This window comes from Helicobacter canis (assembly GCF_008693005.1).
Lineage (GTDB): Bacteria > Campylobacterota > Campylobacteria > Campylobacterales > Helicobacteraceae > Helicobacter_B > Helicobacter_B canis.
Genome location: NZ_VXKE01000005.1, coordinates 1 through 57,671, shown reverse-complemented (window position 1 = coordinate 57,671; position 57,671 = coordinate 1). Strand labels below are relative to the sequence as shown.

General features: G+C 44.2%; 52 protein-coding genes, 1 tRNA gene and 1 pseudogene (1 of these 54 running past the window's edge). 29 read left to right on the top strand and 25 right to left on the bottom strand.

Annotation, left to right across the window (positions count from 1 at the left end; translation table 11 throughout):
* From F4V45_RS01630 to F4V45_RS01600, 7 genes are all read left to right on the top strand, one after another.
* Positions 1-7,408 carry the 3' portion of a DNA-directed RNA polymerase subunit beta/beta' gene (locus F4V45_RS01630; RefSeq protein WP_150336769.1) on the top strand. Its footprint begins 1,250 nt before the window's first position, so the window shows 7,408 of its 8,658 coding nt (coding positions 1,251-8,658); its start codon lies beyond the left edge, outside the window; its stop codon occupies positions 7,406-7,408.
* A gap of 74 nt (positions 7,409-7,482) precedes the next feature.
* Positions 7,483-7,872 carry a 30S ribosomal protein S12 gene (gene rpsL, locus F4V45_RS01625; RefSeq protein ID WP_023929239.1) on the top strand — a complete coding sequence of 130 codons (390 nt, stop codon included), beginning with the start codon at positions 7,483-7,485 and terminating at the stop codon, positions 7,870-7,872.
* 12 nt (positions 7,873-7,884) lie between these two features.
* Complete coding sequence (gene rpsG / locus F4V45_RS01620) at positions 7,885-8,352, top strand: 30S ribosomal protein S7 (RefSeq protein ID WP_150336768.1); 468 nt, start codon at positions 7,885-7,887, stop codon at positions 8,350-8,352.
* A 13-nt stretch (positions 8,353-8,365) separates the two neighbouring features.
* Positions 8,366-10,444: an elongation factor G gene (fusA, locus tag F4V45_RS01615; RefSeq protein WP_150336767.1), complete on the top strand. Its 2,079-nt coding sequence runs from the start codon at positions 8,366-8,368 to the stop codon at positions 10,442-10,444.
* Between the two features lie 9 nt (positions 10,445-10,453).
* On the top strand, positions 10,454-11,242 hold the full coding sequence (locus F4V45_RS01610) for a purine nucleoside phosphorylase YfiH/LACC1 family protein (RefSeq protein WP_150336766.1): 789 nt from the start codon (positions 10,454-10,456) through the stop codon (positions 11,240-11,242).
* Between the two features lie 112 nt (positions 11,243-11,354).
* Entirely contained in the window at positions 11,355-11,852 is a 498-nt protein-coding gene (locus F4V45_RS01605) for a flavodoxin (RefSeq protein WP_023929235.1), read from the top strand.
* A gap of 110 nt (positions 11,853-11,962) precedes the next feature.
* A complete protein-coding gene (locus F4V45_RS01600; protein ID WP_150336765.1) occupies positions 11,963-13,345 on the top strand; it encodes a cation:dicarboxylate symporter family transporter in 1,383 nt (460 codons plus the stop codon).
* 17 nt (positions 13,346-13,362) lie between these two features.
* On the opposite strand, the gene F4V45_RS01595 is transcribed toward F4V45_RS01600, so the two are convergent.
* Complete coding sequence (locus tag F4V45_RS01595; protein WP_150336764.1) at positions 13,363-16,299, bottom strand: FAD-binding and (Fe-S)-binding domain-containing protein; 2,937 nt, start codon at positions 16,297-16,299, stop codon at positions 13,363-13,365.
* 153 nt (positions 16,300-16,452) lie between these two features.
* On the opposite strand from F4V45_RS01595, the gene F4V45_RS01590 reads away from it, so the two are divergent.
* Positions 16,453-16,530: transfer RNA gene (locus tag F4V45_RS01590), tRNA-Met, on the top strand.
* A 62-nt stretch (positions 16,531-16,592) separates the two neighbouring features.
* Here F4V45_RS01590 and F4V45_RS01585 read toward each other — a convergent pair.
* Genes F4V45_RS01585 through F4V45_RS01530 form a run of 12 tightly spaced genes read right to left on the bottom strand, consistent with a single transcriptional unit; the run spans position 16,593 to position 25,284 of the window.
* Positions 16,593-17,432, bottom strand: a complete 840-nt coding sequence (locus F4V45_RS01585; RefSeq protein ID WP_150336763.1) for a hypothetical protein — start codon at positions 17,430-17,432, stop codon at positions 16,593-16,595.
* Positions 17,429-18,181, bottom strand: a complete 753-nt coding sequence (locus tag F4V45_RS01580; protein ID WP_150336762.1) for an ABC transporter ATP-binding protein — start codon at positions 18,179-18,181, stop codon at positions 17,429-17,431. The genes F4V45_RS01585 and F4V45_RS01580 overlap by 4 nt, the downstream gene beginning before the upstream one ends.
* A gap of 27 nt (positions 18,182-18,208) precedes the next feature.
* On the bottom strand, positions 18,209-19,015 hold the full coding sequence (locus F4V45_RS01575) for a sulfite exporter TauE/SafE family protein (RefSeq protein ID WP_150336761.1): 807 nt from the start codon (positions 19,013-19,015) through the stop codon (positions 18,209-18,211).
* Positions 19,016-19,045: 30 nt separating this feature from the next.
* Positions 19,046-19,498 carry a TonB-system energizer ExbB gene (exbB, locus tag F4V45_RS01570; protein ID WP_150336760.1) on the bottom strand — a complete coding sequence of 151 codons (453 nt, stop codon included), beginning with the start codon at positions 19,496-19,498 and terminating at the stop codon, positions 19,046-19,048.
* 25 nt (positions 19,499-19,523) lie between these two features.
* Positions 19,524-19,985, bottom strand: coding sequence for an SsrA-binding protein SmpB (smpB, locus tag F4V45_RS01565; RefSeq protein ID WP_023929228.1), 462 nt, complete (start codon positions 19,983-19,985; stop codon positions 19,524-19,526).
* On the bottom strand, positions 19,982-21,001 hold the full coding sequence (locus F4V45_RS01560) for a GHMP family kinase ATP-binding protein (RefSeq protein WP_150336759.1): 1,020 nt from the start codon (positions 20,999-21,001) through the stop codon (positions 19,982-19,984). Before F4V45_RS01560 ends, smpB begins: the two co-directional genes overlap by 4 nt.
* Positions 21,001-21,231 (bottom strand): carbon storage regulator, encoded by a 231-nt coding sequence (locus F4V45_RS01555; protein ID WP_023929226.1) that lies wholly within the window; start codon positions 21,229-21,231, stop codon positions 21,001-21,003. Before F4V45_RS01555 ends, F4V45_RS01560 begins: the two co-directional genes overlap by 1 nt.
* Positions 21,203-22,081 carry a pseudouridine synthase family protein gene (gene truB / locus F4V45_RS01550; RefSeq protein WP_150336758.1) on the bottom strand — a complete coding sequence of 293 codons (879 nt, stop codon included), beginning with the start codon at positions 22,079-22,081 and terminating at the stop codon, positions 21,203-21,205. Before truB ends, F4V45_RS01555 begins: the two co-directional genes overlap by 29 nt.
* A gap of 10 nt (positions 22,082-22,091) precedes the next feature.
* Positions 22,092-23,372: an exodeoxyribonuclease VII large subunit gene (gene xseA, locus F4V45_RS01545; protein ID WP_150336757.1), complete on the bottom strand. Its 1,281-nt coding sequence runs from the start codon at positions 23,370-23,372 to the stop codon at positions 22,092-22,094.
* Positions 23,369-24,451: an RIP metalloprotease RseP gene (rseP, locus tag F4V45_RS01540; protein WP_150336756.1), complete on the bottom strand. Its 1,083-nt coding sequence runs from the start codon at positions 24,449-24,451 to the stop codon at positions 23,369-23,371. The genes xseA and rseP overlap by 4 nt, the downstream gene beginning before the upstream one ends.
* Positions 24,451-24,993 (bottom strand): CDP-diacylglycerol--glycerol-3-phosphate 3-phosphatidyltransferase, encoded by a 543-nt coding sequence (gene pgsA / locus F4V45_RS01535; protein WP_150336814.1) that lies wholly within the window; start codon positions 24,991-24,993, stop codon positions 24,451-24,453. Before pgsA ends, rseP begins: the two co-directional genes overlap by 1 nt.
* A gap of 42 nt (positions 24,994-25,035) precedes the next feature.
* Entirely contained in the window at positions 25,036-25,284 is a 249-nt protein-coding gene (locus F4V45_RS01530; RefSeq protein WP_150336755.1) for a hypothetical protein, read from the bottom strand.
* A gap of 244 nt (positions 25,285-25,528) precedes the next feature.
* Between F4V45_RS01530 and F4V45_RS01525 the strand changes: the two genes are divergently transcribed.
* From F4V45_RS01525 to F4V45_RS01435, 19 genes are all read left to right on the top strand, one after another.
* On the top strand, positions 25,529-26,329 hold the full coding sequence (locus F4V45_RS01525) for a hypothetical protein (RefSeq protein WP_150336754.1): 801 nt from the start codon (positions 25,529-25,531) through the stop codon (positions 26,327-26,329).
* Between the two features lie 27 nt (positions 26,330-26,356).
* A complete protein-coding gene (gene hisC / locus F4V45_RS01520) occupies positions 26,357-27,466 on the top strand; it encodes a histidinol-phosphate transaminase (RefSeq protein ID WP_150336753.1) in 1,110 nt (369 codons plus the stop codon).
* A 40-nt stretch (positions 27,467-27,506) separates the two neighbouring features.
* Positions 27,507-29,195 (top strand): flagellar basal-body MS-ring/collar protein FliF, encoded by a 1,689-nt coding sequence (gene fliF / locus F4V45_RS01515; protein ID WP_023929218.1) that lies wholly within the window; start codon positions 27,507-27,509, stop codon positions 29,193-29,195.
* Positions 29,196-29,203: 8 nt separating this feature from the next.
* Positions 29,204-30,238, top strand: coding sequence for a flagellar motor switch protein FliG (gene fliG, locus F4V45_RS01510; RefSeq protein ID WP_150336752.1), 1,035 nt, complete (start codon positions 29,204-29,206; stop codon positions 30,236-30,238).
* Positions 30,225-31,019 (top strand): flagellar assembly protein FliH, encoded by a 795-nt coding sequence (gene fliH, locus F4V45_RS01505; protein ID WP_150336751.1) that lies wholly within the window; start codon positions 30,225-30,227, stop codon positions 31,017-31,019. The genes fliG and fliH overlap by 14 nt, the downstream gene beginning before the upstream one ends.
* A gap of 8 nt (positions 31,020-31,027) precedes the next feature.
* The gene (dxs, locus tag F4V45_RS01500) at positions 31,028-32,890 is read left to right on the top strand and encodes a 1-deoxy-D-xylulose-5-phosphate synthase (protein WP_150336750.1); all 1,863 of its coding nucleotides are present in this window, start codon (positions 31,028-31,030) and stop codon (positions 32,888-32,890) included.
* A gap of 8 nt (positions 32,891-32,898) precedes the next feature.
* On the top strand, positions 32,899-33,294 hold the full coding sequence (locus F4V45_RS01495; protein WP_210670697.1) for a YkgJ family cysteine cluster protein: 396 nt from the start codon (positions 32,899-32,901) through the stop codon (positions 33,292-33,294).
* Positions 33,295-34,566, top strand: coding sequence for a tetratricopeptide repeat protein (locus F4V45_RS01490; protein WP_150336749.1), 1,272 nt, complete (start codon positions 33,295-33,297; stop codon positions 34,564-34,566).
* A gap of 10 nt (positions 34,567-34,576) precedes the next feature.
* Positions 34,577-35,269 (top strand): beta/alpha barrel domain-containing protein, encoded by a 693-nt coding sequence (locus tag F4V45_RS01485; protein ID WP_150336748.1) that lies wholly within the window; start codon positions 34,577-34,579, stop codon positions 35,267-35,269.
* Between the two features lie 5 nt (positions 35,270-35,274).
* Positions 35,275-36,297: an RluA family pseudouridine synthase gene (locus F4V45_RS01480; protein WP_150336747.1), complete on the top strand. Its 1,023-nt coding sequence runs from the start codon at positions 35,275-35,277 to the stop codon at positions 36,295-36,297.
* The gene (locus F4V45_RS01475) at positions 36,227-37,471 is read left to right on the top strand and encodes a fibronectin type III domain-containing protein (RefSeq protein ID WP_150336746.1); all 1,245 of its coding nucleotides are present in this window, start codon (positions 36,227-36,229) and stop codon (positions 37,469-37,471) included. The genes F4V45_RS01480 and F4V45_RS01475 overlap by 71 nt, the downstream gene beginning before the upstream one ends.
* Positions 37,471-38,721, top strand: coding sequence for a tRNA (guanosine(46)-N7)-methyltransferase TrmB (gene trmB, locus F4V45_RS01470; protein ID WP_150336745.1), 1,251 nt, complete (start codon positions 37,471-37,473; stop codon positions 38,719-38,721). Before F4V45_RS01475 ends, trmB begins: the two co-directional genes overlap by 1 nt.
* Positions 38,718-39,392: a cell division ATP-binding protein FtsE gene (locus F4V45_RS01465; RefSeq protein WP_023929208.1), complete on the top strand. Its 675-nt coding sequence runs from the start codon at positions 38,718-38,720 to the stop codon at positions 39,390-39,392. Before trmB ends, F4V45_RS01465 begins: the two co-directional genes overlap by 4 nt.
* On the top strand, positions 39,379-40,188 hold the full coding sequence (locus F4V45_RS01460; RefSeq protein ID WP_023929207.1) for an FtsX-like permease family protein: 810 nt from the start codon (positions 39,379-39,381) through the stop codon (positions 40,186-40,188). The genes F4V45_RS01465 and F4V45_RS01460 overlap by 14 nt, the downstream gene beginning before the upstream one ends.
* A gap of 1 nt (position 40,189) precedes the next feature.
* Entirely contained in the window at positions 40,190-41,488 is a 1,299-nt protein-coding gene (locus F4V45_RS01455; protein ID WP_150336744.1) for a murein hydrolase activator EnvC family protein, read from the top strand.
* Positions 41,489-41,556: 68 nt separating this feature from the next.
* Entirely contained in the window at positions 41,557-41,937 is a 381-nt protein-coding gene (locus tag F4V45_RS01450) for a flagellar protein FlaG (protein WP_150336743.1), read from the top strand.
* Between the two features lie 43 nt (positions 41,938-41,980).
* A complete protein-coding gene (gene fliD, locus F4V45_RS01445) occupies positions 41,981-44,005 on the top strand; it encodes a flagellar filament capping protein FliD (RefSeq protein ID WP_150336742.1) in 2,025 nt (674 codons plus the stop codon).
* Positions 44,006-44,035: 30 nt separating this feature from the next.
* Positions 44,036-44,416 carry a flagellar export chaperone FliS gene (fliS, locus tag F4V45_RS01440; RefSeq protein ID WP_150336741.1) on the top strand — a complete coding sequence of 127 codons (381 nt, stop codon included), beginning with the start codon at positions 44,036-44,038 and terminating at the stop codon, positions 44,414-44,416.
* Positions 44,403-44,630 carry a hypothetical protein gene (locus F4V45_RS01435; protein WP_150336740.1) on the top strand — a complete coding sequence of 76 codons (228 nt, stop codon included), beginning with the start codon at positions 44,403-44,405 and terminating at the stop codon, positions 44,628-44,630. The genes fliS and F4V45_RS01435 overlap by 14 nt, the downstream gene beginning before the upstream one ends.
* A gap of 126 nt (positions 44,631-44,756) precedes the next feature.
* On the opposite strand, the gene F4V45_RS09660 is transcribed toward F4V45_RS01435, so the two are convergent.
* The 6 genes from F4V45_RS09660 to F4V45_RS01410 form a co-directional block, all read right to left on the bottom strand.
* Positions 44,757-46,388, bottom strand: coding sequence for an ATP-dependent nuclease (locus tag F4V45_RS09660; protein ID WP_246144975.1), 1,632 nt, complete (start codon positions 46,386-46,388; stop codon positions 44,757-44,759).
* Between the two features lie 8 nt (positions 46,389-46,396).
* Complete coding sequence (locus F4V45_RS09655) at positions 46,397-47,212, bottom strand: hypothetical protein (protein ID WP_246144974.1); 816 nt, start codon at positions 47,210-47,212, stop codon at positions 46,397-46,399.
* The gene (locus F4V45_RS01425; RefSeq protein ID WP_150336739.1) at positions 47,209-47,775 is read right to left on the bottom strand and encodes a hypothetical protein; all 567 of its coding nucleotides are present in this window, start codon (positions 47,773-47,775) and stop codon (positions 47,209-47,211) included. The genes F4V45_RS09655 and F4V45_RS01425 overlap by 4 nt, the downstream gene beginning before the upstream one ends.
* 97 nt (positions 47,776-47,872) lie before the next feature.
* Entirely contained in the window at positions 47,873-48,703 is an 831-nt protein-coding gene (locus F4V45_RS01420; protein ID WP_150336738.1) for a thiamine phosphate synthase, read from the bottom strand.
* Positions 48,704-48,712: 9 nt separating this feature from the next.
* A complete protein-coding gene (thiH, locus tag F4V45_RS01415) occupies positions 48,713-49,861 on the bottom strand; it encodes a 2-iminoacetate synthase ThiH (protein ID WP_246144973.1) in 1,149 nt (382 codons plus the stop codon).
* A 10-nt stretch (positions 49,862-49,871) separates the two neighbouring features.
* Positions 49,872-50,654 (bottom strand): thiazole synthase, encoded by a 783-nt coding sequence (locus tag F4V45_RS01410; RefSeq protein ID WP_150336737.1) that lies wholly within the window; start codon positions 50,652-50,654, stop codon positions 49,872-49,874.
* A 426-nt stretch (positions 50,655-51,080) separates the two neighbouring features.
* Between F4V45_RS01410 and der the strand changes: the two genes are divergently transcribed.
* Positions 51,081-52,526 carry a ribosome biogenesis GTPase Der gene (der, locus tag F4V45_RS01405; RefSeq protein ID WP_150336736.1) on the top strand — a complete coding sequence of 482 codons (1,446 nt, stop codon included), beginning with the start codon at positions 51,081-51,083 and terminating at the stop codon, positions 52,524-52,526.
* Here der and F4V45_RS01400 read toward each other — a convergent pair.
* The 3 genes from F4V45_RS01400 to F4V45_RS01390 all read right to left on the bottom strand — a co-directional run bounded on the left by F4V45_RS01400 (position 52,492) and on the right by F4V45_RS01390 (position 54,902).
* On the bottom strand, positions 52,492-52,698 hold the full coding sequence (locus tag F4V45_RS01400; RefSeq protein WP_150336735.1) for a hypothetical protein: 207 nt from the start codon (positions 52,696-52,698) through the stop codon (positions 52,492-52,494). The genes der and F4V45_RS01400 overlap by 35 nt on opposite strands.
* 61 nt (positions 52,699-52,759) lie before the next feature.
* Positions 52,760-54,160, bottom strand: a complete 1,401-nt coding sequence (locus F4V45_RS01395) for an outer membrane family protein (protein ID WP_150336734.1) — start codon at positions 54,158-54,160, stop codon at positions 52,760-52,762.
* A gap of 145 nt (positions 54,161-54,305) precedes the next feature.
* Entirely contained in the window at positions 54,306-54,902 is a 597-nt protein-coding gene (locus F4V45_RS01390) for a hypothetical protein (protein ID WP_150336733.1), read from the bottom strand.
* 223 nt (positions 54,903-55,125) lie between these two features.
* Between F4V45_RS01390 and F4V45_RS09885 the strand changes: the two genes are divergently transcribed.
* A complete protein-coding gene (locus tag F4V45_RS09885) occupies positions 55,126-55,254 on the top strand; it encodes a hypothetical protein (protein WP_281292468.1) in 129 nt (42 codons plus the stop codon).
* Between the two features lie 26 nt (positions 55,255-55,280).
* On the opposite strand, the gene groL is transcribed toward F4V45_RS09885, so the two are convergent.
* The 3 genes and pseudogenes from groL to F4V45_RS09280 all read right to left on the bottom strand — a co-directional run bounded on the left by groL (position 55,281) and on the right by F4V45_RS09280 (position 57,590).
* Positions 55,281-56,921 carry a chaperonin GroEL gene (groL, locus tag F4V45_RS01385; RefSeq protein ID WP_023929191.1) on the bottom strand — a complete coding sequence of 547 codons (1,641 nt, stop codon included), beginning with the start codon at positions 56,919-56,921 and terminating at the stop codon, positions 55,281-55,283.
* A gap of 33 nt (positions 56,922-56,954) precedes the next feature.
* A pseudogene (gene groES / locus F4V45_RS01380) lies at positions 56,955-57,221 on the bottom strand (co-chaperone GroES); the annotation flags it as partial.
* A gap of 210 nt (positions 57,222-57,431) precedes the next feature.
* Entirely contained in the window at positions 57,432-57,590 is a 159-nt protein-coding gene (locus tag F4V45_RS09280) for a hypothetical protein (RefSeq protein ID WP_170235116.1), read from the bottom strand.
* Positions 57,591-57,671 lie beyond the last annotated feature (81 nt).

The window sequence follows — 57,671 nt, the reverse complement described above, 5'->3', positions numbered from 1 at the left end:
CCACAAACTTGAGTTAAAAGTTCCAAACTATGTAACTGTTCTTACGCACGAAGATATTATAGAAACAACGCGCTATCTTATGAAGGTGCGCAACGGCGATGGTAGGATTGATGATAGGGATAATCTTGGCAATCGTAGGATTAGGGCTATTGGTGAGCTGTTGGCAAATGAGTTACACGCTGGTTTGGTTAAAATGCAAAAAGCTATCAAAGACAAGCTTACGACAATGAGTGGAACATTTGATACTGTTATGCCTCACGATCTCATTAATGCCAAGATGATTACAAGCACCATTATGGAGTTTTTCACAGGCGGACAACTTTCGCAGTTTATGGATCAGACCAACCCACTTTCTGAGATCACTCATAAGCGCAGGCTATCTGCATTAGGAGAGGGCGGGCTTGTTAAAGAGCGCGTTGGCTTTGAAGCTCGGGATGTCCACCCTACGCATTATGGTAGGATCTGTCCTATTGAGACTCCGGAAGGGCAAAATATAGGACTCATCAATACTATTGCTACCTTTACCCTTGTTAATGACTTGGGCTTTATAGAAGCTCCTTATCGAAGGGTTATTAATGGCAAGGTGACTGATGAGATTGTTTATCTTACTGCCACGCAAGAAGACGGCAAAGTGATTGCTCCAGCAAGCACGAAATTAGATTCTAGTAACAATATTGTTGATACGCTCATTGAGACGCGTTGTGGTGGCGAGATTGCTTTGCGCAAATCAGAGGAAGTGGAGTTTATTGACTTGAGTCCGCGTATGCTTGTGGGTGTTGCGGCAAGCTTGATTCCATTCTTAGAGCACGATGATGCAAACCGAGCTCTTATGGGGTCAAATATGCAGCGACAGGCTGTGCCACTGCTAAAGCCTGATGCTCCAATTGTGGGGACGGGTATTGAGCAAATTATTGCTAGAGATTCTTGGGAAGCTGTCAAGGCTACTCGTGGGGGCGTTGTTGAAAAAATAGATGCGAGGAATATTTACATTTTAGGCGAAGATTCTAGTGGCGCTTATATTGATGGCTATTCCTTGCAAAAAAATCTACGCACTAATCAAAATACATGTTTTGCCCAGCGTCCTATCGTTAAGCAAGGCGATGTGGTAGAGGCTGGACAGATTATCGCTGATGGTGCTAGTATGGATATGGGTGAGCTAGCCTTGGGGAAAAATATACGCGTCGCCTTTATGCCTTGGAATGGTTATAACTTTGAGGATGCGATTGTTGTCAGTGAGCGGCTCATCAAGGAAGATGCTTTTACATCTGTGCATATTTATGAGAAGGAAGTAGAAGCTAGAGAGCTTAAGCACGGCACAGAGGAGATTACAGCTGATATACCCGGGGTGCATGAAGAGGAGATAGCTCATTTAGATGAGAGCGGGATTGTAAAAATTGGAACTTATGTTACCGCAGGAATGATTCTTGTGGGTAAAGTTACACCAAAAGGGGAGGTAAAACCAAGTCCGGAAGAGCGATTGCTGCGTGCAATATTTGGTGAAAAAGCAGGGCATGTTGTGAATAAATCCTTGTATTGCCCACCTTCGCTAGAGGGGACAGTTATTGATGTGAAGATTTTCACCAAAAAAGGCTATGAGAAAGATGCTAGAGCCATTAGTGCTTATGAGCAGGAGAAATCTATTTTAGATATTGAGCACCATGATCGTTTGACGATGCTCAATAAAGAAGAATTACTCCGTGTAGGCAGTATGCTTTCTAAACAGGAGCTAAGTGCAGATGCAACAATTAATGAGAAGAAATACAAAAAGGGGCAGAAGGTTCCAAAAGCTGAAATAGCAAAAATCAATCGCTTTGCTCTAAATACACTTATAAAGAGTTATAACAAAACTGTTCAAGGTAAATATGAGAAGATTAAGGCAAATTTCCTTGAGCAGAAGAAGACATTGGGTGAGGAGCACGAAGAAAAGCTATCCATACTTGAAAAAGATGATATTTTGCCAAGTGGTGTTGTCAAGCAAGTAAAAATTTATATCGCTACCAAACGCAAGCTTAAAGTGGGGGATAAAATGGCTGGACGACACGGGAATAAGGGTATTGTAAGCACCATTGTTCCTGCTGTTGATATGCCTTATACCGCTGATGGTGAGCCAATAGATATTGTTCTAAATCCGCTTGGTGTGCCTAGTCGTATGAATATTGGGCAGATTCTAGAGGTGCATTTGGGGCTTGTAGGGAAAAATCTAGGAAATCAGCTAACTGAGATTCTGGAGAGTCAGGCAACTGATTTTGTCCAGCAGCTTCGACAAAAAATGATTACAATCGCAGAATTGACCAATGATAAAGACTCTGCGATGATTCAGTTTATTAAAGAGTGTAAGGATGCCGAGTTGCTTAGCTATGCAAGAGACTGGAGCAATGGGGTTAAGTTTGCTATCCCTGTTTTTGAAGGCATTACTCAAGAGAAGTTTAATAGACTCTTTGAAGAAGCAAAGATTGATATGGATGGAAAAGTTGAGCTTTATGACGGGAAAACAGGTGAAAAGATACGCGAGAAAGTTAATGTTGGTTATATGTATATGCTTAAACTCCACCATCTCGTTGATGAAAAGGTGCATGCCCGCAGCACTGGTCCTTATAGCATTATCACCCAACAGCCAGTGGGTGGAAAAGCTCTTTTTGGTGGGCAAAGATTTGGAGAAATGGAGGTTTGGGCACTAGAAGCTTATGGGGCAGCCCACACGCTCAAAGAGATGCTTACGCTTAAATCCGATGATATTGTCGGGCGTGAGAATGCTTACCGATCTATCACTAAAGGTGAGCCGGTAGGAGAGTCTGAGATTCCGGAAACATTTTATGTTCTCATCAAAGAGTTGCAAGCTCTTGCTCTTGATGCAAATGTGTTTGATAATACTCTTGATGAAAATGGCAATCCTAAAGCCTTGGAAGTGAAAGAAGACAATCGCCCAAAAGATTTTAGCTCTTTCCAGCTTGTGCTAGCTAGTCCGGAGAAGATACGATCGTGGAGCCGGGGTGAGGTCAAAAAGCCAGAAACGATAAATTACCGCACATTGAAGCCAGAGCGCGATGGACTTTTTTGCACCAAGATATTTGGACCAGTGAGAGATTATGAGTGTCTGTGTGGTAAATATAAAAAACCTCGCTATAAGGGTATGGTGTGTGAAAAATGTGGCGTGGAAGTAACTAGCTCAAAAGTGCGTCGATCAAGAATGGGGCATATTGATTTGGTAACACCGGTAGCGCATATTTGGTATGTCAATTCTCTTCCTAGTCGCATTGGTACTTTACTTGGCGTAAAGATGAAGGATTTGGAGCGTGTGCTGTATTATGAGGCATATATTGTCAAAGATCCGGGCGAGGCGTTTTATGATAATGAATCCACTAAGCCGGTGATGAAGTATGATGTGCTCAATGAAGAGCAATACCAAAATATCTATCAACGATTTAGTGATAGGGGTTTTGTTGCACAAATGGGCGGGGAAGCGGTAAAAGAGCTTCTTGAGCAGCTTGATTTAGCGACTCTTCTTGTTTCATTGCGCGAAGAGGTAAAATCCACCAATTCTGAGGCGAAGAAAAAAAGTATCGTTAAGCGATTAAAAGTTGTAGAAAGCTTTATGAATTCTGGCAATCGTCCGGAGTGGATGATGCTTACCGTGTTACCCGTTTTACCGCCAGATTTGCGCCCTCTTGTTGCTTTAGATGGTGGGAAATTTGCTGTCAGTGATGTCAATGACTTGTATCGTCGCGTGATCAATCGCAACCAGCGTTTAAAGCGCCTTATGGAGCTTGACGCACCGGAAATTATCGTGCGCAATGAGAAGCGTATGCTTCAAGAAGCTGTAGATGCGCTCTTTGATAATGGGCGCAATGCCAATGCTGTTAAGGGTGCCAATAAGCGACCCCTTAAATCACTTTCGGAAATTATCAAAGGTAAGCAGGGTAGATTCCGCCAGAATCTGCTTGGGAAGCGGGTGGATTTCTCTGGACGGAGCGTTATTGTTGTGGGACCAAATTTGAGAATGGATCAATGCGGATTGCCCAAAAATATGGCACTTGAGTTATTTAAGCCCCACTTGCTTGCTCGCTTGGAAGAAAAAGGCTATGCAAGCACACTGAAACAAGCTAAAAAAATGATTGAGCAAAAGACAAATGAGGTGTGGGAGTGCTTACAAGAGATTGTTGATGGCTATCCCGTGTTGCTTAACCGCGCGCCCACGCTTCATAAGCAGTCTATCCAAGCATTTCACCCAAAATTGATTGATGGTAAGGCTATTCAGCTACACCCTCTTGTTTGTTCAGCGTTTAATGCGGATTTTGACGGCGACCAAATGGCTGTGCATGTGCCTCTAAGCCAAGAAGCCATCACAGAGTGCAAGGTGTTGATGTTGAGTTCGATGAATATTCTTCTTCCGGCAAGCGGCAAGGCTGTAGCTGTGCCTAGTCAAGATATGGTGTTGGGGCTTTATTATCTCTCCTTGGAGAAAAAGGGTGTAAAAGGCGAACACAAGCTGTTTGGCGATATTAATCAGATTATGATTGCTATCGATGCGGGTGAGCTTGATATTAATGCTAAAATCCAGACCGTCATCAACCGCTATCCTGTAACAACCACTGCTGGAAGAATGATTTTACGCTCCATTTTGCCAGATGTTGTGCCCATTGATTTATGGAATAAGGTCTTGAAGAAGAAGGATATTGGTGCTCTTGTTGATTATGTATATAAAGAGGCTGGTATAGGGACGACAGCAGCTTTCTTAGATGATTTGAAAAATCTAGGATTTACTTATGCGACTAAGGCTGGGATTTCGATCTCTGCTGCTGATATTATCATCCCTGATGATAAAGATGAAATTATCTCGCAGGCTCGAGAGAAGGTGCGAAAGCTGCAAGATGACTTTGAGCACGGGGCAATGACCGAGGCAGAACGATATAATAAGACAATCGACTATTGGACAGAAGCTAGTAAGCAGCTTGGGGAGAAGATGAGCACCATTATCGCCCAAGATAAGGAAGGGTTTAACTCTATCTATATGATGGCGGACTCTGGTGCAAGAGGTAGTGCGGCGCAGATACGGCAGCTTTCTGCTATGCGCGGTCTTATGGCGAAGCCAGATGGAACCATCATTGAAACACCCATTGTGTCAAACTTTAAAGAGGGATTAAATGTTCTAGAATACTTTAATTCTACTCACGGAGCGCGCAAAGGGCTTGCAGATACGGCATTAAAAACAGCTAATGCGGGGTATTTGACAAGAAAGCTTATTGATGTGAGCCAGAATGTTAAAATTTCTATGGAAGATTGTGGGACGCACGAGGGTTGTGAGATAAGCGATATTATCGATGGATCAGAGCTGCTAGAATCTCTAGAAGAGAGAGTGTTTGGACGGGTGCTAGCAGCAGATGTTATTGACCCTGTTACGAATGAAGTGCTCTTTAGTGCGGAGACATTGATTGATGAAAAAGCCGCAAAGCGCATTGTTGAAGCCAATGTAAAATCTGTCATCATACGCAATTCTGTTACCTGTAAGGCACCAAAGGGTGTATGTGCTAAATGCTATGGTATCAATCTTGGTGAGGGCAAAATGGTGCGACCGGGTGAAGCAGTGGGTGTCATTGCTGCACAATCTATCGGTGAGCCCGGCACTCAGCTTACACTGCGCACATTCCACGTTGGTGGAACTGCGAGTAGAACCCAAGAAGAGAAAGAGATTAGAGCGGAGAGAGAAGGCTTTATCCGCTACTATAATATTAAGACCTATAAAAATAAAGATGGCAAAAATATTGTCATCAACCGCAGAAATGCCGCCGTCCTTGTTGTGGAGCCAAAGATAAAAGCTCCATTTGACGGGACTTTACATATAGAAACGGCGCACGATGAGATCACCATAATGGTCAAGAATGGCAAACAAGAGAAAAAGTATGTTGTGCGTAGGAGCGATGTTGCCAAGCCAAACGAGCTTGCAGGCGTTAGCGGTAGGCTCGAAGGTAAGCTGTATATAGCACATGAGAGTGGCTATAAGGTCGCTAAGGGAGGCAGTATTGTTGATATTGTGAAAGATGGCTGGAATGTGCCCAATCGTATCCCGTATGCGAGTGAGATCATCGCTCAAGATAATGCCCCCATTAGCCAAAAAATCTACTCCAAAGAGCAAGGAGTTGTCAAATACTACTTGCTAGAAGGGGATCATCTAGAGCGTGTGCATGACTTCAAGCGAGGAGACATTGTTACAGAAAAAGGTATCTTTGCTGTTATTGCAGACAAATACGATAGGGAGGCGACAAGGCATTATATCGCTAGAGATTCTAAGATTCTAGTAGATGATAATAGTCGAGTCGAGATGGATACGCTTCTTGCAGAGCCTGCGCACGATGCAAATAATCTCATTGCAACTTGGGATTCTTACAATACAATCACTATTAGTGATATTGATGGCGTTGTCTCCTTTGAAGATATTGTGCTCGGGCTTACGGCGACTGAGCAAGAAGACAAGACCGATGGTAAGAAAAAGCTAAAAATCAATGATTACATACCATCAGGCTTCAAGCCAAGTATAATTATCACAAATGGCAAAGATGTAAGACGCTATGCTCTTGAGCCTAATACAACTATTGCTCCAGAAGTGGTTGATGGGGCTAAGGTAGCTAAGGCTGATGAGTTGGCTAAAACACCAAAAGCAGTCGCCAAATCACGGGATATTACGGGTGGTTTGCCTAGAGTTGCGGAGTTGTTTGAAGCGCGTAAGCCCAAAGACTCTGCGATTTTGTCGGATATTGATGGAATTGTTAGCTTTGGTAAATCTATCCGCAATAAAGAGCGTATCATAGTTACTGCCCAAGATGGCAGGGTAAGCGAATATCTTGTCGATAAAAGCAAGAGAATCCTAGTGCATAAGGATGAGTTTGTCCATGCTGGTGAAGCACTGACTGATGGTATCACATCAAGCCACGATATTTTACGCATTGGTGGCGAGAAAGAACTACTGCATTTTATTGTTAATGAAGTGCAGCAAGTTTATCGCGGTCAGGGAGTCAATATTGCAGATAAACATATTGAAGTGATTGTGTCGCAAATGTTGCGTCAAGTGCGCATTGTTGATCCGGGCAATACACGCTTTATTGAGAATGACCTTGTTAGTAAGCGTCATTTTAAAGAAGAGAATGAGCGTATTATACGCCTTGGTGGAGAGCCCGCTATAGCGGAGCTTGTCTTACTTGGTATTACCCGCGCTGCGATAAGTAGTGATTCTATTATTTCAGCAGCGTCTTTCCAAGAGACAACGAAAGTCCTGACAGAGGCAAGTATCGCAGCTAAGAAGGATTTCTTGGAAGATTTAAAAGAAAATGTTGTTCTGGGGAGAATGATTCCAGTTGGGACAGGGCTATATAAAGATAGAAACTTTATTGTCAAAACCAAGGAATTGGATTCCTAGAATCTAAGAGAAATAAAAGATTAGATAGTGTAGAATCGCGCGTTTAATCTCAATCCCAAAATTAAGGAAATAAATTGCCAACCATCAATCAGCTTGTTCGCAAAGAGCGAAAAAAGGTTATCAAAAAAACCAAGTCCCCAGCATTGCTGGAGTGCCCACAGAGGAGAGGTGTTTGCACTCGTGTCTATACAACAACACCAAGGAAGCCAAACTCTGCCTTGCGCAAAGTAGCCAAAGTGCGCCTAACAAGCAAGTTTGAAGTTATTAGCTATATTCCCGGAGAAGGACACAATTTGCAAGAGCACTCTATCGTTCTTGTGCGCGGTGGGAGAGTTAAGGATTTGCCGGGTGTAAAATATCATATTGTGCGTGGCGCACTTGATACTGCTGGTGTCGCTAAGCGAAGTGTATCGCGCAGTAAGTATGGTGCTAAAAAGGCGAAAGCCGGTGGCGATAAAAAATAAAAAGGATATGGAATGAGAAGAAGAAGAGCTCCTAGTAGAGAGATTTTGGGTGATCCCATTTATGATAACAAAGTGGTTACAAAATTCATCAACAAAATGATGTATGATGGCAAGAAGAGCGTGGCGGAGAAAATAATTTACGCGGCATTTGCTAAGATAGAAGAGAAGAGTGGGGAAAAGGGTATTGAGATATTTGAGAAGGCTCTCGAGCGAGTGAAGCCGTTGGTAGAAGTGCGTTCTCGCCGTGTAGGTGGGGCAACTTATCAAGTGCCAGTAGAGGTTCGACCAGTGCGGCAGCAGTCCCTTTGTATTCGCTGGATTTTGGAAGCTACAAGAAAACGAAATGAGCGCACGATGGTTGAGCGGTTGGCAAATGAGCTAATGGATGCTGCGAGCGATAAGGGTGCTGCGTTTAAGAAAAAAGAGGATGTGCATAAAATGGCGGAAGCAAACAAAGCATTTGCTCATTATCGTTGGTAGTCGGAGGGTTGTTATGGCAAGGAAAACTCCTTTAGAAAAAATTAGAAATATTGGAATTGCTGCACATATTGATGCAGGTAAAACAACGACTTCTGAAAGAATATTGTTTTACACTGGTGTAAGCCATAAAATTGGGGAAGTGCATGATGGTGCTGCCACAATGGATTGGATGGAGCAAGAGAAAGAGCGGGGGATCACTATTACTTCAGCGGCGACAACTTGCTTCTGGAAAGACCACCAGATTAACCTTATTGATACTCCTGGGCACGTGGATTTTACCATTGAAGTGGAAAGGTCTATGCGTGTTCTTGATGGAGCTGTGGCAGTATTTTGCTCTGTGGGTGGCGTGCAGCCCCAAAGTGAAACTGTGTGGCGACAAGCAAACAAATATGGCGTGCCTCGCCTTGTTTTTGTTAATAAAATGGATCGTATTGGTGCAAATTTTTATAGTGTGGAAAACCAAATTAAAGAGCGTCTAAAGGCAAATCCTGTGCCTATTAATATTCCTATCGGTGCAGAAGATGGATTTAGGGGCGTTGTTGATCTTATCCAAATGAAGGCTATTGTTTGGAATGATGAGACTATGGGTGCTCAGTATGACATTGAAGAGATCCCTGCTGATTTGCAAGAAAAAGCAGCTGCCTATCGCGAGAAGCTTATAGAAGCTGCTGCGGAGCAAGATGAGACACTTATGGAAAAGTATCTTGGTGGTGAAGAGCTTAGTGTGGAGGAGATAAAAAGGGGCATTAAGCTTGGCTGTCATAGCATGAGCCTTATTCCTATGTTGTGTGGCTCGAGCTTTAAAAACAAGGGTGTCCAAACATTGCTTGATGCGGTTGTGGATATTTTGCCTGCGCCAACGGAAGTAACTAATATTAAAGGCATAGATCCAAAAAATGAGGAAGAAGTATTCGTAGAGTCTAGCGATAGCGGCGAGTTTGCAGGACTTGCGTTTAAGATTATGACAGACCCATTTGTTGGTCAGCTCACATTTGTCCGTGTTTATCGGGGTATGCTTGAGTCTGGTAGCTATGTGCTTAACTCAACAAAAGGCAAAAAAGAGCGCGTGGGGCGATTGCTTAAAATGCACTCCAATAAGCGCGAAGATATTAAAGAAGTGTATGCAGGTGAGATTTGCGCATTTGTTGGGCTTAAAGAAACTCTCACGGGCGATACTCTCTGTGATGAGAAGCGCCCTGTGATTTTGGAGCGTATGGAGTTCCCAGAGCCTGTTATCCATATTGCTGTTGAGCCAAAGACAAAGGCTGATCAGGAAAAGATGGCTGTCGCGCTTGGTAAGCTTGCGGAAGAAGACCCAAGCTTCCGTGTCAGCACCCAAGAGGAAACAGGGCAAACTCTTATAGGCGGTATGGGCGAGTTGCATTTAGAAATTATCGTTGATCGATTAAAGAGAGAGTTTAAGGTCGAGGCGACAATTGGGCAGCCGCAAGTAGCATATCGAGAGACCATACGAGGCAGTGTAACGCAAGAGTGTAAGTATGCCAAGCAATCGGGCGGTCGTGGGCAATATGGACATGTCCATATCAAACTTGAGCCAAAAGAGGCTGGCACGGGGTATGAGTTTGTTAATGAAATTAGCGGGGGCGTTATACCTAAGGAGTATATTCCAGCAGTAGATAAGGGTATCCAAGAGGCTATGCAAAATGGTGTGCTTGCTGGCTATCCTGTCGTGGATTGTAAGGTTACACTCTATGATGGAAGCTACCACGATGTGGATTCTAGTGAAATGGCATTTAAGATTGCTGGATCTATGGCATTCAAGGATGCTTGTCGCAAGGCTAATGCTGTGTTATTGGAGCCTTTAATGAAGGTTGAAGTAGAAGTGCCAGAGGAATATATGGGTGATGTGATCGGCGATCTTAACCGAAGACGCGGGCAGATTAACTCTATGGACGATCGAATGGGGCTTAAGATTGTTAATGCCTTTGTGCCTCTTGCAGAGATGTTTGGCTACTCTACGGATTTGCGATCGGCTACACAGGGTAGGGGGACATATACGATGGAGTTTGATCACTATGGTGAAGTCCCAAGTAATGCTGCAAAAGATATTATCGACAAACGCAATGGTTAGATTCTAGCTATGGGCGACCATTCTGCTAGTGTTTTTTATACAAGTGCGCAGAGTTCTTTGTTTTCTAATCTTCCTATTGACTTTATCCAGACTTGCGCCCTTGGAGGCGTAAGTAAATCTCCTTTTTCTAGCTGTAATATTGCCTATCACACGGGAGATGTGCCAGACTTGGTAGCGACAAACCGCAGGCAAATCTTGCGATATTTTGACAATAAGCAGTTGTTGTGGTGTGATCAAATCCATTCTGCACATATTGCTGATGCGACAGATCCCTATGTGGCACATCAGCTTACTAGGGGCGCGATTCAAGCAGATGGAGTTTTATGTGCAGATGCTTCTTATGTCGCATTGATTATGGTGGCTGATTGCAATCCTGTCTTGGTGTATGATCCTAAATGTAATGTTTTTGCTCTTGTGCATGCTGGACGCGCTGGTGTGTGCGGGCGGATTCTTACTCAAGCTGTCCAAGCCCTAAAAGTCAAAGGCTCAAAGCCGAGCGATTTGCTTGTGTTTGTTGGCTCTTCTATACGATCTTGTTGCTACGAAATCAGCCTGAGCCTCTGTGAGCAAATTGCAAATAACTTTGGCGAGCAATACATACGCATACGCAATGGCTCTGGTATGTTAGATCTTATTGCAATGCTACAAGATGAGTGTAGTGCCCTAGGGATAAAAGATGAGCATTTGGAGATTTTAGATTCTTGCACGGCGTGTGATGAGCGATTATTTTCTTACAGAAGGGCTAGTAAAAAACAAACACAAACAGGACGCTTTGGTATCTTTGCGAGCCTGCGCTAGAATCCACTCAGTTTTAAAACTAGATTCTACACTTTTGTGCAGTAGCTTTTATTGTGCTGTTTAAACAAATTTGGCATATTTAGCTTTCAATTTTTTAGGAAAGGACACACAAATGGAAAAAGTTGGAATTTTTTTTGGTAGCGATGGCGGTAACTCAAAAAATGCAGCAGAGCAAATCGCAGCAGAGCTTGGGAATGCAGAGCTTATTGATGTAGCAAGCGCTAGCAAGGATCAGCTCGCTTCTTTTAAAAATCTTATTCTTGTTACACCCACTTATGGTAGCGGTGATTTGCAAACTGATTGGGAGGACTTTTTGGACTCTCTAAGTGGCGGAGACTTCGCTGGGAAAGTTGTTGGGCTTGTTGGGCTTGGTGACCAAGACACTTACTCAGATACATTCTGTGATGGAATCTCTCATATCTACAACAAAGCAAAAGATAGTGCGACAATCGTAGGGCAAACTTCAACTGATGGATATGAATTCTCTGATTCTCAATCTATTGTTGATGGTAAGTTTGTAGGCTTGGCACTTGATGAAGACAATCAAGATGACAAAACAGCAGATAGAATCAAAGCGTGGGTTGCTGATATTAAAGGCAAGCTTGCTTAATGTTTTACTTGAGAGTTGGGCTATGCCTGCTCTCAACTTTTCTCTCTTGTTTTACTCATTTATTTCTCAAGGTATGATAATAATCCATTTGTAGTTATAGGGTTGTTGAGATGAAAAGACACCGCCGTTCTCCTATCCATCATAAGTTTTTAAAAAGTCTTGTTTTTTGGGTATTGCTTGGGCTCGTGCTTGGCGTGCTTTTTGGGACGATAGGGAGCTTGCATCATAGCCATCCAAATGCTGTGGTAACATTTTTCTATCACCTATGTATAGAATCTAAATCCTACACCTTTGACCCTTTTATTAAGGGGCTAAAGCTTCTTATGGGTCCTATCATTTTCCTAACGATTATTACAGGGATCATTCGCCTTGAAGACTTAAAGACACTGGGTGGGCTTGGGCTAAAGACACTTATATATTTTGAAGTGGTTAGCACATTTGCACTTGTGATTGGTGTGGTTTTTGGTGAGCTGTTAAAGCCCGGACACGGAATGCACCTTGATGTAGCAAGTCTTGATGCTCAAAGTGTAGAGGGCTATATCGCACAAGGTGCAAGCAATCAAGCACAAAGTGTAGGTGAAGAGATTTATCATATCCTGCTAAGTGCGATTCCACACGATCCTATCACGCCATTTGTTGAGGGCAAGACATTGCAGGTGCTAGTGATGGCACTTGCGGTGGCGATTTTGCTCTCTTTTGCAGCACCTAGCTTTAAAGAAAAATGCTTGAAATATTTTGAGAGTATGCAAGAAACTTTCTTTAAGGTGCTGACGATTTTGATTTGGTATAGCCCGCTTGCAACTTTTGGGGCGATGGCATATCTCATCGCGCATTTTGGGTTTAGCTCCATTGGCGGAATGATTATGCTGCTGCTGACTATGGCATTATCGATTTTGGCGTTTATTTTTGTGGTGCTTGGGGTGATTTGCAAAATTGGTGGGATCAATATCTTTAAGCTTATGCGCTTTATCTATGCAGAAGTGCTTGTGGTCTTTGCCACTTCTAGCAGCGAGACGGCTCTAGCCCCGCTTATGCGCAAGCTTGAACGCGCTGGCGTGCAGAAGGCAAGCGTGGGGCTGATTATGCCAACAGGCTATAGCTTCAACCTTGATGCGACAAATATTTATCTAAGTTTAGCAGTGATTTTTCTCTCTCAAGCATTTGACATTCATATTAGTTTCATACAGACATTGACGCTTATTCTTATTTTGATGATTTCATCAAAGGGTGCGGTTGGCGTTACGGGTAGTGGCTTTATCGTCCTAGCGGGCACGCTTGCAGCATTAACAACAGCCGATGGCAGCCAGATTATCCCAGCAGTGAGTGTGGCGGCGATACTTGGGATTGATAAATTTTTGAGCGAAATGCGTGCGGTTGGGAATCTATGTGGCAATGTAATCGCTTGTGTGATGGTGAGCATTTGGGATAAGCGCATTGATAAAGAGCGGTTTCTCTATGCGCTTGATCACCCAGAAGAGTTTAAGGTCGTATAGGCTATGCCAAAAACACGCTATTTGCTCACCCTATCCACAAGATAAATAAGATTTTGCCAAGTGATATTTGTTTTGTCATTGAGCCCTATTTCACAAGTGCTAGAGCTTGAAAAGCCAAGGCGCAGTTTTCTATCTTTATAAAACTCGCCTAACTCCCGCAATGCTGAAGCATTTAGCTCACTGCGGTCAAAGCCCTTATTCCCAGCAAAGCCACAGCACTGCGTTTTAGAATGTATAATGACTTCGCCATTTGTGCAGGTTTTAGCAATAGATTCTAAGACTTTATCCCATTTACCCTTCCTTGTAGAGCACATCGCATAAAGCGCAATATCTTCATCTAAAGGCGTAATGTGTAATCGTGGTAAAAGAGTGGATTCTATACATTCAGGCATATCTAAAATGGTGAGAGTAGAATCCAATTCTTTTATGCTCTCTTTTAGCTCATAGCTACACGCACTATGATCACACACGATGTGGATTTGCTCTATCCCCTTGCCTGAAAGCTCTCTCATAGTAGAATCTAGTGCCTTATATACTTCTTTGCGTTTGGCTTCCGCGCTTTGCGGATAGTCTTTATACGCCTTGCCACAGCAAAGATTGTTAAGATTTTGCGGATACACCACACTCACATTAGCTTTCTCACACAAAGATTCAAAGACCTCTTGCAAAGCTCTTGTATCTTTCAAGCTTGATTGCGGGGCAAAGGTGCGATTGATACAAGTGCTAAAGTATATGACTGCCACTTGGGATTGTGCGTTAGAATCTTTAGATTCTAGTCTGTAAGCATTTGCCCTAGGCAGTGAGCGTGGGATATAGGGCAGGAACTTTATCTTGTTGCTTAAATTACTTAGTGTATTTTTACCCAACATATTAGAGCTAAAGTTTGCTATGCGTAAGCCCCCTTTAGCAAGGCTAAGAGTGGAGCTAAAATGCTTGGCAGTTTGTGCGGCTATGAAGCGTGAAAATGTGCCTTTTGTGGCAGGGCTAAGTTTGGAGGCGATTTTACCGCTATCAATTTCTAGGGGGCAGGAGAGTGAGCACATAGAGCAGATGGCACAGGTTTCTATGCCAAAGTATTTATAGCCCTGTTTTAACTCTTTTAGTTTTTGTGCGTTGTCTTTTTGGCTAAAATCAGCGATTGCTTCGCTTCGTGCTTCGGCACTAGATTCCATAACACCTTTAGAATCCATAGAATCCACGCCAAGCAAAGCCTCTAGCCTTGCGATTTCCTTTCGCACCGCTATTCTCTGCCTTGGTGTGAGTGTTAGCTCTCTACTAGGGCAAACCTTTTCGCAAAATCCACATTCCATACATTGATTGATAAAGTCTTCTACTTCGCTACTTTGTTTGAGATTTTGCGTGTGGATTTGGGGATTATCGCTGATGATAACATCAGGATTGATAAGGGTGTGCGGATCAAAAATCTCTTTTATCCTGCGATTTATGGCATACGCTTTCGCACCCCACTCTTTTTCCACAAATGGGGCTATCATTCGCCCTGTGCCGTGCTCCGCCTTTGTGCTACCCTGCAAGGCAATGACAGAATCTACCATCGCTTCCATAAACGCCCCAAAGGCTTGGCTCTCCTTTTCATCGTTAAGATTAGGCGTGATGATAAAATGCACATTCCCACTCAAAGCGTGTCCAAAGATAATGCCTTGAAAGTTAAATCTATCAAAAAGCTTAGTAATAGAATCTATGCCTTGTGCGAAAGTGGATATAGGGAAGCAAATATCTTCAGTGATGACGATACTCCCACTTGGGCGACTCCCAGCGGCTAAAGGCAAAAGGGCTTTGCGGATTTTCCACCAAGACGCCATAAGCTTTTCATCACTGCTAAAATGCACGCCAAAAAGGCTTGGCACAGATTCTAGTTCCTTGCTTATATGAGCGATTTTAGAATCTAGCTCCTTTTGTGTGCTAGATTCTAACTGCACCAAAATCGCACAAGCTCCACTCTCTATTTGCCCTAGCTCACGCGGTGCGTTTTCCAAGCCCCTAGCAGAATCTAAACACGCATAGTCCATAATCTCCGCCGCACTCACAAGGCTTTCATTCCCCGCTAGAATCTCCACCGCCTTTGCCCCAAGAGCTAAATTCTCATAAAAAAGCAAGGCACACGCTTTATAAGCATAGTCTTCCACGCATTCATACTCCACCAAAGACACAAAGCCCAAAGTCCCCTCCGCACCGATAAAAAGATGATTGATAATATCTTTAATTTCGCTAAAATCTAGCAGGGCGTTGATACTATAACCGGTTGTATTTTTGATAGCAAATTTTCGCTTGATAAGCTCGCATAATTCTTTATCTTGCAAAATCTCTTCACGCAAGGCTAGAAGTGCATCTGCCTTATCTTTATGTTTTTGTAAAAAGGATTCTATGCTTTCATTTGGCTTGGCATTCTCACTTGTATCAAGGATAGTACCATTATGCAGGATAAATCGTGCGGATTTTATGGTGTTGTAGCTATTTTGCTTCACGCCACAGCACATACCGCTAGAGTTGTTTGAAAAGATTCCGCCAATCATTGCGTTATTGATAGTCGCTGGGTCTGGTCCTATCTTTTTGCCATAGGGCTTTAAGGCTTCATTAGCTTCTACGCCAATCACCCCACAGCTACATTTTATGCTCTCCGCATTGCCTATAATCTCAATATCCTGCCAAAACGCATTGGCTAACACCAGCACAGAATCACTACACGCCTGTCCGCTTAAACTCGTCCCTGCGGCTCTAAATGTGAGCGGGGTATTGTATTTTTGACTTAAGGCAAAAAGGCTGATGATTTCATTTTCATTCACCGCCCTTACCACCACGCGTGGCACATACGCATAGCAAGAAGCATCAATCCCATAGGCAAAGCGGCGGAGATAATCTGTGTAGATTCTATCTTTAAATATTTCTTTAGCTTGGGCGATAAAGCCTTCAAAGTCTGGTTTCTTGCGATTGCGCATACTATCTCCTTTGCAGATTTAGAAGTATGTATTGTATCTAAATCACTTGGCAAGCTATGTGTTTTAGTGGGTGGTTAGGGGCTGATTTTGCGCGAGTGAGCCATTGTGCGTGCTTGACTTTTTAGGGCTTTTGGCGTATAATCGCGCCTTTGTGTCAGGGTAGCTCAGCTGGTTTAGAGCGCTGGTCTCATAAGCCGGAGGTCGGGGGTTCAAGTCCCCCCCTTGACACCACTACACTAGAATCCAGCCTTAACCCCCTCTCCTATATTTTCCAAGTTTGATTTAGATTCTACCTACTCTAACTCCATCTTTTTAATAATGCAGTGCCTTGCTAGCAAGTAGCTTATACCACTTAGCAGCAAGTATGTGATAAGCTTTTGCGCATAAAGTAGCCAAGCCTCTATGCCGACTTTGCTCTGTGTGATTATGGAAAGAGAGTCGATATTGATATGAAAAAATACGCCAAAAAGCAATCCAAGTAGCGTGCTAATAACGCTTCCGCACAGGCAAATCCCCAAAAACAGCAGCAGTCCCAGCACCAAGCGATAGCTTGTGATGCGCCACGCATTGAGCAATGCCAATGTCAGCAGGATATACATAAGCCAAGTGAGTATCTCGCCTAGGATATAAGTAATGCTAAGAAGTATGATAAATACGCTGCGCTCATCAAAAGTCGCAAAGACTTCTTGCACAAGTGCGCCAATTTTCCCAAGTATGGCTAAAACATCGACATTGGCGACTAGAATCAAGGCTTGCACACCAACAAAGCCATAAAAGCATACCGAAGCACCGATTAAGATAAAGCAGCTAAGCACTTTTGCTAAAAGGATCGTGTCAATTCCCAGCGGTAGGCAAAAAAGCAAATATCCATAATCTCCAAAGAGACTCTTCCCAAAAGTAGAAATCATAAGAAATATATGAGCCACCACAAGCAAAAACACCGCGCTAAAAGCGCCGATGATACAGAGCCCAAATGTTACACCAAGTAGATTGCGCAAGGTGGGGTTTATGATTGTAGCGACATCAAGCTTGCTAAATCCCACGCACCCAAACACACATAGAGCAAACACAGCCCCAAGCACCACAAGCGGTAGGTAATGCTCTTTTAACTCATAGTGAAGAAGTCGTCTCATAGCACGCCTTTTGTAGAATCTAGTAGGCTAGATTCTAGTGGATTAGATTCTAGTGTGGCGGATTTGGTGAAGGCTTGTTTAAAGGCAGTTTCTAAGCTATCTACATTGGCAGTAAGTGCGGCGACACTGCTATGTGCCAGCACACTACCATTTGCTAGAAATATGGCTTCATCAAGGATTTTTTCCACATCGTAGATTAAGTGCGTGGCGATGAGTATGCTTGCGTCTTTGTTGTAGTTATCCAAAATGAGCTTAAAGACAAAGTCCCTTGCCACAGGATCGACCCCAGCGATTGGCTCATCAAAGATATAGAGCCTAGCTTGGCGCGCTAGCATAAGAGCTAGGGAGAGCTTCTCTCTATTGCCTTTGGAGAGTGTTTTGACTTTTTTAGATTGATCAAGCTTTAGCTGCTTAAGAAGTGCGTGGGCTTTATCTAGGCTAAAATCATCAAAAAAATCTGCGAAAAACCCACACGCATAGCCAATGCTCCAATGCAGGGGGATATGGTTTTTATCAGGGAGATAGGAGATATGCGCCTTTGTCTTATCGCTAAGTGGCTCGCCAAGGATTTTTACACTGCCTTCATATTGACGCAAAAGCCCTAGAAGAACCTTGATCAATGTTGTTTTCCCGCTGCCATTTGGACCAAGTAGCCCAATGACTCTGCCACTTTGGAGAGTAAGAGAGAGATTATTGAGTGCCAGAGTAGAGTCGTATCGTTTGCTTAGTGCAGAGATTTCAACAAGCATAAGAGCCCTTTTTGTAAGGTTTGTGGATTATAGCAGAGCTTTTTCAAAGATTTTTATGCTTGTGGCAATGATGGCAAAGCAGTAGATCCACAAAAGTGCGATTCTATGGGTGTTTGCACTTGCTTTTGCGATGAGTTTTATCCCAATGCTCACGCCTATGATTGAAGCAAGCCCTATAAGTATAGCTGCGCCAAACAGCCTGCTATCGACTATGTCCATTTGATAGAGTGAGAGACTTCCAGCCGCTGATGAAAACACGACAAAAAACAGCGAGAGTGGCACGACTTTCTTAGAGTCATAGCCCAAATAGTAGCCAAGAATAGGCGCGATAAGCAGCCCTCCGCCAATACCAAGCGAGATAGCAAATATCCCGGTAAATGCGCCTGCTAGCACCAAAATTGCACGCTTTTTGTAGGGGTTTGTGATGGGGCTTAGGCTTTGGGCGACCTTGGATTTTGTAGCAAACCGATAGAGAGAAATAGCTGTAAGCAGTAAAAAAGCTAGACTAAGGAACAATTCACTGCAAAAGTGTAGCACTACGCCACTAAGGCTTGCGCCAAACACACCCCCAATCCCTATAAAAACCCCTTCTCTAAGATCAAGTAAGCCTTTTTTGTAGTTAAGCAGTGAGCCAAAGACACTAGCAAATATCATTTGCACGATAGAAATGCCAATGGCGTGCTGGATAGGGAAGCCTACAAGTAGCATACAAGGCACGATGATGACCCCACCCCCTATGCCAAAAAACCCCGCCGCCACGCCAGAGACTAGCCCAAGTGCGATAAAGCCTAGAATCTGCCACCAATCAAAATATGAAAATAATAGCGTGAGCATCACTCTCCTTAAATAGTTGGATTCTAGGGTTTAGGTGTCTATGCGCATAGCACTTTTACTTGTTGTGGCTGGGTTGTGATAGATGTCCCACTTTGTTAGCACGATTTCTGCTTTACGCACCAAGAGATTATATAGCACAATGCTAGGGATTGCCACGATAAGCCCCATAGCCGTGGCTTTTAGCGCAAGGGCTAGCCCTGTCATTATGGTTTGGGTATCAATTTGCGCACTACTGCCAATATCAATGAAGGTGATCATAATCCCAGCTACCGTGCCAAGTAGCCCAATATATGGGGCATTTGAGCCAATGGTAGCTATGAGAGTTAGCCGTTTATGCAAATCAAGCTCCAATAATCGCTTATCTATATAATCATCGACCCGCACAGTTGCATAAAACCACGCCCGCTCAATCCCAATGGCAATCACCAAAACCGAGAGCGATCCTAAAAATCCTAAAACAGAATAATCAATAATCTCTTTCATTTCCTGCCTTTGTGTAAGTTAGATTCTACAAGCTTTTGCCATAGTTTTTAAGGCTTGCGCGCGCCTCTCTATCAAGGATCTTTTTCTTAATGCTCTCACGCTTGTCGTGGAGCTGTTTGCCACGCGCAAGGGCTAGCTGGAGCTTGGCTTTGTTGTGCGCATTAAAGTAAATAGAGAGCGGCACGATAGTAAGCCCATCTTGAGAGACTTTGCCAAACCACTTATCAAGCTGGGATCTATGGAGCAGAAGCTTCCTAGCGCGCTTCTCATCAGGGCGGAAGTGGGGGTTGGTGCTTTGGAGAAAAGAAATGTGCATACCAAAGACAAAGAGCTCGCCCTTGACAAAGCGCGCGAAGCTGTCTTTAAGATTGCAGCGGCTAAGGCGCAGGGATTTGACTTCAGAGCCTAGTAGGACTATGCCACACTCCAGCTTTTCTATAATCTCATAGTCAAATAGTGCCTTTTTATTTTGCGCGATCAGTTTCATAGCGCGCCTTGTGGCATTGGCTTTCTAAAGAAGCCTGCAAGCTCACGCTCGCACCGCTTCGCTTGTTTTGCGCGATCAATCGGCGATTTCACGCTTGTGGCTCTGCAGTGTTCTGGGGCATTGCTAGAATCTACTTTTTGTTCGCAAGGCTTAAAAGTGGATTCTAGTGGGCTGGGTGTGCTTGCGCTAGAATCTATGCGAAAAAAGCTACTCCCACTCCCAGAGAAAAACCAGCCCTCCCCAAGCTCTTTAGCCACAGATTCTAGCTCTTTATGGATAGCACAAGCTGGGAGAAAGAGATCATTTAAGCTAGCTATATCACCACTAGCAAGGATGGCAGCGTTGCTTAGGGTAGAGAGGTCTTTAGTGTTAGGATTTGGCGTGCTTGTAGTAGCGTAGTGGCGATAGACTTGGGCGGTATTGCAAGCAATTTTAGGAGTGTAGATACTAAAGCGCGCAATGTCATTAAGCCTAGAATCACAAGGCTCAATATGCTCGCCAATGCCAGAAACTTCCGCGCAATCTACTTGCGATACAAAAAACGCCACATCTGCGCCGATACTTTTGGCAAGATCGCTAAGTGCGGTGGGTAGGGGGGATTTGGGGGGTTTGGGGCTTGCAAAATATGTGTGCATTTGCTTTGCTTTGCCTTTAAACTCCGCTCCATAGCGTGCAATCAGTGCTGCTAGCACAACCCCAGCATTAGAGCTGCCCCCTCCTAGTCCTGCACCACTAGGGATATGCTTTTGCACTTCTATGCGCACCGGTGGGAAGCACACGCCATCAACTTTGCGCAATGCTTGTAGGGCGAGATACACGCTTGAGTGCTCTATCTCGCAAGGAAAATTACCCAGCACGCGATCTTTTGTGGCATTTGGGGTGTGCGTGATGGCAATTTCATCATACAAATCCCCTACCACACGCACAAAACGCGAGCGCAGGAGATGATAATTATCAGGCGTTTTGCCTACAATGTGGAGATAGAGATTGACCTTGGGATAGGATTTATAGAGCATTAGCGTTTGATATGCTTGCCTAAATCAAGTAGGGCTTCATTGGGAGAGTCGCCTATAGCCTTTTTGTTTTCACTAGCGATGGCTTCTTTAAGCTCTGCGCGTAGGATCAGGGTCTTTGGTGGGGCTTCAAAGCCTAGCTTCACACTTCCCCTGTCGATAGATACGACCTTGATGATGACATTATCGCCTATTACGATACTTTCATCTTGCTTTCTGGAGAGTATGAGCATAATCTATCCTATTGAGAAGATACGAGATACTGCCATCTCGATGAAGCTGTATTATAGAAAAAAATTCATCAAATTGCACTATATAGCGCGGATTTTTATCCAAATCCACCCTAGCTTGCACACTAGAATCTAAGTCGTTTTGCGTGAGCTTTCTGCCGTGGTAAAAATGCTCCTTATAGTGCGGGTTTATAGGCAAGGTGGGGTAGGGGAGAGTCTTTAGCGGATCTAGCTCTATGATTTTGCCCCGTTGTGCGACTAAATCCCCCTCGCTTACACGCTTTAGCGCACTAAGTGTGCCAAAGCTACCAAGCTTTTGCGCAATTAGGCTTCCAAGAGAGCGGATGTAAGACCCCTTGCTTACACAGGCACGAAAGGAGATGAAAGGATGCACATAGCATAAAAACTCCATAGTATAACTTTGCATAGTTGTGGGAGCTAGCTCTATACTCTGCCCAGATCTAGCTAGCTGATATGCGCGCTTGCCTTGGATCTTTTTGGCACTAAAGGCTGGGGGTATGTAGGCAATCTCTCCTACAAAGCTCTCCACCACTTCACGCACGAAGCTAGAATCTAGTGGCGGAGTAGAATCTATGTGGGTGATGTTCTCTGTATCAAGACTTAGGGACTTTGCTCCTAGCCATAAAGTAGCTTCATAGACTTTAGGCTCTGTTTTGATAAAAGGCAAGAGCTTTGTGTAAGCCCCTGTGGCGATGAGCAATGAGCCTTGCGCAAATGGATCAAGCGTCCCAGAAAAGCCAGCCTTGCTAGTGTTGTAGCTCCTTTTAATCTGCGTTAAAAAGCCATTGCTTGAGATGAAGGCTGGTTTATAGGCAAGTAGAAGTGCGTTCATTGTCGCTATATTATTGGCTAGATTCTAGTGTGGGTGGGAAGTCTAGGATTCTAGCGCGTGCTAGAATCTGCCCATCACATAGCTCTATTTCTGCATTAGGCTGCAAGCTTGCAAGCGTTGCTGGCTTGCCATTATGCAGAATCTGGGCGAAGTTCTCACGCACAAGGCGTTTGGGATTTAGGGCTTGTAGCTCTTTGGCTAGAGATTGTAGGGCATATTCTCTCTCGCGCAAAAGTGGTAGCTGCCTATATTGCAAGGCTTGCGCATTAAGTGCTGCAGCCTTTTGCTTCCAAATTTGTGCCATAGTAGAATCTAGCAATGCGCGCAGCTGCCCTATTTGCTCACTAGCAAAGGATAAGGTGCGCTCATAGCTTACTTGCTGGTAAAGCTCTAGGAGATGATCGCAGAGTCGTTGGGCTTTGGCTAGGGATTCTAGCGCGCATTTGTCGTATTGCTCGCAGATTTCATCAAGTCGCAAAAGCCACTCTCTCCTATCTGGTAGGATTATCTCCATACAAGCTGATGGTGTGGGCGCGCGCACATCAGCGACAAAATCACTAATGACAAAGTCTATCTCGTGTCCAACAGCAGAGACAACGGGCGTGCGCGCGTTAAAAATCGCCTCCGCCACAATCTCTTCATTAAACCCCTGCAAATCCTCCATACTCCCCCCACCCCTGCCTATGACAATAATATCAAAGGCATTATCTGTGCCAAAAAAGCTATCCACATAAGCGATATTGCGCGCGATATGCCCACCAGCTTGCGCTCCTTGTGTGAGTGTATCAAGGGCGACAAGTTTTGTAAGATTCCAGCGTGTGCTAGCTACGCGCTTCATATCCTGCAAGGCTGCACCAGAGAGCGAGGTTAGCAGGGCGATTTTTTTGGGGAAGGGGGGCAGGGGCTTTTTGCTTGTAAAGTAGCCTTTAGATTCTAGCCTTTTTTTCAAGGCTTCATATTGCGCACTTAGAGAGCCGCTGCCACTTTCTATAAGAGAGTGGCAGATGACTTGGTAGTCCCCACGAGGTGCATAGACACTAAGCGCGCCTTTGATGATGACTTGCGCCCCATTTTCTGGGGAGAAGCACAGGGACTTGGCATTGCCCTTAAACATCACGCAGCGAATAGAGCTTTGAGAATCTTTAAGGCTAAAATACAAATGCCCGCTTGCTTTGTGTAAGGTAAAGTTGCTAATCTCACCTTGAAAGAACACTTCTACAAATGTCGCTTCAAGCAGGGATTTAATCTGTGCATTTAGCGCGCTTACACTTAGTGGCTCTAGCGCACTCACTGCATAGTCCTTGTAACAATTCGTAAAACATCGTTATAAACCCCCAATGCCACAAGCCCTAGAAGCACAGCCCACCCAAGCATAGTAAGAGTATAGAGCACTTTATCGCTCATTTGCCTTTTCATCAATGCCTCATAACACACAAAGACAATTTGCCCGCCATCAAGGGCTGGGATAGGCAGGAGATTGATTACAGCAAGATTGACAGAAATAAGTGCCATAACCATAGCAAACGCATAGAATCCACTTGGGGCAACTTCTGCCATCACATCAACAATCCCTATAACTCCGCTTAGCTCGCCAAGTGGGATAAGCCCTAAAATGAGTCGCTTGAGTGATTCAAAGATCAAAAGGCTTGCGCGCGCTACTTCTTGCATAGCAAACTTTATGCTAGCAGCTAGCCCTAAGTGCTCTATGCCCACTTCACCCTTAGCGACTATGCCAATCATAGGGCGTTGTATCGTATCGCCAAAGATGTTTTGATAGCTGCTGGATTCTGGCGTGATAAAAGTGGATTCTAGCTTGCCATCTCTTTGTATGGTAAGCGCAAGGGGGGTAAAGGAGCTGCCGCTTGGCTTTGCTTGAGCTATGGCTTGACTAAGCTGCTCCCACGAAGTGATAGAGGTAGAATCCACTTTTACAATGCGATCATTAGGGAGAAGTCCGGCTTTTTGCGCAGGGCTATCTTGCTGTATCTCGCCGATAATTGGCTCAAGGATTTTTACACCAGAGAGTCCTATGCCGACATAGAGCAAAAAGGCTAGCAGGAGATTAAACACCACGCCAGCAGAGAGAATGGCGATTTTCACCAAAGGGGGCTTGGTGGTGTAGCTATCAGGCGCGATTTCTCGGCTGGTTGGGTCAAGGTCGTCTTGCCCCTTTAGCTTGACATAGCCACCAAGGGGGATAAGCGATAGGGCGTATTGCGTGTCGCCTATGCGCTTATGTAAGAGCTTTTTGCCAAAGCCTATACTAAAGACTTCGACTTTCACGCCAAAGAGCCTTGCTGCGCAAAAATGCCCAAGCTCGTGGAAAAATATGAGAAAGCACAAAGCCAAAAACGCGCTAAAAAGTCCCATTAGATCGCACTTTTGTAGTATTTTATGGTGTAATCCACTCCGGAATAAAAAGTCATAAAGGTTGCCAGCCATAGCAGCACTTCACCGCCGGGGAAAAAGTCTGCGAGTAAAAATGCGATTGCAGCGATTTGGAAGCCTGTTTTGTATTTGCCAAGATAGCTAGCAGCGATAGACTTACCAGAGCTTGCTACCACCACGCGCAGCCCTGTGATGAAAAACTCCCTGCTTAAAATGATAAACACCGCCCAAGCATTTGCGCGCTCCAATAATAGTAGAGCGATAAACGCACTAAGGATAAGCATTTTATCTGCTAGAGGGTCAAAAACTTCGCCAAAAGTGGATTCTACTCTACAATGCCTAGCGATATAGCCATCAAAAAAATCTGTCAAGGAAGCGAGACAAAAAATCAAGCAAGCAAAGTAATTTACCCAGCTAGAATCTACCCAATCAGGCAAGATGAAATTGCTGTGTAGGAGAAAAAAAAGCAAAAACACCGCAAGAAATATGCGCGCGATTGTTAGGATATTTGGGAGTCTTTTTATCATAGCTAGTCCCCAAATACAGCCATAGCGCGCTAATTATGGCTATTTTTCAACAAGATCACTAAAGCTTATGTCGCTTGTGAGATCTGCTGCCATTTGCATAAGGGATTGCGTTTCTTTCTTTAGATCATTGATAATGCCCTGGTCGATGAAGCCAGAGAGCTTGCGTAGCTTTTTGTAAGCGTTTTTAGAGACATATGGGCGAAGTGTTTTAAGCTGCTTTTCATCGATATTTGGAAGCGTTTGAAACACTTTCCTTAGCTCCTTGGCGGGGATAGGTTTTTTTGCCATTTGGATTTCCTTTAGTTCTATTTGTGTTGTTTGTGCATTAGTGCGATAGCCAAGACACACGATCTATCAAATATGTTCAGCCTGCAAATAAGTGAAAAGCGATTATAGCAAGAAAATGCCATTTTTCTATAAATATTTTGCCCTAGTTTGTTTAAGCAGAATGTCCCACAAGGCGCAAAATCCAAATTTACAATGTTTTGACATATTAAAATGGTATAATGCCCAAAAATAGTTGGAGAGAAAAATGCGTTGGTTACAATATTTAATGATCTGCTTGCTAACTCTTGTTATCTTTGCTGGAGGCGCGTTGTTCTCGCATTTTATCGGTGATATAAAGGAGATTCTACATATAGGGGAGCGATCCCACCATTACACATTGGATACCGCAGAAGCTATGCAGATCCCCTATGAGCAATATGAGAGCAGGGTTATCATTAGTGTGCCCAATGTGCTTAAGAAGACAGGCTCTAGCGATGTGGAGCGGCAGCAGGATCTTGTCAATAAATTTTCCCGTGTTCTTGGGGAGATTACAGATCGTGTTGTTAAGTTGCCATTATATGAGCGTGGAGCGTGTTTAGTGCAGTCAAAAATAGTAGAAGATGAAGCAATGATTGGAGAGATTAGCTGCACTATCACGGAAAAGGACATAGATGAGTATAAGGCTTTGCTAAAAGAAATCGACTATCTTGCTTTGAAAAATGGTGGCTTGCGAGCGGAGGTGTCAAGCTTGTATCCTGTCGTAGATTTTGCTCAAATTGAGAATACTAAGCAGAATCTACGCGCTCGCCTGCTAGAAAAGGCACACCAAAGCGTTGGATTCTACTCGGCGCAGACAAAGAGACGCTGCTCGCTACTAGCAAGTAATGAGAGAGGTGCTTATAGCCCAAATGATGTGGTTGCACGCGCACTTGGTGCTAGCAAAGGCTCGCTTAGTGGCACTAGTCTTTTTGCTGCGACTCTCCCTATAACTGCGGACATTAAGTTGCCTTTAGAGAAATCCGCGCCATTGTATTTGGAAGCGCGCATTACGATTAGGTGCGACTAATGCGTCATATTGGAAAGCGGAGTTGCTATGCGGTTTAACGAAGAGCTAGCGCATATTGCTACCTATCAGGCTGGCAAGCCTATTGAAGAGATTGTGCGCACATTTGGACTAGATGAAAAAGATGTTATCAAACTAGCTAGCAATGAGAATCCCTATGGTGCTTCACCTAGTGTTGTGGAGTGCATTAGGCATAATGCTCACAAGGTATCGCTCTATCCAGATGATTCTATGCACGCGCTTATTTCACGCTTGCAGCAGCATTATGGTATCGAGTATGGGCAGTGCATTGTAGGATCTGGGAGTGATCAAATTATTGAGCTATGTATGCACGCTAAAGCTACAAAATCAAGCAAGATTCTTATGGCGGGTATTACTTTTGCGATGTATGAAATCTATGCCAAGCATATTGGTGCGCAAGTGATACGCACACCAAGCAAAGAGCATAATCTCGCAGAGTTTTATGAGCTATTTACGCAGCATAAGCCTGATATTGTGTTTTTCTGTGTGCCTAATAATCCTTTAGGAGAGTGCGTAGATGCTAAAGAGCTCTATAAGCTTCTTGCGCACATAGAGCGAGAGAGCAGTGGCGAGACGCTTGTAGTCATTGATGGAGCGTATCAAGAGTTTGCTTCTTATAAGGATTCTAGTAAGCATATTGATCCACGCGATCTTATCAATCGCTTTGCAAATGCTATCTATCTTGGCACTTTTTCTAAAGTATATGGGCTTGGTGGTATGCGTGTGGGCTATGGAATCGCGCAAGAAAACATTATCCAAGCCTTGTATAAGCTGCGCGCGCCCTTTAATATTACGACATTAAGTCTTGCGGCTGCGTGTGTGGCACTTGAGGATAAAGAATTTGTGCGCGCTACGCTTGAGAAGAATTTCACACAAATGCTTCGGTATGAAGAGTTTGCAGAATCTAGGGGGATTAGCTATATCCCATCTTATACAAACTTCATCACCCTAGTCTTAGAAAATCCTTATGATTCTTCGGTAATTTGCGATACACTTTTGCGACAAGGGATTATAATCCGCAATCTCGCTTCCTATGGTATCAACGCTTTTCGCATAACTATTGGCACACAAGAGCAAAACACAAGAGTGCTTTTAGCTCTTACAGAGATTATGCGGTAGCTGGGGGTATGATGGAAAATTTTTGTAAGGATACAAAGTAGTGGATACCAAAACGCTTTTTGAACGCATAACAAAAATCTATAACAATCTCACCGGTAAGCAAAAGGTCGTTATCACAGCGACCATTGTTGTGCTTATAGGGTTTTTTGTGTTTTTGCTTGTTTTTTCAAATAAGCAGGTGCAAAGCTCCTATGGTGTGCTATTTGAAGGTATGAATGAGTCTGATAACGCGCTTATCTTGCAATATCTTAAAGACAATCAAATCCCTTACAAAATCCCCCGCCACGATGTTATAGAAATCCCCAGCGAGCGCGTAGCAGAAGAGCGCATTGCCTTAGCAGCCCAAGGTATCCCCAAAACTTCTAAAGTAGGGTTTGAAGTATTTGATACAAACAATATCGCCGAGACAGATTTTACACAGCAGGTGAAGTTCTTGCGCGCAACTGAAGGTGAGCTTACGCGCACAATAGAAGCTTTAGAGCCGATCTTTAAAGCAAATGTGCAAATTGCCAACCCCAAAGAATCACTCTTTGTCTCAACGAGTATCCCGCCCACTGCTGCTGTTATGGTGCAGCTAAAGCCGGGTAGCACACTTTCATCGTTTCAAATCACAGGGATCAAAAATCTTGTGTCCGCAGCTATTCCAAGGCTTACGCCTGAAAATGTTAAGATTGTCGATGGCAATGGAATGCCTTTGGGTGAGGACAATGAGCTAGCTGGGATCAATGAAGTGCTTAAGCAACGCTACGCCTTTGTCCATAAAGAAGAGCAGAAAAAGGCAGATGACATTGTGCGCTTGCTTTCCCCTCGTGCTGGTGGGGCGAATAAAGTTGTAGCCATTGTGAATCTTCAATATGACTGGAGTCAGCAAGAATCTATCAAGCAGACCTTTGATCCCTCTCAAGTGCTTCCTAGAGCGACTAAGGACTATGAGAAAGAGAAGCAAGGACCACCAGAGAAGACTATCGGTGGGATTCCGGGTGTGGAGAGTAATGTCGGTCCCGTGCAGAATCTAGATTCTAGTAATCAAATGATAAAAGAGCGCGAGACAGAGTCCATTGTCAATAATGAAATTGGTAATGAGACGATTAAGACAAAGTTTGCAAGCGGTAAGCCCATACGCCTAACCGCTTCAGTGCTTGTTAATGGTGAGCATAGGCTTGTCACCAAAGATGATGGACAAGAAGTGATGGAGTATGTGCCATTTACTCCAGAGGAGATTGCCAAGCTTGAAAATCTTGTCAAAAATGCCATAGGGTTTGATGAGTCGCGCGGAGATTCTGTAACGGTTTCAGATTGGGATTTTTCAAAATCAGAGACAATCAAAGTGCCAAAGACTTTTGTAGAAAAAGCCACAAGCTTTATGATGCAGTATGTCCCACTGCTAAAATATGTCATCATCGCTATTATCATCTTCATCTTTTACAAAAAAGTCATCGCTCCATTTGCTGAGCGAATGCTTGAAGTCCAAGATGCAGAAGATGAGAAGATTGAATCACTCTTTGAAATTGACGATGATGACGATGAAGCTAGCTCACGCTTTGGCGAGCTGCGCAAGCGTGTGGAAGAGCAGCTTGGCATTAGTGGTGGTGGATTTAGTGAAGATGAGGTCAAATATGAAGTATTGCTAGAAAAGATTAAAGCAGTCATTCAAGAAAAGCCAGAAGAAATCGCTTCGCTGTTTCAAAAGCTTATCCACGATGAAATCGGTGTAGAGAAGTCTAGCTAGGAGGCACTATGAGCTTACAATTAAACCAACGCCAGCGCGCGCAATATGATGAACTCTCAATGTCGGAAAAAATTGCCATCTTGCTGATCCAAGTAGGCGAAGAACTTACAAGCGAGATTTTTAAGAATCTTGATATTGATGGGATTACAGAGATTTCTAAGCAGATTATGCAGCTAAAGGGCACGGACAAAGCCATAGGCGGCGCGGTGCTAGAAGAGTTTTATGCAATTTTTCAATCTAATCAATACATCAATAGTGGCGGGCTTGACTATGCTAGAGAGCTGCTTAATAAAGCTCTTGGACCAGAAGAAGCTAAGCGAGTTTTGGACAAGCTTGCAAAAACTATGCAATCTGCCAAAAACTTTGCCTATCTTAGTAAAATCCGCCCACAACAGCTCGCAGACTTTATTGTTAATGAGCACCCCCAAACTATCGCACTTATCCTTGCGCATATGGACGCAAGTAGTGCGGCAGAGACTTTGGGGCATTTTAGCGATGATAATATGCGCGCGGAAATCGCTATCCGTATGGCAAATCTAGGTGATATTTCGCCAAATGTGGTCAAGCGTGTATCCACTGTGCTAGAAAACAAGCTAGAATCTCTCACAAGCTACAAAGTCGAAGTGGGTGGTCCAAGAGCGGTTGCCGAGATGTTTAACCGACTTGGGCAAAAGGCTGCCAAATCTACGCTTTCTTATATCGAGCAGATTGATGAGCAATTAGCAAATGAAATCAAAGAGATGATGTTTACCTTTGAAGATATTGTCAATCTTGATAAAAATGCTATTAGAGAGATTCTCAAGGTTGCTGATAAAAAAGACCTTACAATGGCACTAAAAGCGGCAAATGACAGCTTGAAGCAAAAGTTCCTTGATCAAATGAGTACAAGAGCAAGCGAGCAATTCATTGAAGAAATGCAGTTCTTGGGTGCGGTGCGTATGCGCGATGTCGAAGCTGCCCAGCGCAAGATCGTAGAAGCGGTGCAGACACTTTCAGAGCAGGGGCTTATCCAAGTAGGCGAAGAGGAGGATGTCGTTGAGTAGTTTTGAAGAAGATAATCTCATCACCAAAAATCATATTGAAAAGCATAGAATCAGCAAGTATGAGTTCCGCCCTATTGTGGCAGATGAAGTGGATTCTAAGCCCAAAGCCCCAGAATCCGCTCAAGCCCCCAGCTTGCCCCCAGCAGCACAAAGCATTGGAGAAGATAGTATAGAAAAAGAGCTGATAGAAAAGCTGCTGCAAAAGACCGATGAGCTCTCAAGCTCGCTTGCAAAGCTGCAAATCCAGTTTGAAAAGCAGCAGCTTGAAATGGAGGAGAGGGTCAATACTGCGCGCAATGACGCCTACAAAGATGGGCTAAAAGAAGGTGAAGAAAAAACACGCCAAGCCCTAGAAGCAGATGTGCAAAAGGAGCGTGCCGCCCTTGTAGAATCCGCTATCAATCTTGACAAAGCTATGCAAGCTTCCCAGACACATTTGCGCGAGCTAGAGAAAGAGCTAAGTGCCATTGCTGTGGATATTGCAAGAGAGGTGATCACAAAAGAAGTGGAGAAAGATAGCGCGGCTGTGGCATTAGCCTTGGCAAAGGAGCTGCTAGGCTCAATCGCCGATGCCACTGATGTGCAAATCCGCGTCAATCCGCTTGACTACCACACTCTAACCCAAGAGCTAAAAGATCACCCCAAGCTAAAAATAGAAGCGGATAATGCTATTACAAAAGGTGGTGTGATTATCGCAAATGGCGGTGGGATCATCGATGGCACTATCACCAATCGCTATAAAACTTTAAAACAAAGCGTTTTGGATAATTTGAAAGACTAGGGCGTTGTATGGCAGTTTTTCCCCAAAAACCCATAAAGCAAATGGATTTAGCAGAGTTAGAGAAGCTATGCGCTGATATTCGCGCTAGAATCCTAGAAGTGGTGAGCCAAAATGGTGGGCATTTGAGCTCGACACTTGGCGCAGTGGAGCTAATTGTGGCTATGCATTATGTGTTTGACTACACAAAATCCCCCTTTATCTTTGATGTCTCCCACCAAGCTTATGCACACAAGCTACTTACAGGGCGGTATGATGAGTTTGCAAGCTTGCGGAAGTTTGGCGGGGTGAGTGGATTCTGCAAGCCAAGTGAGTCAAGCGCGGACTATTTTGTCGCCGGGCATAGCTCTACTTCTATCTCGCTAGGCGTAGGCGCGGCAAAGGCTATGGCTTTACGCAATGAGCGAGAAATGCCCATTGTGCTTATCGGTGATGGGAGTATGAGTGCTGGGCTTGTGTATGAAGCATTAAATGAGCTAGGCGATAGAAAATACCCTATGCTTATTATTTTGAATGATAATGAAATGAGTATCGCCAAGCCCATAGGCGCGATTTCTAAGCATTTATCGCAAATCATTTCCCACCCAATGTATCAATCGTTTCGCAACTTTACAAAAAAATGGCTGGAGAAAATGCCAGATTCTGCGACTTATTTAGCCAAACGCTTTGAAGAGTCGCTAAAGCTTATCACCCCCGGGATTTTGTTTGAAGAAATGGGGATTGACTACATCGGTCCAGTTGATGGACATAGTCTTAGCGATCTCATCTTTTGCTTTAAAAGGGCGCAGGATTTGGGGCGACCAGTGATTGTGCATACACAAACGATTAAGGGCAAGGGCTATGAGATTGCTGAGGGTCCTTATGAGAAGTGGCACGGGGTAGGGGCGTTTGATCTCCAAACAGGGCAGGCACTCAAAAAGCCCAGCCCAAAGCCCACGCCCACGCAGGTATATGCTACCACGCTAGCAAAACTTACTAAAGATGATGAAAGAGTTGTAGGCGTTACAGCAGCGATGCCCGGAGGCACGGGGCTAGGAGAGCTGATTGACACTTATCCTAATCGATTCTGGGACACAGGCATTGCCGAGCAGCATAGTGTAACTTCTATGGCGGCAATGGCAAAGGAGGGCTTTATCCCCTTTGTGAGTATTTACTCGACATTTTTGCAGCGTGCATTTGATCAAATTATCCACGATGTGGGGATTATGGGGCTGCCGGTGCGCTTTAGCATTGATAGGGCTGGGATTGTAGGCGAAGATGGCGAGACACATCAAGGGCTTTTTGATATTGCATATTTGCGTATGATTCCGGGCTTTGTGCTCTTTGCTCCGCGCGATAATGCTACGCTTAAGCTCGCCATAGAGTTTGCCCATAAATTTTCTAGCGCGCCTTGTGCTTACCGCTATCCGCGCAATGCCTTCTGCCTAGAAGAAGGCAGCTATAAAGCAAGTGAATTTGTGCTAGGTGAGCTAGAAGTTTTGCGGCAGGGCAGGCAAATCGCGCTTATTGGCTATGGTAATGGAGTAGGGCGAGCAGATCAGGTATATCGCGCTTTGTGCGCACTAGGATTTAGCCCTAGTCTTATTGATTTGCGCTTTTGTAAGCCACTGCCAGAAGAGCTAGAATCCACTTTGCGCAGTCATACAATCGCCTTTGTCTTTAGCGATAGTTATAGAGATGGCGGCGTGGGTAGCGCGATATTGGAGCAGGCAAGCGCGTGGGAGGTGCTGCTGCCACTTTATAGCCTTGAGCTAGAATCCACTTTTGTCCCGCACGGCGATACAAAGAGTGTCGAGCACTCGGTGGGGCTTAGCGAGCAGGCGTTACTTGAGCGCGTGCTTATCAAGCTTAAATCCCACAATATCACTCCATAGGCGCGGCTATGAGTATAGAGCATAAAGAGGGCTTTGAGTTTAGCTTTGATAGCTCTGCGTGCGGGACTTGCGGGGGGCGGTGTTGCGTGGGTGAGAGTGGCTATATCTTTCTTACACTCAAAGAAGCAGAATCTATCGCCACATTTTTGGGGGTGGAGTTTGAGAAGTTTGTTTTACACTATGTCAAAAAGGTCGGCTATCGATTCTCACTCATTGAAAAGCCTTATGAAGATGGCTTTGCGTGCGTGTTTTTTGACACACAAAAAAAGCAGTGTGGGATTTACGCCACTCGCCCAGCCCAGTGTAGATCGTTTCCATTTTGGGAGGGACTTCGCTCAAAAAGTGAGCTTGCGGAGCTTTGCGCACTTTGCCCCGGGGTTGTTAAGCAAGAAGTGCAGGGATAGATGATGAGAGCTTTGTGTAGTGCATTGTTGCTTGTGTATCTAGTGTATGCTGATAGCAAGGAAGATGCTGCCTTGCTCAATGGTGCTGATAGCTTGTATCACGGCGATTTTTCCGCTTCATTTGATGAGTTTATCGCGCTATTTGAAGATACAAAAGAGCCTTATTATGCCAAGCTTGCCGCCCAAGCGGCGATGGGCAAGGGCGATACAAAGTCTGCGTTATTGCTTGCAGAGCTATATATCAAGCTTAGTGGCAATGATGAAGATCTAATCATCAACAAAATTCTCGCTGATGTTTATGCGCAAAATGGGCAGATAGAGCAGGCTATCAAGGTGCTAGAGAGAATCTATGCGCAAAAGCCTAGTAATGAGGTTGGCGAAGTGCTGGGCAATATGTATATGCTTAAGGGCTCTCCAAAGCAGGCGCAACCCATCTTTGCACGCCTTTATGAAGCGACTCATCATACAGAGATTCTTAAAAAACTGCTTTTAGCATTTATCGCCCAAAAGCAAGAGCAAAAGGCTCTAGGGCTTCTCTCCCAGCATTTGCTAAGCTTTGGGTGTGAAGAGAGATTTTGCGAAGAATCAATTGGGATTTACGCGGATTTACGCGCCCTAGAATTTGCCAAAGATGTCTTTGAAAAAATCTATACCAAAAACCCCACAATCCCCAATGCTATGAATCTTATGCGCGTGCTTATCGCACTAAAGCAATTCCAAGAAGCCCAAGGTATCGCGCAGGCTTTCCCATTTGATCAAGGGCTGCTTTTGGACTTGTATGTAATGCAAGGTGATTATCATAAAGCACAAAAAGAAGCTAAGCATATCTACGCCCAAAGTAAGAATCCTAAATTTCTAGCATTAGAGGCGATTTATGAGTTTAGCGCGCAAGAGCAGCCCACGCGCAAGCTAGCAGAATCTGTCGCCAAAAAGCTTAATGAGGCAATCACCCTGCGCCAAGCCCAAGCGCGTGAAGAAGATCAGCAGCAAACTCCACAAGATGCGTTTTTTTATAACTTTTATGGCTATTTGTTGATTGATTATGAGATGGATATTAAGCGTGGCTTAGAGTATGTGAAGAAGGCTTTGGCAATTGAGCCTTATGCGTTTGTCTATATCGACTCATTGGCGTGGGGGTATTATAAGCTTGGTGATTGCGAGCGCGCTCTTAAAGCATTTGCACAAATCCCAAAAGACCAGATCGCAAACAACCCAGACTTGCGCGCACATAGCTACCAGATCCAAGGAGTGTGCAAAGGGCAGGCAAAGTGAGAGAATCTAAATGAATGTGATTATGCGACTTTTCCAAAGATTTTCCACAAGCGCGCTAGAATCCACTTCCGCACTTGCTTATAGAATCCAGCGCGAGCAGGAGATCTTGCCTTTTGATTTGCTTGGGCGATCGCTTTCTTATAATCCTTATCCGCCACGCTTTAAGGAGATTTTCCCCACGCTAGACTCCCCGCGTGCTGTGCTTGTGAAAGGCTTTGTATTTGATGAGCTAGAATCTATAGTTGCCCACATACACGCGCATAAGGCACAAATCATTGTCCTAGATACGGCGCGAGATTCTAGTGCGAATCCTAGCGGAGAGGGGCTAGAGTGCATAGGGTATTTGCGCCACTACACCACCGCGCTCATTGTGCTAAAGGATAGCTTTATTGATCCATATCAAATCTTGCAAGCAGTCGTTTATGGTGCTGATGGTGTGGTGCTAGATTCTAGTAGTAGGGGGCATAAGGCGTTGCTAGAATTTGCATTTAGGCTAAATTGTATGAGCTTTTGCGCCATTGCAACACTTAGGGAGATTAAGCAAGCTGTGTTAGCAAAGACAGAAGGGTTTTTTATCGATGATGGTGTGTATGATGAGTTTGCCACACTGCTGCCAAAATCCAAGTGTATCTGCCACTATGTGGAGGCAACTGCTCCCAAGCGTGCAAGCACAAGTGCAGATTTTATGTGTGTGCAAGTGTAGGTCGTATGCACATTACTATTCTTAGTGATACAAGTGCGCATAAGCTTGATGTGGCTGCGCCTAGTGTGCGGCTTGATGAGTGTGTGGCACAAGGGCTACATATCTCACGCAGCCAAGCACAAGAGCTCATTAAGCAAGGGTGTGTTCAAAGCAATGGCATAAAGAGTCAAAAAAGCGGGCTTAAGCTTACAAAAGATACGATCTTGCAGATCACGCTCCCAGCGCAAAGCTCAAAGCCAGCTGCTTTGCAAATCCCACCACTTGAGATTACTAGAATCTATGAAGATGAAGAGCTGCTTATTTTAAACAAGCCCCCAAATCTTGTCGTCCATAGCGCACCAAGTGTAAAAGAAGCGACTTTGGTAGATTGGCTTCAAGCACAAGGGGTAATGCTCTCCACACTAAGTGGCGCGCACCGAGCTGGGATTGTGCATAGGCTTGATAAGCAAACAAGCGGGGCAATCGCCATTGCTAAGACAAATGCCACGCACGCTTATTTAAGCCAGCAGCTAAAAGATCGGGCTATGGGGCGGTATTATTTGGCACTAATTGATAAGCCGCTCAAAGAGCCAAGAATGATCACTTGCAACCTAGCGCGCCACCCAAACAATCGCCTAAAAATGGCAAATATCGATGCTATGGGGCAGAGAGTCTCTTCTGCTAGATTCTCGCAAAGTGCCTTTATCCCGCTTATCAACACGCAAGAGACTTCACTGCTTGCCATTAAGCTCTATACTGGGCGCACACACCAGATCCGCGCACATTTAGAGAGTATCAATCGCCATATTTTAGGCGATAGGCTTTATGGCTATACAGGCGCGCTAGAGTGTCGCGTCCAGCTGCACGCATATTTGCTCTATCTCACGCATCCTATCACGCGCAAGCAGATGGTTTTTCGCGCTGAGATTTTTGGAGATATGCTACAATGTGCGCAGATTTTTGGGGCAAAGGAGTTTGATGAAGCCATTAGGCAAGATGCTATTGTGCAGGCTTTTAGTCAGTGGGATACTGCTTGTAGGGCTAAGTAGTTGCGCTACCAAAAGCACTTCCTTAGGGTTTTTGGGCTCGCAAGAAAAGCTTGATCCAAACCTACCTATGATTCCACAGATACGCACTATAGCTGATGTAAGCTCTATCGCGCTAGAGTGGGATAGAGTGCCAAACCCAAATGCGATTAAAGGCTTTGTCATCTTCCAAAACAACGCCAACAATAGCAAAAAAATCGCTACGATTAAAAACCCTTATGCCACGCATTATGTTGTGGATTCTCTCTTGCCAGAGACTTCCTACTCTTTCCAAATCGCCACGCTTGGTGCAGATAATGCAATCTCGCAAAAGACCGAGCCGCTCGCTGTGAAGACATCATTCATCGACCCTGTTGAAAAGGCATTTGCTTCAAAAGACTATGCCAAAAAGATCAAACTCATCTGGAGCCCCCACCCAAACCCTAGCATTACACGCTACATTATCCAGCGCAAGAATCCTGCCGGTGCGTTTCTCAATATCGCTACGATTAAAAACCGCTTGCTTGTGGAGTATTTTGATGAGAATCTAGCCGATGCGCAAGACTACACTTATCGCATCATCGCTAAAGATTTAAACGGAGTCAATTCGCGTCCAAGTGCGGAGATACAAGGCTCTACAAGACAGAAGCCAAAGACAATTACCTCAATGCAAGCAAGCCAGAATCTAGCTAAAAATATCCAGCTAAGTTGGGACGCTGTCCCAGATATTAGTCGCTATGAGATTTATACTGCTAGCACGCTTGATGGTGTATATAAGCCCCTTGTGCAAGTCAATAAAACCTACTATACACACAAAATTGGCAAGGATAGTATCGAGCTATTTTATAAAGTGCGCGCTATTGATGATAATGATGTCGCAAGTGATTTGCCAAATGGCGCGACTAGGGGTGCGACTCTCCCGCCTCCACCTACGCCTGTTATCACTCAAGGGCAGATACAAAATAGCCACGCTTTTATAGAGTGGGAGATTATCAATAATGCGCGCGTAAAAGCCTATGTAGTATATCGCTATGAGGGGCGCTTGGGTGCTCCATTGCGCTTTAGCAACACGATAAAAAATAGCTTCACTGATAAAGAAATGCAAAAAGGCAAGCGATATATCTATAAAGTTGTCTCTGTTGATGGAGATGGCAATGAGTCTCTACCAAGCAAAGAAGTAGAGCTGCTTCTACAATAATGCCGCACTTTATCGCCCGCAAACAGCTAGAATCTAGTGCTTCTAAGCTAGATTCTATGCCCTATGCTTATAAGCTTGATAGCATAAGATCTAGTAATGTAGCTCTTATTGCCGTGCCCTATGTGTATCAAAATAAACCTAGATTGTGTTTTGTCTATGAAATCGTGCGCGCAAATGATGTGCTATTAAAGGGGGTTAAAAGTCTGCGCCCTATACCAAGTGGCTTGCTTAAAAATGCTCTGCAAGCTTTAAGCAAGCATTATGATGTGCTGCACGAAAACCTAGCGCACACCGCGCTTAAGCAGGACATTGATAGCCCATTTTTGTTAAGCGATGGGGAGATAGTGGAGCTACTAGAATCTAGCCAAGATACATATAGCCAAGTGTTTGTGGAGATAGGGTTTGGCAGCGGTAGGCATATTGTGCATTTAGCCAAGGAGCATAGAGATACGCTTGTAATAGGGCTAGAGATACATACGCCTTCTGTGGAGCAAGTGTTGCGACAGATTGAGATTCTAGGTTTAGAAAATCTCTACATATCTTGCCTTGATGCAAGGCAGTTTTTACGCGCTGCTATAAGTGATAGTGTGGGGCAGATGTTTATCCACTTTCCTGTGCCTTGGAATAGTGCGAAAAATCGCCGTGTGCTAAATGGCGTATTGCTACAAGAGGTGATGCGGGTGCTTAAACAAACAGGCTCATTAGAATTCCGCACCGATGATAGAGAGTATTTTGAAGATGTGTTAGCTTTGGCACAAGCCAATCAATACGCTAGCTTTAGGCACACAATAAACGCCAAGCGGTCCATAACGAGTAAATACGAAGCAAGGTGGCTAGCGCAGGAAAAAGATATTTTCACTATTGCGATTACGCCAAATGCAAAGACTCCGCCGAGAGATTCCCGCGAGATTGGGCAAAAATGTGGATTTAGATTTGATAAAAAATTGGTAAAATCCACTTTAGCAAAAGCTAGTAGCGATTGTTTTACCCACTTGTGGGAGAAGAGGCGTTTTGCGCAAGGGTTTTTGTGTGTGTATGATGCTTTCATCTCAAGAGCGCAAGATAGGGTGGCGTTTTTGGTGCATTTTGGGGACTTTCAATACCCTTGCACGCGATTGATTGTGCTAGAGTGTATTGAGATAGCAGGTGTGCTTGAGTATCAAGGGCACTATTTCCCAGAGCCACCACTCCAAAGCCACGCTAACGCACAAGCACACGAATTGTTTATTAACATATTGGAGAAACTATGAGTATCATTACAGCAAGCAATCTTACGCTAGGCTACCAGCGAGAAGAGCCAGTCATCGTTAATGCAAACTTCACCATCAATCACAAAGACTTCGTCTTCATATCAGGACCTAGTGGTAGTGGGAAGAGCACCCTGCTTAGCTCACTTTATGGAGCTTTAGCCCCTATGAGCGGGAATCTTAGTGTATGTGATATCAATCTCACTAAACATAAAGATAAAAATATCACTCGCTTACGCCAAAAAATCGGCATAGTTTTCCAAGACTACAAGCTCATAGAAGAGTGGAATGTCGAAAAAAACATCGCGCTTCCTATGCTTATCAATGGCTACAAAAAAGATGCTTGCGAAGCCCAGACAGAAAAGCTGCTTTCACATATAGGGCTTTTGCATAAGGCGACTAAATATCCATTAGAGCTAAGCGGTGGAGAGCAGCAGCGCGTGGCTATGGCGCGTGCCATTGCCCATCGCCCTACCTTGATTCTAGCCGATGAGCCTACAGGGAATCTTGATGATTTTTCTAGTGATATGATTTGGAGCTTGCTAAAGAGTGCAAATGAGCAGCTTGATATTACTATTGTGGTTGTTACCCACCGCGTCCCTATGCGCACAAATATCTCCTATCGGCACTTATTTATCGATCGAGAAAGGAATAGTATTTATGAACAGCATTAAACAGCACTTTTTTTTGATTCTACCTCTACTTGCGCTCCTTTTTAGTCTTGAGAGCTTTTTGCTTATCAATCGGGCAATTATTAGCAAAGAAGACAAGCTTTTGCAAAACTACTCCATCGTGATTGCGAGTAAAAAAAAGCTCTCTCTTGAAATTATCCAGCAAAATATCCCAGAAGCATTATCGCTTGAGCCGATTGATCCAAGCTTTATCCTAGATAAAATCCGCTCCAATATGAATAATGAAGACTTTGAAAACATCAAAAAAGAGCTATCTCTCTACTACACTTTAAAGCTTGATTCTTTTCCTAATCAACGGCGACTTAATGCCATAGAATCTACTTTAAACAAAATCCCAAATATTATTAAGACAGAGTCGTTTGCCAAGACGCATAACCAAGCCTATCGCCTGCTATTTTTGGTCAAGTTTAGCATACAGACTTTCGCACTTATTTTGGCGGTGCTTAGTGTGCTTTTGATGATTGATCAAATACGAATTTGGCATTTTGAACATAGTAAGCGTATGCAAATTATGAATTATTTGGGGGCAAGCCTATGGATGAGAAATAGCTTCTTGCTTAAGGGCGCGATTAACGATGCCATTATCGCAGCTATTGTGGTGAGTGTTGGGTTTTTGTATTTTTCCACAACGGCTGCTGCTAGAGAGATGATGGAAGCACTAGAAGTGAGTGGCGAGGTATTTAGCTTTGTGTATGATTTTGGGATTTTGCTTGCAGCTTCGATTGGCACTTGTTTGTTTTGTGTATTTGCAGCAATTAGCCTACAAAGAAAGGTATAAAATGCGTTTTGTATCTGTGCTTTGGTGTGCAATCCTGCCTGTATGTCTAGTTGGCGCGCCTAAAAAGCTTGAAGATATAGAAAAGGACATTCATACCAATAAGCAGAAGCTAGAAGAAAAAGCCAAAGAAGAGCGAAAGATCTCTTCACGCCTAAGCTCACTTGGCAATACGATCAATGCACGCAAGAAGCAGATTTCTTCCCTGCGCGCGCAAATTGTGTTTTTGCAAAAAAGCATTAGCCAAAATCAAAGCCAAAGCCAAAGCCAAGAGAAAAAGCTGGGATCGCTACGCGCAACCTTGCAGGCACTAGAGAGCGAAAAAAGCGCGATACAAGCCTATATTGCTAATATTATCATTAAGGATTTGTCATTCTCGCTTGTTTTAGATAAGCAAAGCGCAGTATCCCCAGATGATGTGATGCTTGAAGAAGCATTTGATCTTTTGACCAAGCAGAGCCAAAGTAAGATTCTAGCTCTAAGCGACAAGCAAAAAAAGATTACCGATCAAATTGGGCTCATCACGCATAATATCAATGAGATCACAACTCTCATAGGCACACAGCAGAACAAAAAAGAGCAGCTGCAAAAAATGATTAACGAGCAAAATCTTCTCAATGACAAATTGCAAGCCGAGCTAAATGACTACAATCAAAAGCTTATCCAAATCACCAAAGAGCGTGAAGGACTAGATTCTATCTTGCAGAATCTAAATATCATTAAAGCCGATCGACAAAAGGAGCTAGAGCGACAAAGACAAGCCCTGCTTGCAGCGCAAAAGGCACAGAAAGAAAAAGAAGAAAGACAAGCTAAGGAAAATGCTGCAGCCCCCACCCAGCAGCAAAGCCAAAAAGACAATCTCAACATCGTGCAAGTTGCAAATAGCTATAAGAATGTCTCAGTTATCAAATACACTGGGGCAAAGACCATTGCACCGCTAGAGTATTATACGATTGAGCAGAATTTTGGACCTTATTTTGACCCGGTTTATAATCTTAAGGTGTTTAATGAGTCAATCACGCTGCTTTCAAAAGTGCCCAATGCTGTTGTATATAATATCCTTGATGGCAAGGTTGTCTATGCCAAGGAAGCTCCTGTGCTTAAAAAAGTTGTAATTGTCGAGCACAGCAATGAGACTTATACTATTTACTCTCAGCTTGATAAAATCGCGCCGACAGTTAAGCCGGGCTTTGTTGTTAAAAAGGGCTATACAATCGGCAGGGTTTCGCAGAGGCTGGGATTAGAAATAACACAAAAAGACAAACATATCGATCCAATCGAAGTTATTGCAAAAAGTAAATAATTTGCTAAAACATTTTACAAAATAGTCGATAGTAGTATCACCTAAGCTAAAATCACAAGGAGGTTGTTATGGCAGAGGTGCATACAAACCAGGTTTCTTCTATCAAAAATACACTTTATGGTATGGTTAATAGTGCAGGGCAGGCATATAAGCAGGATTCTATCCAAGCGTCTAATATGCGCGCTGCGAGTTCCGCTCATACGCACCCTGATGATATGCATACGCGTGGCGAGCTAGTGCATACAGCAAAAGAGATCAATAAGAAAATGGAGCACATTGGTGCTGATATTAATTTCAGCTACAACGATGATATTGGCGGACTTGTTGTAACGGTGAAAGACCCAAGCAATGGTGGCAAAGTTATTCGAGAGATCCCAAGTAAAGAAGCCATTGAGCTTACAAAAAAAATGCACGAAGTAGTTGGGCTGATTTTCGATAAAAGAGGTTAGTTTAGATTTTGGCTGGTATGCCAAGAAGTGTGGGAGATAAGTAATGGCAGTAGGTAGGATCAACTCATTAGGAGTTGGTAGCGGGGTATTGAGCTATGATGTCATTGACAAGTTGCGTGAAGCAGATGAAAAGTCAATGATCCGCCCAATAGAGCGGAAAATGGAGCAAAACATTGAGAAGCAAACCGCGCTTGCAGAGATTAAGACACTAGTGTCTGCTATACGCACACCTACAAAAACTCTTGCGGATTATTCTTCCTACCTAGGGCGCACGACTAATGTCAATAGTGATGCAATTAAGGCAACTGTCGCAAGTGGTGTGCCTATGCAAGATATCAAAGTTGATGTGCATCAGCTAGCTCAGGGTGATATTAATGAAGTTGGTGGGAAGTTTGAGAGCAGAGACAGCGTTTTTAGCGAGAATGATGCAAGCCTTAGCTTCTATACACAGGGCAGAACCTATAAGATTGATATTAAGGGCGGTATGAGTCTGGGCGATGTTGCACAGCTTATTACCGATGAGACAAATGGCGAAGTTACAGGTATCATTATGAAGACAGGTGGGTCAAAGCCCTACCAGCTTATGATGAATTCTAAAGGTATGGGCGATCAAAGTAGAATCTATTTTGGCACGACGCTAACGACAAATATCCCCGGTGGTGCTTTGGATTTAGGTGAGGGTGATTTGACCTTAAAGCTTACAGATAGCAAGGGCAATGAGCAAAGTTTGGACATTAAGCTAAAGACAGATGGCTCAGGAGATAGTGCCCTAGCTGTTAAAGAGGCAATAAGGGAAGCCATAGAATCTAACGATGAGCTAAAAGACTTGCTTGATACGGAGATTAATGTAGGGCTTGATAAAGATGGCAAGGGGCTTGTGATCAATGATTTGCGTGGGTATGGCATAAGTGTGGAGGGGGCGCAGGCTGGATCTCTTGGATTCCGTGATGGACAAGCAAAGCAAGAGCCACTTATAGAATCTGGGCAGATGGTGAAAGCGGGCAAGCTTAGCGGGGTTGTGATGATTGGTAGTGTGCCGCTAGATCTTGGTAAGATGACCAAAGATAAAAATACTAGCGAGCAAAATGCCCAAATCATTGCGCAAGCCATAGAAAATATCGCAGGAATGCACGCTAGCACCGATGGCTCTGGGAAGCTTACTTTAAGCTCAGAAGTGGGCGAGATCAAAATTAGCGCGCAAGATGATGCAGGCAAGCAAGCCATAGAAGATATTGGCTTGAAGTCTGGCACTATACAGAGCTATGCAAAACTGCAAGATAGCTTATTTAAAATCAAAAATATCCAGCAAGGACAAGATGCACTTATTTCCTATAATGGCGCGCAAATCTCACGCCCGACTAATGAGATTAACGATGTCGTAGGTGGTGTATCAATGAGCTTGCAATCCACCACCGAGCCGGGTAAGCCAGCGATCATTAGCATAGGGCGAGATGATGCAAATATCATCGAACAGGTGAAAGAATTTGTAAAAGCCTATAATGAGCTAGTCCCCAAGCTTAATGAGACGACACGCTATGATGAAGATACGAGTGTTGCCGGGGTGTTTAATGGCGTGAGCGACATACGCACGATACGATCCTCGCTTAACTCTTTGATCAGCTATTCGGAGCTTGTCGATGGTAAGCTTGCAAGCCTTGTAAATTATGGTATTACACTTAATGATAAGGGTGTGATGTTTTTAGATGAATCTATGCTTGCAAGTGCTATAAGTGCTGATCCAAAGGGCACAGAAGAGTTGTTCTATGGCAGAGATAAGCAAGAAGCATCGGGGAGAGAGACACATATTGATGGTGTTTTTGCAAAAATTGATAAATTTTTAGCCACTTTAGCCGATGGTAGTAATTCAAGGCTTGAAGCATTTGGCTCATCGCTAGAGCGCGATGCCAAAGCCTTGCAAAAAGACAAGAAAAGCGCGACAGAGCTGCTTGATACACGCTATGAGACAATGGCGAGTCGTTTCGCGGCTTATGATAGCCAAATCGCAAAGACGAAAAATGCCTTTGGCTCAGTGCAGATGATGATCGATCAGTCTGTCGCCAAAAAGTAGCTTGAAGAAGTAGCTCATTAGGAAAGGATAATTATGAGAAGCAATGCCTACAATCTCTACCAACACAACGAAATTTCCGTGGAGTCTCCCGCTAAACTGATTGAGATGCTCTATGAAGGGATATTGCGTTTTTGCGGGCAAGCAAAGCGACATATGGAGCTAGGAGATATTGAAAAAAAGATCTACTATATCAATCGCGTAACAGACATTTTCACAGAGCTACTCAATGTCTTAGATTATGAGAGAGGTGGCGAGGTGGCTACTTATCTCACGGGGCTTTATACGCACCAAATCAAGCTGCTTACACAAGCAAATGTCGAAGATAATGCAGAGAAAATTGACATTGTTATCAATGTAGCAAAAGGCTTGCTTGAAGCTTGGAGAGAGATCCACCAAAATGAGCTGGCTTGATAGTCTAAAAGTCGCAATTATCCAAAAAGACACACAAAAGGCATTTGCGCATATACAGACACTTCCAGAAAGCTTTGATGATATAGAGGAGATGCTCCAAGCAAGGGAGCTTATCGCTCAGGTGCTCGACTTGCTCGAAGAAGAGAAGAGCCACATTAGAATCCAAATGCTACAAATAAAAGCTGCAAAAAAAATCATAGAGATTAATTCGTAACTGCTACATACAAATCTATTTGGACAATCGTTGTAGATAAGCGTGATAGGCGCGATGTGTTTGGTGGATAAGCGTGGCATTGGGCGTTTGCATAAATCTTAGTTGAGCATACCAATGCTTGCGGGATTATTCACAAGCATCTGCATATTTAAACCCAATAAGATATTTAAATAATTCATCAAATTTTTCTTTGCTTTTGTCTTCTAGCTCATCTTTTAGCTTCTCTATGTTTTTAAATGTGCTTGAAACAATGTTTGCTTGATTGTTGTCCTTGCAAGTATCAAAGCCAAATTTTTCTCTATCTGCCTTGCTAAATAAAGATTCTATGGCATAGACATTATTTTTTATTGCCCCACTTGCATTTTCAAAAATATCTTTAAGTGTAATGACTGAAAGATCGTTTTTAAATTCTTCTTCATCTTCAACGCCTTGTTTCATAGCCTTTCCTGCTTTGTCATTATCCACTAGCAAAATGGGGTGGATACGCAATCTTTTTGCAAAAGTGATAAGATTTTCTGCTTTTTGCTTTTGCTCAAGGCTAAAGCTTAGCTCATTATTATCACTAGCTTCTAAATCTCCCTTGCCACCAAGTCCGCTAATTGGCAAAAATATCAGTTTATTAGAATCTTTGTCGTCATAAATCTGGCTATATGCGTTTAGAATATTAGAATCCATAATGCCCTCTACAAATATAAGCTTCGTTTCATCAAACCTAATGTTCCCACCCAATGCTTTGTATATATCATTTAGCGTATCACTTTCCCCATAGCCTAGCATTGAGAAGTCATTGATAATAAGTGAGCCTTTTGGATTTTCTATCTCGCTAGATTCTAAAGAATTTAATGCCTTTACAATCCGCACTTCATCAAGGTGGGTAATATCTAGCATAGAGGGCGAGTGTGTAGCTATGATAAATAAGATCCCACTTTTCCTGCCATAGTCTTTAAGAAACTTACGCAAATCCCTTTGGGCGGGTATGCTTAGGCTATTTTCTGGCTCATCCATTAGCACAATATCGCCCCTGCCAATCTCGCCTTTGTAGAGAAAGTTAAAAAAGAGATTGAAAAATTTTCTAAAGCCTGTGCTTTGTCGCTCTAGGTTGATAGTATCACCATTTTTACTCATACTTAGTTCTACAGAGTCAGGATCCAATCTAATATGAAAGCTATATACAGATTGCTCTAAACAATACAAATCATTAAAGCGTTTATTGATCGTGCTTTTAAAAAGTTCGTTCATCTCATTTTCTGTGGTAGTGCGATAGTGAGCATCATCCTCTTTATAAGCATCTTGTATCATCATCGCTATATCTCTCTCCAAGATTGTAAAAAGTGCTTGAAAAAAGCTCGATTTATTGATCTTGCCAGGCTCTACTTTTAAGTCCTTTTTAGCAATGGCATTTTCTTTATATAGCACGATATTTGGCAAAAATGTAATATCAAAATGCTCTTTAATAATATCTCTATCCTTTTGCCTTTGCATATCTTTTTGGAAGCTTTCAAGTGGTGTTTGCAGGAGGGTTTGCAAGCTTGAATCTTCGCTAAGACGGTAATCTTCTGCAGCCATACCTTGTATATTTTCATACCAAAGTTTCAAGTCCTGAATTTTTGGATTGCCTTTGAGATTGGATTCTAGGTTTTGCATAATTTGACGCGTGTTGCTTGAATATGCGTGCTGTTTATAGCTAAGGCATTTTGCTATATGTCTTTTTGCTTGTTCAACATCAAAGTCCCTGTATGTCTCCAACTCTTTTGGCAAATCTGTTTTTAATTCATTAGGCGTGAGTATTGCTCTAAAAACTTGTGGGGGGGGGGGAAAGAGTGAGTATCTTTGATATATGCTTTTGCTTCAAAATCTTCTTTTAAAAATTGTCGCAATAGACTTGCGTCATCGCAATTTTTGGGAGCTTTAGTATCGCCAATCACAAATTTACAGGCAAGTTTAATTGCTCTGTCTTTGTCTTTTATCTCATCGTATTTTTTCTGCACCGCACTAAAACACTTTAATGCCTTGCCACCTTGATCCACACTACAAAGCAACATACGATTATGCTCTGGCAAAATAAGGCGGATTTCTTTTCCGTTTTCTTCTTCATCGTAGCCATAGACTCCATACACTTGTGAGCTTGCAAACATATTTTGGATAAATTCACAATACTCATCTTGCGTATCACATTCATTAAGCTCCACGCCTTTTTCTAGGCTACCTTCAGTAAAAAATATCCCAAAAGTCTTGTCTGCAAAGTGAGAATCCACATTTTGCTTTTGTATATCACTAGTGGATTCTAATGTTGGCGATACTTTTTCATCAGTGATTTTATACTCTAAGGTCAGCTTTGTCTCTCCTTTGTGTCCGCGATAATCTGGCTTATCGCTATCTTGTAGTTCAAGCTGCGATAAACTAACTAACCCATCTAGCACATTGCTTTTTCCATCATTATTGCCACCAAGTAGGACTAATAATCCGCCGATATGCTCTCTATCAATAGATCCTAGTTGTAATTTATTGCTAAGGTTTTTTTGCTTAGAATCCACTATACCTAGATTCCTAAAATTTTCAAATATTATGCTTCGCGTATTCATTTTTGCTCCTTTATCTTAATGTCAAGTCGTAAGCCAAGCTTGTTGTAAAGCTCATTTAATGGTGTGATTTTTGCCACTTCCTCTTCGTTTAATGCCCTTTTGCTTTTTGCTAGAATCTTTTGACACTCTAGCAAATACTCTAAAATGGGGTCTAGCACCTGCGTTTGTGCCACCATATCAATAAATTCTATTTTCACGCTGTTTTCCTTTTTTAAAAGATTTGCGATGATTTGGGCCCTATCCTGCGTGCTTTTTGTCCTTGGCTGCACGAGATTTTCTACGATATAGCTCATTGCCCTGCTTTTATCAAGCTCCTTTTCATTCATTACAAAATCAAAGAATTTTAGTAGCTTTCCGTCTATGTTGTCCTTATAGCCTGTCTCATACATTTGTATGAATTTATATGCTGTTGGACGAGAGATTCCTAAAAAATCCGCTAAATCCACAAGGCGAATCTCAATCTCTTTTAGCCGCTCTCTTAGTAAAATTGATTGTAGTTTGGGATGAGCTTGACTTATTTGGGTTGTGTTGTCGCAGGTGTTTTTACTCTTGTTTGTTGTCATTAACTTGCCTTGATTTTTGCTTGATTGTATTGTTTTTATATGATTATGTCAATATATATTTTACATTTTATGTAAAATATCACAGGAGTGCTTTTAGTTAAAGCAACATAGTATCGCGGATATAGTCTTCTGGATTTGGGGTTTGCATAAGGGTTTGGCGCATACATACCCCAGAAATTGGCAGATGGTGTAAAAGTGGCAGCGTCTCTAGGCTAATGCCCCCAATGGCATAAAGCCCTTGTAGCGCAGGGCTAGAATCCACTTTTTCACACTCGGCTTGTTTTTCAAAAGTGGATTCTAGGTTTTCAGTTTGTTTTGTAAAACTGCTTTGGGATTCTAAGATTGTGGAGCTAGAATCGTGGTTTTTCGAGCCGCGCAATGAGATAAGACTTGGGCGTCTATCGAAGCAGCGCGGCGATGAAATCCGCGATTCTAGCCCACAAGCTGAATCCCTCCTAGCAAAGTTAGATTCTAGGGTGATGATGGATTCTAGCAGCTTTAGCCCCTTTGGCTCCACCCCCTCCTTACACGCGCTAGCAAAAATATGCCCCACGATGACATAATCCACCCACTCCCTAGCAGCTTTATACTCCTCCACACTATGCACAGAGACTCCAAGCGTGGCAAACTCCCGCCGCAAGCGCGGTAAATGCGCGATTTGTGAGCTTTGGCAGTGTAGGGCAGAGGCTTTAAGCTCTCTAGCTACTTCAATAAAAGAGTGCAAAATACACGCCACTCCTGCCCTAGCGCATATCGCTAGAGACTGCTCTGCTAGAGCGCGATACTCGCTAGCTCCCAGCTGCTTTTCACGCAGGATAATCGCGCGCACGCCACTTTGAGCTAGCAGCTCTATGCGCTCTAGTAAATCGCCCTTGCAAATCCTAGAATCTGTTATGGCGATGATTTGGTGGGGACCAGCGCGTTCCATTAGCCAAGCCTAGCCCACATACACACTATCGCTAAACACCGGCTGCAAGCCAGCGTGCTTGAGACTCGCCACAATCTCGCCCACCCCCCTGCAATCGGCTATATCAAACTGCTCATCGCCCTTTTTCTCCAAGCTTTTGCCCCCAATGCCCACTGACACCCCAGCACTCATCTTGCTCGCCCCAAGTTTGACAAACTCATCGCGCAATCCCTTGCGCTCGCGGCTAGAAATGGTAATGCTCGCATAAGGCAAAAACAGCCGATACGCGCACAGCACTTGTAGCAGCCGCTTCTCGCCCACATCTTTGGGGGAGATTTTGCGGTTGTTGATGATAGGGCGTAGGCGTGGGATTGAGAGGGCGATTTCTGCGTGGGGGTAGCGTGCTTGTAAGAAATGCGCGTGTAGTGCCGTGGCAAGCGCGTCTTTGCGAAAATCCCCAATGCCTAGCAGCGCGCCAAATCCCACCCCCCTAAACCCAGCGCGTAACGCTCTCTCTTGCCCATAAAATCGATAGGGGAATACGCATTTCTCCCCAGCAGTGTGGATTCTAGTGTAGCAAGCAGGGTCATAAGTCTCTTGAAAAATCGTTACATAATCGCAGCCATTTTCGTGCAAAAGCGCGTATTCATCGGTATTCATTGGATAAATCTCCACGCCTATGACTTTGAAATACTCCTTTGCTATGGCACAAGCCTTGGCGATATACTCCACGCTCGCATACTCCCTGCCCTCGCCTGTTAGCATAAGCACTTCTTGCAAGCCACTTTGTGCGATTGCGTGCATTTCTTGGTGGATTTCACTCTCACTAAGCTTGGCGCGCGCGATTGGATTGCCCTTTTGGAATCCGCAATACACGCATTTACTCGAGCAGTGGTTGCTAAGGTAGAGCGGGGTAAAAAGGGCGATATTGCTGCCAAAATATTTGCGCTTTACTTGCGCGCTTTTTATCGCTAGCTCTTCGATAAACTCTTCTGCTGCTGGAGAGAGCAGAGCTTGCAAATGCTCGATTTGTAGGCTTGTAGCCTGCAAAGCACGCTTGACATCATCTGTGCCAAAGCTGCTCTCATCATAGCGTGCCACTTGCTCTAGCACGCACTCTAGCAAATCGCTATCAAGCCGCTCCATAAAGGGCAAATATGCCATACAATCACGCCGCATAGCCCCCCCCCTAATCGCGCAAAAAGCCCAAATAATCAGCCGTGGGCGAGCTAGGCTTGGGCGCGCTTATGGGGGCTAGCCCAGCGAGATAGGCAGCCCTGCCAGCTTCCACAGCTAGCGCAAATGCGCGCGCCATTGTTGGGATAGAGCGAGATTCTGCTATGGCGGTATTTACCATAACTGCTGCTGCGCCCATCTGCATAGCCTCGCAGGCTTGAGCTGGCGAGCCAAGCCCCGCATCAACGATAATTGGCAGTGTAATTTCATCAAGCAAGATTTGGATAAATTCTTTGGCGCATAGCCCCTTGTTGCTCCCAATGGGCGCGGCTAGGGGCATAATCGCCGCTGCCCCAGCATTGCACATATCGCGCGCGGCGTAGAGATCGGCTGACATATAGGGCAGGGGGGTGAAGCCATCGTTTGCTAGTAGCTCTACGGCTTTTGTGGTTTCATAGTTGTTAGGCAGGAGATACTTGCTATCCCCAATCACTTCGATTTTGATAAGTTTTGCGCCGCAAATCTCTCTAGCAAGCCGCGCGATACGCAGGGCTTCTTGCGCGTTTCTCGCCCCAGAAGTATTAGGCAGCAAGGTGATATGCTTGGGGATAAAATCTAGGATATTTTCTAGCCCTTGCGGATTGGCGCGGCGCAGGGCGAGTGTAATAATTTCTGCCTTTGCCTGCGTGATAGCGGAGTCGATAAGCTCTAGGGAGTATTTGCCAGAGCCTAAGATAAAGCGACTGGTGAAGCTAAATCCACCTATTTGCAAAACATCATTTTCCACAGATACTATCCTTAATTTGTATTTTAGTGGGGCGGGGATTCTAGGGGTGGGAGAGAAGTGAAGCGGCGCAAGGCACGATGTAGAGCCAGCGTAAGCGAGATATATACAATCAAACGCACGCGCAAGCTAAATCACACACTAGACCCATCTTGGACCCATTTTGACGCAAAGTGGCGCAGCTTCCAAATAACACGATCTTCCAATCGCTGTAATTCTAGCCAAAAGCACCCTGCCTTTGTCAATACTTTCCACTGCTTTTGCAAGTTTTTGCACTGCGTCCCAGCTAAGATCAAAAGGAAATCACTCAATTTCCTAAGCCCTTTTCACACGCAAAAAGGGTTTAGAAAGTAGATTCTAGTAGGGCTACTGCGACACCAAAGCACAATATAAAAGGCTTTTTGCTATCATTTTAGCCAAATACCCAAAGGCAGCGCAATGAAAACTATCGCCATTATTGGCAGACCTAATGTAGGCAAGTCATCTCTATTTAACCGCTTGGCAAAGAGTCGCATAGCCATCACTTCGCATATCGCGGGCACGACAAGAGACACCAACGCCGCTCAAATCACGCTACACAATGGGCAAAGCGTGCGCATAGTCGATACCGGGGGTATTGAAGACACGAGCGATGAGCTCTTTACAAAAGTCGCACATAAGGCAAAGCAAGCAGCAAAGACGGCGGATTTGATACTCTATCTAGTCGATGGCAAGCTGCTGCCCACGCAAGAAGATAGGAAACTCTTTTTCACCCTGCAAAAGAGCGCACCGACCTTGCTTGTGATCAACAAAATCGATAACGACTCCCAAAAGGAGCTAGCCTACAACTTTGCAGAGTTTGGCACAAAGGCTATGCACTTTATCTCTGTATCGCACAATCGCGGCATAAGCCAGCTACTTAGCGCACTAGAATCCACTCTTTTCCCAGAGATGCAGGAGGTAGCACAGGATATAGAAGAAGAGCTACTAGAAGCCCTAGAATCCACTTTTGAAGATGCCCAAAATGTAAGCGACTCACAGACAGCAAAGCCAACGCTAGAACCAAGTAAAGCCCAATTCACCCAAGAAGCCCAATCGCTAGAAACAATCCAAGTAGGTATCATCGGCAGAGTCAATGTCGGCAAATCCTCTATCTTAAACGCCCTTGTAGGCTATGACCGCAGTGTAGTAAGTGCGCAAGCAGGCACTACAATCGACCCTGTCGATGAGCAAATCACCTTTGAAAACAGCACCTTACGCTTTGTCGATACTGCTGGTATCCGCAGAAAGGGCAAGATAGAGTCCCTAGAGAAATACGCCCTTGATCGCACAAGCAAGGTGCTAGAGCAAGCAGATATAGCCATTTTAGTCCTAGATTCTAGTGCGCCGCTTGTCGAGCTTGATGAGAAGATCTTCTCCCTTGTGCAAAAGCACGCGCTAGGAGTCATAGTCGTGTGGAACAAATGGGATATAGCGCACGCGGATTTTACTAGCATTAGGGCGGATTTCTTGCGGCGATTTCGCTTCTTAGAATACGCGCCATTTTTGACCCTAAGCGCGCTTAAGGGGCGGCATATCAAGGAGCTAAAGCACAAAATCCTAGAAGTCTATGCCAACTATGCCTCAAGAATCCCCACTTCTAAGCTTAATGACACCATTGCAAAAGCAGTGCGCACCCACCCAATCCCAAGCGATCACGGCAAGCTGGTTAAAATCTACTACGCCACGCAATACGCCACCAAGCCCCCACAAATCGCACTTATAAGCAATCGCCCAAAGTCCTTGCACTTTAGCTATAAACGCTTTTTGGTCAATCAGTTTAGGAAAGAGTTTGGCTTAAGTGGCACGCCTATTTTGCTAGCTCCGCGCCCTAAAGGGCAAGGCAACCCAGAATCCGCTTTTTAGGCGTTGGCTTTCTAAAGAAACCTGCTGCGGCTTCGCCTTGCACCGCTGTCGCTTGTTTTGCCGCGCTTTTTGTGGATTCTGCTCGGTGGGCTTGCTCATTATCGCCTAGATAAATCCCTGCGCACACCGCTTGAAAACCCCAAAAATCATCGACAAATCCTGCCGCCTGCAACTTGGCTAAATTTTCGATGTTTCCCTAGATTAAATGGACAGCCCCCAACAAAGCGTAGAATCTAAAAATCAAAGCTTAGCTTTGTCATCATATAGCTGCGGTTTATGGCGGTGTTTGGCGCGATGTTTTGCGGCGCGAAGTCAGGGTTTAAGATACCGCTGTGGCGGTAGATGCTTGTGTAGTAATTTGCGATGAGTGAGAGGGTTAGCAGCTTGTTGATACTCATATCTAGGGTAAGCTTGAGCGAGTATTCATCAGCGGCAGGGGCAGTGGTGTAGCGACCATCTAGCCCTATGTCATAGCGATTTTTGTAGCCCAAAAACTCTCTATCAAAGCTTGCTTTGGTGAAAAATAGCGCGCTAAAGGCGTCTTTATACACGATGGCATTAAGCGAAGAGCCAGTGGCATACACGCTATTATCCCAGATATTTACCCCAAGCGGCGAGCCAAAAAACCCAAGCCTAGCGTGAGATAGCCCGATATTTTGCTGCATAGCAAGGGCTAGATTATAGGAGCTACGCTCTTTGTAGAAGTCCAAATCCTGCTTTAGCATAATGGTAGCAGTAAGCCCCTCTTCTCTCCCATTTTCATCGCGCAAAAAGCTCCCAAGCAGCACAGGCACAGGCATATAAAGCCTATCATATATCGGCAGGACGACATTGAGCCTTGTGGTGGCGTTAAAGCCGCTAGACTCGCTAGCAGCGGCGTTTGTCTCATAGCGCACATTAAGTCCGGGCGCACTATACTCGCTAATGCCATAGTAATAAAACGCGTGGATAGCAAGGCTGCTGCCATTGCCAAAGAGCTGCGAGAAGCCTAGCTTGCCACTTAGCAGCCCCCTAGGCACATTCGCGCGGCTATAATCCCAGAAAAATCCATCACCAAGCAAGGCTATGCTAGAGATAGCAGCAAGCTCCGTGTAGAAAATCCCAGAATCTGTGAGTTTTAGGCTATATCCTAGCTTGCCGCCCTCCACAAAGCCATTGACATAGTCGCCATCATCGTAGGAAAACCGCCCCAAAGATAGTCCATACGCGCTCTTACCCCTATCGTGCGTGAGCGCGAAATACGCATTGTGGATATAGTAGTTGCGCGTGTTTAGGGCGGTGGGAGTACCTGTGCCATCGTAGCTTGGATTAAAGCCCACATAGTTGTAGCCAAGATTATCGCCCCTTCTTGTAGAGTCTTGCGCCAGCCCTGCCCCAGCACCGCCTAAGCCCACTTGGATTGAGCCAGACTCTAGGGCAGCCCTAAGCTCTAGCCCAAGCGTGCCTAGCATATAGCCATAGCTCTCTGTTGGCGAGATTTTGTCTCCGCCGAGCGCGAATTTGTTAAACGCTTCTGCTTGTATCACAGGAAACACCCCTGGTCTAGCAGAATCTTTTGTCTCCGCTAGATCTAAGCTATTTGCCCGCGCAAACCCCAAAAGCAATCCCATTGCAACAAATACGCCAGCTCTCATACTAACCCTTTGTCAAAAAATACGACATTATAAAGGCTTTTTGATTATTGTTTGCTTTATGTGTTAGGTATTGAGAAGTGTGAGTTTGCAGGGTTTGCTAGATAAGCGTGCCGTTAATGCTTTGAAGCAATGCCTTAAGAAGTTCTTAGAGAAAAGTCCAAACAAAGTTTAAGCTATGGATTGTCCCCAAATCTAAATCATTAGATTTGCTATAGATATTTGCACGATAGGTAATATCTGTATTGACTAAAAGCGGAATGATTTTTAATAAGCCTAAACCTACTTCAATATACGCTCCATTTGCTTTGAGATTATGCGTCTGGCTAAAATTTGCCCCAGCACCAACTATAAGATGTAACCACCTAAGCGGTTCTGGGTGGATATATAGCACTCTGCCCACAGAGTGAGTGGGAGCATAAGTATCCATATAGAGATATTTAATCCTTGTTCCAAAGCCTACTTCATAATCAGTAAAAGGAATGTTTATGGAAGGTTCTAAATAAAGATGATTAGCTACAAAGAAATTCCACCCTACACTCGCACCAATGATTCCGCCAAATCTATCTTTAGCTACTTTATCTGAATCTATCTTGTTTAAATCTGTGCTAAAGCCATAGTGAAATGAAGCTATTTGCAACATATTTCCTATTAAACATCTAAAATCTCCTATCATACAGCCAACTCCAGCCCTTAAACTCCCACATATCATAATGCTAAGTAGAAAGATTTGTAATAGTCTCATCACCTTATCCTAAATACTCTTTACAAAAGCGGATTCTAGCTAAAATCCATATAGGATTCTAGCCGCAGATTTCACCCAGCGCGATCAATCGCGGATTGCGCACTTTTGTAGGTTGCTAATCTGGCTGCTTGCTACCACCAAGATACTACTCCGCCCTAGCCTAAATGAGTGTCTCCAAGCTCCGCCTTACACTAGAATCTACTTTTGATTATGGATTGTATGTTTGTTTGGGCATTGGCAAGATTGGCACATATTCGCCCTATATAATGGGGCTTTGATTATTGTTTGCTTTATGGGGTTGAAGTGGTTTGCTAGAATCTATGGAGAGATGATAAAGCTAGATTCTAGGTAGAATCTAGCTAAAGATAGGGGCTGGGATTACATCATTCCCATACCGCCCATTCCACCCATACCGCCCATATCTGGCATAGCTGGAGCAGGCTTGTCCTCTTTGATCTCATTGATTGTAGCCTCTGTGGTGAGCAGCATACTTGAGACAGACACGGCATTTTGCAAGGCTACTCGCGTAACTTTCAAAGGATCGATAATCCCTGATTTAAACATCGCTACATACTCGCCGCTTGCGGCATTGAAGCCATAGCCTTCTTCTTTGGTGTTTTCGATTTTATCAATCACCACGCCTGCGTCATAGCCCGCGTTGATAGCGATTTGTGCTAAAGGAGCTTTAATAGCGCGTTTAATGATGTCATAGCCAATTGCCTCATCGCCTTCAAGCTTTAGCTTGACCTTTTGCGCCGCGCGGATAAGAGCCACGCCACCACCTGCTACAATGCCTTCTTCTACCGCTGCTTTTGTCGCAGAGAGCGCGTCATCTACGCGGTCCTTTTTCTCTTTCATCTCTACTTCGCTAGCAGCACCGACTTTGATCACCGCTACACCGCCGCTAAGTTTGGCTAGCCGCTCTTGGAGCTTTTCTTTGTCATAATCGCTTGTGGTCTCTGCGATTTGTGTGCGGATTTGCGCCACTCTGGCTTTGACATCAGCACTCTTGCCCTTGCCATCGACTATGGTTGTGTTGTCTTTATCGATGACGATTCGAGCAGCTTGCCCAAGGTGCGCGATCTCTGCGTTCTCTAGTGTGAGTCCCACTTCATCGCTGATGACCTCGCCACCTGTAAGGATCGCGATGTCTTTTAGCATTTCTTTTCTCCTATCGCCAAAGCCCGGAGCCTTCACCGCTGCGACATTTAGCACACCACGCAATTTATTGACGACCAAAGTCGTAAGAGCTTCGCCCTCAATATCTTCTGCGATGATAAGCAGCGGCTTGCCACCTTTCATAGTCGCTTCAAGCAGGGGGAGAATGTCTTTCATCGATGAGATTTTTTTATCAGTGAGTAGCAAATATGCGTTTTCTAGCTGGATATTCATTTTATCCGCGTTGGTTACAAAATATGGGCTTAAGTAGCCGCGGTCAAACTGCATACCCTCTACCACACTTAGCTCATCGTTAATCCCCTTAGCTTCTTCCACGGTGATCACGCCATCTTTGCCGACTTTTTCCATAGCTTCTGCGATTAGGTTGCCGATTTTCTCATCGGAGTTGGCAGAGATTGTCGCTACTTGGGCGATCTCGCCTTTGCCGCCGACTTTTTTGCTAGCCTTTTTAAGCTCTTCAATAATCGCTTCAGCCGCCTTATCCATACCGCGCTTAACTTCCACAGGATTTGCCCCAGCGGTGATGTTTCTTAAACCCTCTTTATAAATGCTGTGCGCTAGCACAGTGGCAGTAGTCGTGCCATCACCTGCGGCATCTGCTGTCTTGCTCGCCACTTCTTTGACAAGCTGCGCGCCCATATTGGCGATAGGGTCTGCTAGCTCGACTTCCTTTGCCACAGATACGCCATCTTTGGTGATTGTAGGCGCGCCATAGCTCTTTTGGATAAGGACATTGCGCCCTCTTGGTCCCATTGTAACTTTCACCGCATCGTGTAGCTGCTTCACGCCCTCGTAGAGTTTATTTCTCGCATTATCGCTAAATTTGATTTCTTTTGCCATTGTTTGCTCCTTGTATATTTGTGTTGATTACTTGGACAAAACGCCAAGCACATCTTTGATCTCAAGCACGATATATTCTGCTTTATCAAGCTTGATCTCACTGCCAGAATATTTCCCAAACACGACTACTTCGCCTTCTTTTACAGACTTGTCATCTGCGACTTGCTTGCTTATAGCGATCACCTTGCCCATAAGTGGCTTTTCTTTCGCGCTATCTGGGATAATGATCCCTGAAGTCGTCTTGCTCTCTTCTTCAAGTCGCTCAACGAGAATCCGCTCGCCTAGTGGTTTGAATTTCATAACTTCTCCTTACACTTTAAAATTAGCACTTAAAAATTTTAAGTGCCGAAAGTGTAAAAATATTATGTAAATAAGTCAAGTATTTATATGCTTAAAGTAAATATTCATTAGTGTATATAGCTAAAGTTTATTGATTTTATCCATATAAATAATAGTTACTGCACTGGCTATAAGCTTCGTATTTGCCAAGACAAAGATTGTGCCAAATGTTTAAGGCTTGGGCGTGTGCCAATGCAGTGCGCCAAATTTTGAAGCTGCTTTAAGACTTTGGGCTGCGGGGTTTGACTCGCTTAAGCTTGGGTTTGCAAGCGTGCTCGCGTGGGTTGGCTTTTGCGCTGCGAAGTGCTGCTCTTGAACAAAGTCTCTCACAATGCGCGTGGGTTGGCTTTTGCGCTACGCCAGCACTTGCTCGCTTTACGCCTTAATCCATCACTATTCCGCTCCCCCTTT

Excerpts from the sequence above, each read along its gene's own strand:
- rpsG (WP_150336768.1), top strand. The coding sequence starts at position 7,885 with ATGAGAAGAAGAAGAGCTCCTAGTAGAGAGATTTTGGGTGATCCCATT.
- fusA (WP_150336767.1), top strand. The coding sequence starts at position 8,366 with ATGGCAAGGAAAACTCCTTTAGAAAAAATTAGAAATATTGGAATTGCT.
- F4V45_RS01610 (WP_150336766.1), top strand. The coding sequence starts at position 10,454 with ATGGGCGACCATTCTGCTAGTGTTTTTTATACAAGTGCGCAGAGTTCT.
- F4V45_RS01605 (WP_023929235.1), top strand. The coding sequence starts at position 11,355 with ATGGAAAAAGTTGGAATTTTTTTTGGTAGCGATGGCGGTAACTCAAAA.
- F4V45_RS01600 (WP_150336765.1), top strand. The coding sequence starts at position 11,963 with ATGAAAAGACACCGCCGTTCTCCTATCCATCATAAGTTTTTAAAAAGT.
- F4V45_RS01595 (WP_150336764.1), bottom strand. The coding sequence starts at position 16,299 with ATGCGCAATCGCAAGAAACCAGACTTTGAAGGCTTTATCGCCCAAGCT.
- F4V45_RS01585 (WP_150336763.1), bottom strand. The coding sequence starts at position 17,432 with ATGAGACGACTTCTTCACTATGAGTTAAAAGAGCATTACCTACCGCTT.
- F4V45_RS01580 (WP_150336762.1), bottom strand. The coding sequence starts at position 18,181 with ATGCTTGTTGAAATCTCTGCACTAAGCAAACGATACGACTCTACTCTG.
- F4V45_RS01575 (WP_150336761.1), bottom strand. The coding sequence starts at position 19,015 with ATGCTCACGCTATTATTTTCATATTTTGATTGGTGGCAGATTCTAGGC.
- exbB (WP_150336760.1), bottom strand. The coding sequence starts at position 19,498 with ATGAAAGAGATTATTGATTATTCTGTTTTAGGATTTTTAGGATCGCTC.
- smpB (WP_023929228.1), bottom strand. The coding sequence starts at position 19,985 with ATGAAACTGATCGCGCAAAATAAAAAGGCACTATTTGACTATGAGATT.
- F4V45_RS01560 (WP_150336759.1), bottom strand. The coding sequence starts at position 21,001 with ATGCTCTATAAATCCTATCCCAAGGTCAATCTCTATCTCCACATTGTA.
- F4V45_RS01555 (WP_023929226.1), bottom strand. The coding sequence starts at position 21,231 with ATGCTCATACTCTCCAGAAAGCAAGATGAAAGTATCGTAATAGGCGAT.
- truB (WP_150336758.1), bottom strand. The coding sequence starts at position 22,081 with ATGAACGCACTTCTACTTGCCTATAAACCAGCCTTCATCTCAAGCAAT.
- rseP (WP_150336756.1), bottom strand. The coding sequence starts at position 24,451 with ATGGGACTTTTTAGCGCGTTTTTGGCTTTGTGCTTTCTCATATTTTTC.
- F4V45_RS01530 (WP_150336755.1), bottom strand. The coding sequence starts at position 25,284 with ATGGCAAAAAAACCTATCCCCGCCAAGGAGCTAAGGAAAGTGTTTCAA.
- F4V45_RS01525 (WP_150336754.1), top strand. The coding sequence starts at position 25,529 with ATGCGTTGGTTACAATATTTAATGATCTGCTTGCTAACTCTTGTTATC.
- hisC (WP_150336753.1), top strand. The coding sequence starts at position 26,357 with ATGCGGTTTAACGAAGAGCTAGCGCATATTGCTACCTATCAGGCTGGC.
- fliG (WP_150336752.1), top strand. The coding sequence starts at position 29,204 with ATGAGCTTACAATTAAACCAACGCCAGCGCGCGCAATATGATGAACTC.
- fliH (WP_150336751.1), top strand. The coding sequence starts at position 30,225 with ATGTCGTTGAGTAGTTTTGAAGAAGATAATCTCATCACCAAAAATCAT.
- dxs (WP_150336750.1), top strand. The coding sequence starts at position 31,028 with ATGGCAGTTTTTCCCCAAAAACCCATAAAGCAAATGGATTTAGCAGAG.
- F4V45_RS01495 (WP_210670697.1), top strand. The coding sequence starts at position 32,899 with ATGAGTATAGAGCATAAAGAGGGCTTTGAGTTTAGCTTTGATAGCTCT.
- F4V45_RS01490 (WP_150336749.1), top strand. The coding sequence starts at position 33,295 with ATGATGAGAGCTTTGTGTAGTGCATTGTTGCTTGTGTATCTAGTGTAT.
- F4V45_RS01485 (WP_150336748.1), top strand. The coding sequence starts at position 34,577 with ATGAATGTGATTATGCGACTTTTCCAAAGATTTTCCACAAGCGCGCTA.
- F4V45_RS01480 (WP_150336747.1), top strand. The coding sequence starts at position 35,275 with ATGCACATTACTATTCTTAGTGATACAAGTGCGCATAAGCTTGATGTG.
- F4V45_RS01475 (WP_150336746.1), top strand. The coding sequence starts at position 36,227 with ATGAAGCCATTAGGCAAGATGCTATTGTGCAGGCTTTTAGTCAGTGGG.
- trmB (WP_150336745.1), top strand. The coding sequence starts at position 37,471 with ATGCCGCACTTTATCGCCCGCAAACAGCTAGAATCTAGTGCTTCTAAG.
- F4V45_RS01465 (WP_023929208.1), top strand. The coding sequence starts at position 38,718 with ATGAGTATCATTACAGCAAGCAATCTTACGCTAGGCTACCAGCGAGAA.
- F4V45_RS01460 (WP_023929207.1), top strand. The coding sequence starts at position 39,379 with ATGAACAGCATTAAACAGCACTTTTTTTTGATTCTACCTCTACTTGCG.
- F4V45_RS01455 (WP_150336744.1), top strand. The coding sequence starts at position 40,190 with ATGCGTTTTGTATCTGTGCTTTGGTGTGCAATCCTGCCTGTATGTCTA.
- F4V45_RS01450 (WP_150336743.1), top strand. The coding sequence starts at position 41,557 with ATGGCAGAGGTGCATACAAACCAGGTTTCTTCTATCAAAAATACACTT.
- fliD (WP_150336742.1), top strand. The coding sequence starts at position 41,981 with ATGGCAGTAGGTAGGATCAACTCATTAGGAGTTGGTAGCGGGGTATTG.
- F4V45_RS01435 (WP_150336740.1), top strand. The coding sequence starts at position 44,403 with ATGAGCTGGCTTGATAGTCTAAAAGTCGCAATTATCCAAAAAGACACA.
- F4V45_RS09655 (WP_246144974.1), bottom strand. The coding sequence starts at position 47,212 with ATGAATACGCGAAGCATAATATTTGAAAATTTTAGGAATCTAGGTATA.
- F4V45_RS01425 (WP_150336739.1), bottom strand. The coding sequence starts at position 47,775 with ATGACAACAAACAAGAGTAAAAACACCTGCGACAACACAACCCAAATA.
- F4V45_RS01420 (WP_150336738.1), bottom strand. The coding sequence starts at position 48,703 with ATGGAACGCGCTGGTCCCCACCAAATCATCGCCATAACAGATTCTAGG.
- thiH (WP_246144973.1), bottom strand. The coding sequence starts at position 49,861 with ATGCGGCGTGATTGTATGGCATATTTGCCCTTTATGGAGCGGCTTGAT.
- der (WP_150336736.1), top strand. The coding sequence starts at position 51,081 with ATGAAAACTATCGCCATTATTGGCAGACCTAATGTAGGCAAGTCATCT.
- F4V45_RS01395 (WP_150336734.1), bottom strand. The coding sequence starts at position 54,160 with ATGAGAGCTGGCGTATTTGTTGCAATGGGATTGCTTTTGGGGTTTGCG.
- F4V45_RS01390 (WP_150336733.1), bottom strand. The coding sequence starts at position 54,902 with ATGAGACTATTACAAATCTTTCTACTTAGCATTATGATATGTGGGAGT.
- groL (WP_023929191.1), bottom strand. The coding sequence starts at position 56,921 with ATGGCAAAAGAAATCAAATTTAGCGATAATGCGAGAAATAAACTCTAC.